This window comes from Mycolicibacterium vinylchloridicum, assembly GCF_013404075.1.
Lineage (GTDB): Bacteria > Actinomycetota > Actinomycetes > Mycobacteriales > Mycobacteriaceae > Mycobacterium > Mycobacterium vinylchloridicum.
This window is the reverse complement of record NZ_JACBJQ010000014.1, coordinates 1-57671: the sequence shown is the minus strand read 5'-3', so window position 1 is coordinate 57671 and position 57671 is coordinate 1. Positions and strand designations below refer to the sequence as shown.

Sequence of the window (57671 nt, the reverse complement as noted above, 5' to 3'; positions counted from 1 at the left end):
CTGCAAAAGCGCTTGTACGAGGGCGGTTTCGCCGGTATCTGCTTCCCCCGCGAATACGGCGGGCTGGGTCTGGACCACGCGTATCAGCAGGCATTCAACGCCGAGTGCCGCGGCTATGAGATGCCACTGATCCTCAATACGCCATCGCTGACGATCTGTGCGGCGACGATCCTGGACATGGGCACCGAAGCCCAGAAGCGCGAACGTATTTCGGCTGCCATCCGCGGCGACGAGGTGCTCTGCCAGCTGCTGAGCGAGCCCAGCGGCGGCTCTGATCTGGCCGGCGTCATCACCCGCGCCGACCGCGTTGGCGACAAATGGGTCGTCAACGGCGCAAAGACTTGGAGCACAAGCGCTTTCGCCGCCGACTACGGGCTGATGCTGGCCCGCACCGACTGGACAGTGCCCAAACACGAAGGCCTGACCATGTTCCTGGTGCCGCTGAACTCCCCCGGCATCACCATGCGGCGGATCAAAGAGGTCAACGGCAACGAGGAATTCTGTGAGGAGTTCTTCGACGGCCTCGAGCTCGGTGACGACGCCGTGGTCGGCGAGGTCAACAAGGGCTGGGAAGTGGCCTCCCGTCAGCTGCATCACGAACGCCGCGCGGTCGGCGGCGGATCGGAATTCGCCAGCGGAACCGGTGCGGAGAACGCCGAGGAGATGCCACCGGATCACGTCACGCTGGCCGAGCGCACCGGACAGGGTGACGACCCGGCGGTGCAGAGTCTGGCCGGTCGCGCGCTGGTGCGGCGGATCGTCAAGGAACAGCTGATCCATCACGTCGGGACCGCCATCGGCAACGGCTCGCTGCCCCCGAACGCCGGCACGCTGATCCGGTTGTTCCATGCCGAGACCACCGAACTCGAAGTCGACACCGCGCTCGCGATCGCCGGCACCGCCGGTGTGGTCGACGAGGGCGGGGACCTGTCCGGCCTCCTCGACATCGGGGTGCGGTATCTGTCGCGGCAGACCGGATCGCTGGGCGGCGGCAGCAGCGAGATGGCCCGCAATGTGATCGGCGAACGTATCCTCGGGTTCCCGCGCGAACTGGCCGCCGACAAGGGTGTGCCGTTCAATCAGGTCAAGCGCGGGGGCGGCTAGAAGGCCGGAGCGCCTCGGGCGCGACATCGAACAAAGTCGGCTGCGGCTCCGGTACGACGACCGGCGAGGCTACCGGGGTGAATTGCCGGTGGTCGCGGGCCAGGCCGTGCTTGTCGATCAGGGGTGCGACCCGCTCACGCAGCATGTCGCGATAGTCAGCAGGCAGGTAGGCCCCGCGGCGGTACAGCTGCCGGTACGGCGCGACGAGTTCGGGATGCGAACGCGCCAGCCACGTCATGAACCACCCGCGCGTCGAACTGCGCAGGTGCAGGCCGAACACCGTGACGGACGTGGCACCCGCCTCGGCGATCAGGCCGAGCAGTCTGTCCAGATCTTCCGTCGAGTCGGTCAGGTGCGGCAGCACGGGCGCAACCATGACGTGACAGTCCAGCCCGGCGTCACGCACCGCGGCGATCAACCCGAGCCGTGCCTGCGGTGACGGGGTTCCCGGTTCGACGGCACGATGCAGATCGGCATCGCCGACGGCAAGGGAGATCGCCACCGACACCGGAACCTGTTGTGCCACATCGGCAATCAGATCCAGATCCCGGCGCAACAGCGTGCCCTTGGTCAAGATCGACAGTGGTGTGCCCGAAGCCGCCAGTGCGGTGATGATGCCCGGCATCAACTCATAGCGCCCCTCGGCCCGTTGATAGGGGTCGGTATTGGTGCCCAGGGCCACCGTCTCCCGGCGCCACGACGGGCGGCCCAGCTCGCGGCGGAGCACGTCGACGATGTTGGTCTTCACCACGATCTGGCTGTCGAAATCCTCGCCCGGATCGAACTCCAGGTATTCGTGGGTGGGCCGGGCGAAGCAGTACCGGCAGGCATGCGAGCAACCGCGATAACCGTTGACGGTGAACCGGAACGGCAGCATCGCGGCGGCCGGGATCTTGTTCAGCGCTGACTTGCACAGCACTTCGTGAAAGGTGATCCCGTCGAACTGTGGCGTGCGCACACTGCGCACCAGCCCGATGCGCTCCAGGCCGGGCAACGCACCGTCGTCGACCGCTATCCCCTGGCCGCTCCACCGCACCCGTCTATTCGAACGCACGTTCGATGATCTGTCAATGCGCATCGCGCAATGCGCGTGCTACGCCCAGGACACCGCTGAGTAACGCCGTCCCGCTTCTCTTGAGGTCAACAGCGGAAGGAGAGCTCGTGACCGAGAAGTTCCACCTGGGGTGGTTCCTCAATTTCGTCGCCGACGAGTGGAACGGCAACTGGGGTGACGGGGGCCGTGACTTCACCGGCGACTTCTACGTCGAGATGGCGAAAGACCTGGAGCGGGCGAAATTCGATTATGTGTTGATCGAGGACAAGCTGATGGTCTCCACCGCCTACGGCGGCACCATGGAAGCCGACCTCAAACACGGTGTCAACCCGAAGCACGACCCGGTGCCGCTGGCGATCCTGATGGCCAATGCGACCACCCGACTCGGCGTGATCCCGACGATGTCCACCAGCTTCTACCCGCCGTTCCTGCTGGCCCGGCTGTGCAGCACCGTCGATCACATCGCCCGCGGCCGCTTCGGCTGGAATGTCGTCACCTCCGGGGAGGACCGGGCCGCGCAGAACTTCGGGATGGACAAACTCTACGAACACGACGAGCGTTATGCGATGGCCAGTGAGTACCTGGAACTGGTCAGCAAGCTGTGGGAGTCATGGGAGCCCGACGCCATCGAGCGTGACCACATGACCGGCACCTACGCCAACCACAAGAAGGTCCACACCATCGACTTCGAGGGCAAGTATTACAAGAGCCGGGGACCGCTCAACACCGCGCCGTCCCCGCAGTATCGCCCGACGATCGCGCAGGCCGGCGCCTCGCCGCCAGGCCGCGAGCTGGCCGCCCAGCACGCCGACACCATCGTCGCGCCCTCCAACGGCGCCGAGGCGATGAAGGCCTACCGCGACGACATCCACGCGCGGATGAAGGCCAATGGTCGCGATCCGTCGCACTGCAAGGTGCTCTACCTGGTCTCCCCGATCGTCGCCGACACCCACGAGGAGGCACTCGCCAAGCGGGAGCGCTGGTTCAACGACCCGCTCTACATCGAGTACATGCTCGCCGAGATCTCCTCGATCACCGAGATCGACTTCTCCCAGTTCGACCTCGACCAGCCGGTACCCGCGGTGACCACGAACGGCGAACGGGGTGCGTTGGAGAGTTTCCTGGCCCGCGGCAAGGGAAAGACGTTGCGCCAGATCGTCACCGGCAGCGGTATGACCGCCAACATCCCGTTCATCGGTACCCCCGCCGAGGTCGCCGACCAGATGGCCGAGCTGATGGACGAGGTGGGTGGCGACGGCTATCTGATCACCAGCCCGGTGATGCGCCTCAACCGGCGTTACGTCACCGAGATCACCGACGGGCTGATCCCCGAGCTTCAGAAGCGCGGCCTGACTCGCAGTGAGTACACGACCACGATGCTGCGCGACCACCTGCGCGAGTTCTGATGACCTGCGCCGCCGCCGACAACGGCTGTGACCCAGACGTCTCCGTCGAGGCCGCGATCGCCGCCTTGCGGGCTGGCGGGATGGCGGTGGTCGTCGACGCCGACGACCCCGACGACGACGGGGATCTGCTGGTGGCGGCCGCCCACGCCACACCTGAACGCGTCGCGTTCATGATGCGCAATACCGGTGGAATACTCTGCGTACCAATGCTTTCTGCAGATCTCGACCGGTTGCGCCTGCCGCCGATGGTGGCGGTGAACGAGGATCCGAGGGGCGCGGGTTACGCCGTCTCGGTCAACGCGCGCACCGGCATCAGCACCGGGGTGTCCGCTGCGGATCGCAGCCGGACCATCGCCCTGCTTGCCGACCCGGATACCCGACCGGGTGATCTCACCAGGCCCGGGTACGTGTTTCCGTTGCGCGCGGTCGACGGCGGTGTCCTGCGCCGGGCCGGGCACACCGAGGCTGCCGTCGACCTCGCCCGGATGGCCGGGTTGCCGCCAGTCGCCGTCATCGGTGAGGTTGTCGATGACGCGGGCATGGCCGCGCGGGGAGATCGACTGTGGCGCTTCGCCGCCGACAACGGCCTGCCGGTCGTCAGCATGTCGGAGCTGATCGCCTATCGCCGACGCACCGAACGTCTCGTCGAGATGAAGGCTTCCAGCCGGTTGCCCACCGAGCACGGGGTCTTCACGGCGCACGGATTCCTCTCGGTCCTCGACGGGCGCGAACACATTGCGTTGGTCATGGGCGAACCGGCCGCCGGCGATGGCGGGCCGACGCTGGTACGGGTCCACTCAGAGTGCGTGACCGGCAACGTCTTCAAGTCGGCAGGCTGCAGTTGTGCCCCGATGCTCCACGGGTCGATGAAGGCGATCGCCGCCAGAGGCCGAGGGGTTGTCGTCTACCTACGGAGCAGCCATCGACGGTCCCACCGACTGCACGACGCCGACGTGCTGGACGAGCGAGACTACGGTGTCGGCGCCCAGATACTCGCCGATCTCGGGGTACGCCGGATGCGACTCCTGACCAATAACCCCGTGAAGCGAATCGGCTTGGAGGCCTTCGGCCTGGAACTGGTCGGGACCAATCCGCTGCCCGGGGTGCCGTTGGCGGCGGTCGAAAACTCGACTGTTCGGTGACCCGCTGCCCGGTTCCCCGGCGCAATGGCTCGCGCTGGTTCCTGCCGCTGATGGCCGCCGCAGGTGTGACCATGAGCCTGACCGCCCCGCTGGAAGTCCTCTTCATTCGCAGTTACTCCGAAAGTAGCTCTTATATAGGCATATTCATGCTGTCCGCAGCGATCGGAGTGATCCTTGTCGACGTGTTCGGCACCAGGTTCGTGCCGGGCCTGGACGCGCGGGTGGCATTGACCGCGGGGCTGGCATTGTTCGGCGTGGCGTGCATCGGCATCGGGTTTGCCTCGGAGGGAATCGTGCTGATGACCTCTCGCATTCTGCAAGGCTGCGGCGGCGGTATCGTACTCGGTGCGGGATTACAAGCAGCCGTACGTGTTCGGCCGCCATTGCCGCAGCTCGGCGGCGACGCGTACGGGACGAGCGTGGCGCCATCGGAGGATGTGGTCCGCTCGGTGGGCCGGTTCAACGCAGCATTCCTCTTCGGCGGGGCTGTCGGTTCGCCGGTTGGATTGCTGATCGCCGGTGTCATCGACGGACGGGTCGGCTATCAGATCGCCTTCGCCGCCACCGGCGCCCTGGCGCTCAGTGTCGCCGCCGCTCTGGTGGTGGTACTGCCCGCCCTCGATGCTCCCCTGGGACTGGCGCCACCTCGTATCGGCCTCCCGCGGTTCGATCGGACAGCCGGCGGCGCCGCCGCCTTGGTTCTGGCGATGAGCGGTGAATTCCTGCGCGGTGGAGTTCTTTTCACCGCGCTGCCGATCACGGGTGCCGCCCGCGAGTACTCCACGATCACCATCGCGCTGGCGATCGCCCTGATGTCGGGTGTGGAGATCGCGGTGCTGTTCCTGGCGTACCGGGTCATCCGGTCGACCGGGGTGGTGAGTGTGCTGATCATGTCGTTCATCCTCGGGACCGGGTGCGCCGTCGCACTGGCGCTGATGCCCGGGGTGCCGGCCTACCTGGTCGCATCCGCCCTGTTCGGCGTGTCACTGGCAGGGGCCACCGCCAGCCTGCCAGCACTGGTGGTCGCTCAAGTCGGGGATTCGTCGGCGGGACTGGCAAAATTCCGGATCTCGGCGGGCATCGGCATTCTGATCGGCAGCGTCGGCTGTGCCGTGCTGGCCGGCATGATCGGCATCACAGCGCTTTTCGCGCTGGTAGCCATCATCTTGCTGGCCAGTGCGCAGCTGGCGCACCGAGTCGGAAGACGAGTGACACCGACGTAACCCAGACGTCGCGCCCACGCGGCCTCAGTTAACAATCAGATGGTCTCATGGTAGGCAAGGGACTTTGGTCCCCGATCCTTGGGAAAGGAGCACCGACCGTGAGACCAGGCGATCAAGCACCGTACGGTAGTTTTCAGCCCCGCTTCCACGCCGCGGGCTACGTCCGCCCGGAGGTCCGCTACCAACGTCAGCGCCAAAGTCCCGACCGGTTGAACAATTCACCCCGGCGCACCTACGACCTGCTGCGTTCCACGCTGGTCACCACCGGTGACCGCGATCGTCCGTTGGTGGAAAGCGAACTCACCGAGGCACTTTCGGCAAGCCGCAGCACGATTCGCACGGTGCTGCAGCAACTCGCCCGGGAGGGCCTGGTGACCCGAGAGCCGAAGAACGGAACGAAAGCCACCGGAGCGCTGGTACTTCCCATCGACCGGTTGACCCCGGTGCAGGCGCGAACGCTGGAGTCGCGGTCGCTGGGGTGTCCGCCGATAGTGCGCGACAGGCTGCGGCTGCCGGCCGACTGGACCGTGCTGATGATCGAGAGCCTGTTGCTCGAGGACGGCCAGCCGCTGGGCCTGTCGGTCAACTACATCGCCGTCACCGAGGAGCAGTCCGCACACATCGACGTCGACAAGTCCGACGTCATCCACGTTCTGGAGCATCAGATCGGGATACGGATCGGTGACAGTCAGACCACCGTCGGTGCGATCGCCGCCGATCGGCAGACCGCGGAACTGGTCGGTATCGACGTTGGCGCCCCAGTCATCTGGCTGGAGGACGTCATCGAAGACGAGCACGGCCAGCCTCGCGCGTTGTCGCAGCTGCGGCTGAGGGCCGATCGGGTGGCCTTCTCGGCCGTCGCCCGCCGCACCGCGTGATACCCGCGGTCAGAAAGTTGTCAGGTTGCCCCGCAGGAACGGCGAGTCGTAGCTCAAGCGGGACAGCCCTTGCCGCTGCAGTTCGGGAACCAAGCCGTCGGTGATCTCGGCCACCACACGCCGGTTGAGCGGACCGACGTAGAACAGCACTCCGTCTCCGCCGACGGCACCGATCATCGCCCCGAGTTCGGCAGCGACCTCCTCAGGGGTGCCCACCGGTTCAATCGCATGTGGTTGCGTCGCCACCTCGCGCAGTGTGCGGCATGGGTCGCCCAGCCGCGCGGCCAGTGAACTCTGGTGGCCGTTGGTCGTGAACGATGTCGCGAGTTCGGCCAGTGGGGTGTCGACGTCATAGGGCGAGAAGTCGATGTCGGTGATGAAACCGAGTCCGGCAAGCCCGATCTCGGGTCGCGCCCACAGTTCGTCATCATGCCGCTTCTTGCGGTCGACCGCCTCGGCGCGGGTCTCGCCCAGAAACGGCGTACACAAGAACAGCACCTTGACCTCGTCGGGGTCGCGTCCGGCCGCCTCCGCCCGGCTGCGGACATCGTCGCGGTATTCCTTCATCTCCTCCACGGACGTGGCGGCGGCGATGATGCTGTCGGCGTTACGGGCCGCGAACGCCCGGCCGGCCGGGGAACCGCCGGCCTGGATCAGCGCGGGCCGCCCCTGCGGCGGAGGGGCGGTGTTCAGCGGGCCGCGGGTCCGGAAGAACCGACCCTCGAAATCCACCGGGCGCACCTTCTGATGGTCGGCGAAGATTCCCGATTCCAGCTCGGCGACAATCGAATCCGCATCCCACGACGACCACAGTGCGCGCACGGCGTCGGTCATCTCCTGGGCGATCTCGTAACGCAGGTCGTGTGCCGGTTGAGTGGGCTTGCCATAGTTTTGGGCGGCCCGATCCGAGCTGCCGGTGACGATGTTCCATCCGGCCCGCCCGCCTGATACGTTGTCGAGCGTCGAGACCAGCCGGGCGAGCAGGTATGGCTGGTACTCGGTCACCGCCAGCGTCGGAACCACACCGATGTGCCGGGTGGCCCCGAGCATCAGCGTCGCCAACACAGCCGGATCGTGCTTGGGCACCGACCGTGCATTCTGCAGGTAGTACCGCGTCGACTTCTCATACCCGTCGGGAACATAGGCGGAATCCTCGATGATGAGGTAGTCGAAGCGAGCCCGCTCGAGTGCCCGGATGAAGTCCACGTAGAACTCGCCGGTCATCCACTCCGTTGCTGCGGTTCCCCGCCAGGGGCTGTTCCAGTCGTGGACTCCGAAACCGTCCCCGAGAAACCAGGCCAGATGCATTCTGCGGTCGGCGTCCACGTTTAGGCCTCCTCGGTCGACTCTCGTTGCAGCCCAGTCAATCCGGGGCCGGTCATCGATCGATGACATTCACCGAAATCCCCCATTGCGCGGCACTCCGTTTGGTTACCGCGGCGAAATCATCGCCGAGGGGGCGACAATACCGCTGCGTGCGCAGCATCACAGCAGGTTTCGACCCGCGTAAAGCGGCTGACTCCGATGTGGCGCGCCGCGGAAACACGGCGTTGTTATTCCGAAACCATCGGTTTACTCGATGGATGAGGAGGCTTTTCGTGATGACCGACCTTCGCGAGTTCTGCACCGCCGGGGGTGCGCGGTGAGGCCCCGACCCGTGCGGCCCGAGACGGTGTATCAACGGAATCGGCGAACCCCCGACCGCCTCAACAATTCCCTTCGGCGCAACTACGACCTACTGCGCTCCACCCTGCAGAACGGGCCGGCCGATCTCTCGCTCGCCGAAGGCGATCTGATCGACGCGCTGTCGGCGAGCCGCAACACAGTGCGGGCCGTGCTGCAGCAGCTTGCCAGGGACGGGCTGGTCACCAGGAGCCCGAAGCGCGGCACCCGCTCGGCGAAATCGTTGATGCTGCGCATCAACAACCTCTCACCGGTCGCCGAATTCGGTGGTGACACAACCATTGACACCCAATTGAAGACCCTCGAATACCGCACCCTCGGCAGTCTGCGCATCGTCGGAGAACGGCTGAAGCTGCCACCGGACTGGACAGTGCTCATGGTCGAGTCTCTACTGCTGCAGGAGTTGCAGCCGCTGGGCATCGTCGTCTGCTACCTGGCCCAGCAACCCGACGCACCGCACGCGGCCGACATCAGTGAGCCCGATCCGATTCTGTATCTGGAGCATCATCTGAATGTCCGAGTTGCACGCAGCCGCACCACAATCGGCGCGATCGCTGCCGACGAGCAGTGCGCAGCGCTGATCGGCCTGGAGGTCGGGGCGCCGATGCTGTTCCTCGAGGACATTCTCGAAGACGACACCGGTCAGGCCCGCGCCCTGTCGCAGTTCCGGATGCGTAGTGACCGAATCGCATTCACGGCCTGCGCCCGCCGCCCCGCCTGACTGGCGCTCAGCTCAGACCGCGATACGTGGGTCAGCGGCCGCCTGCAGGACGTCGACGGCGATGTTGACCAGGACATACAACATGCCGATCACCAGGGTGACGCCGGCGATGGTGTTGAAGTCGCCCTTGTAGATGGCCTGCGAGATGAAGAGGCCGATGCCGGGCCGGGCGAAGATCATCTCCACCAGGATGCTGTTGCCGATCATCGCCGCCAGCTGCAGACCCATCATCGCCAGCACGGGACCGACCGCGTTGCGCAGTGCATGCCGGATCAGAATGCGCTTCTCGGTCAGTCCCTTGGCTCGTGCGGTGCGGGTGTACTCCGAGCGCATGGTTCCTTCCAGGCTGCTGCGCAATACGCGGCCGACAGCGACCGCAGGCACGATCGCAATACACAACGCCGGCAGGATGAGGTGTTTGAGGACGTCGAGGAACAGCGCCGGGCGGCCGGCGATCAGACTGTCGATGAGCAGGAAGTGCGTCGGGCCTTTCGGCGCGTCATATGCGGCGGTCTGCCCGGTCACCGGCAGGACACCCAGCCAGCGGTAGAAGACGAGCATGGCCAACAGGCAGGCCAGAAACACCGGTATGGACGCGCCCGAGATCATCACCACCCGCAGTACACCCGAGCCGCGCCAGCCCTGGGCGGTGGCCAGGCCGAGCAACAGGCCGATCACCGCCACAAGTACGCAGGCCACGAAGATGAGTTCCAGCGTGACCGGCAGAAACTTGACGATGTTGTCCGCCACCGGAGTTCGGGTGACAGTGGAGATGCCGAGATCACCCTGCAGCGCGCGGGCCAGATAGTTGAACAGCTGCACCGGCAGCGGATCGTCCAGGCCGAGTTTCGCGCGGGCGGCGGCATAGACCTGGGGTGGTGCTTTGTCTCCGATCAGTGCCACGACCGGGTCGATGGGGGCGACCTTTTGTAGCGTGAACACCACGGCGACCAGCGCGAGCAGCACGGGGATGGCACCGAGGGAACGCCTGCTGAGGGTGAGCAACATGGCAGTGTCCTTTCCCGCTCAGCGATCCCGTATCCGGTCGCGCAGTGCGTCACCGGCGAAGTTGCTGACGATGGCGATAAGCGCAACACCGACGGCCGGGAAGATGGGGATCCACCACGCCGTGAAGACATGCGTCAAACCTTGGGCGCTCATTGCGCCCAGTTCAGGAGCGGGCTGCGGTGCGCCAAGTCCGAGGAACGACAGGCCGGACAACAACAGGATCAGCGCCGAGATGTCCAGGCTGGCGGTGACGATGGTGACCGGGATGGCACCCGGCAGCAGGTGCCGGGTCAGCCGCCGCCGCCAACTGGCCCCGGCGATCCGAGCCGCCTCCATGTGTGGTGAGGCACGCAGCCGGCGTACCTCCGCACGCACGATTCTGGTGTAGAGCGGCCACCACACGATCGCCACGCCGATCAGGGTGTGAACGTACGACGGCCCCATCGCCGCGACCACCGCGATCGCCAGGATCGGTCCCGGCAATGCCAGGAACACATCGGTCATGCGCATCAGCATGCTGTCGACGAATCCACCGACCGCACCGGCGATCAGCCCGATCGCGCCCCCCAGCACCACGCCGGACGCCACCACGGCCAGCGCGCCCCACCAACTGCTGGACATGCCGACCAGAACCCGCGACAGTACGTCGCGCCCGACCGTGTCGGTACCCATCCAGTTGTCGGCACTCGGCGCCGTCATCGGCTTGCCGACCGGCACCAACGGATCGAACGGGGCGATCACCCGCGCGAAGATGGCGATCAGGAACATCGCCGCGAGTGCCCCGAAGGCGATCCAACTCGCCACCGAGGTACCTCGGAAATAGTTGTCGAGGGCCAGGACGACTCTGCCCCGCGCGGGAAGTGGCAGCAGAGCGCCCGGAACATAGGGTTGTGCGATGGCCATGGGACCTCCTGGCGAAGAAGAATGATGCCGATTCGAGTGCACATGCCACCGGTGTCAACAGCAGTACTGTCAGGTTGCGACGGTATTGCGCGCCATCGGTTCCACGTTTCGTCCGGTGTCGAACCCGCATCGGTCGTGCGCTAGGTCACGGCGATGACGCCGCGGCGGTGCCGACGCGCCGTCCCGTGCTGCGGGCGAGGATGACACCGGCGCCCAACGTCACTGCGACCGCCAGCAGACCAGCCATCGAACCCAGCACGGCGATCAGCATGTTGACGCTTCCGGCCCCCACGAATGAACCGATCCCGCAGGCGATTCGATACGTCGCAACGCCGCTCGCCGCGTTGGGGCTCAGCGCAACGACGAGCACCGGCGGCGCCGACAGTGCAATACCGTCAACGACGCCGAACACCGCGGCCGCCCCGAAGAAGAACGGCGGACTGTGCGTGGTGGCAAGGAGTGTCACCGCGGCAATGCCCAGCGAAAGCGCAATGGCCAGGCAGCGGGCCGGCGCGACAGACTCGAAGATCCGACCGGAGCGGGCCAGCACAACGATCTCGACGGCCGAGAGCACCCCCAAAGCCAATCCAATTGTCGCCGAGGACATCCCATTGTCATTTCCGACCAGTGGCAGCGCGGTGTTCTCGATGCCGCTGCGCAGATAGTTGCCGAACAACCCCAGCGCCAACGCAAATCGCAGCACCGGGGCGATGGTGAGATCGGGCAGGCCGATCCGCGGCCGGCCGGTGGTCTGTGCCGGCAGCCGGGGCAACAGCACCCGCGCGGCAAGAGCCACCATCACACTGGCGCCGGCGCAGAACAGAAAGCTCAACCGGTACCCGGCCAGCCCGGCGAGCAGGCCGGCCAGCACGCCACCCACCGGGGCGCCGACGGCCGCGCCCAACAACTGCAACCCCTGATTGGTGCCGAGCACGCGGTGCGGCTGCCGACCGGTTCGAACCGCCGTCTGCAGGGTTGCCCCGGCGATCGCGGCCCCCGAGCCGCTCTGCAGGATCCGCGCCCCCAACAAGCCCGCCACACCCGCGGAGGCGGCGAACGCCGCTTCACTCGCCGCGAACAGCACCAGGCCGGCGACCAGCAGCGTGCGGGCGTCGATGCGGGTGACGGCATGGGTTCCCAGCACGTCGACGGCGATCATGCCCACTGCCGAGACGACGATGAACGCCGTCACCTCGACGGTGGACAGACCAAGCCGGATCGCATAGAGCAGCTCGATCGGCGCCGTCATGGCCAACACGAAGCCCACCAGGATCATGGTCAGCCCATGGCGCCACGGTGCTACGGTGCCGGGCACCGTCTCAGAACTCGCGAAGCGTGCCGCGCAAGGTCGAGGCGGTGTACTCGGTGCGCGTCAGCCCGAGTCGCTGCAATTCGGGCACCAGGCCGTCACAGATGTCGGTGATGTAGGCCCGCGACACGTCCCAGCCCGGTTTGGCGATCAGAAAGCCGTCCCCGCCAACCTCTTCCATCGCCTCCCCCATCTTCTGCGCGACCTGCGCTGGAGTGCCGACCAGTTCCAGGCCACGCTTGGCGCGATGCAGAACGAGCTCACGAAGTGTCTTGGGGTCGGGAGAACCGTCGCCGCGCATGAAGTACTCCAGCGAGCCGCGCTCGCCGTTGGTGGTCAGGCCCTCCGGCAGCGGCTCATCGAGATCGAACTGTTTGAAATCGATTTCGGTGTTCGACGAGATGTTGACCAATGACTTCTCGATATAGGACGGGTGTTCGAGGACCCGCTGTACCTTGGCCCACGCCTCGGTTTCGGTGGCGGCGACAGTGGGCGATACCACGAACAACAGTTTGACGTCATCGGGATTGCGTCCTGCCGCAGCGGCTCTGGCCCGGATGTCATCTCGATACTCCTTCATCCCTTCGGTTCCGGTACCCACCGCGACGATCGCATCGGCGGCGCCCGCGGCGAACGCCCGCCCGCGCGGCGACGCGCCGGCCTGCAGGAATGCCGGCCGATGTTGCGGGGAGGGAACGGTGTTCAACGGCCCGCGCGACCGGAAGTACTTCCCCACGAAGTCGATGGTGCGGACCTTCCGGTAATCGGCATAGGTGTGTGTCTCCCGGTCCATCACGACGGCGTCGGAGTCCCAGGAGTCCCACAACTGATTGACGACGTCGAAGTACTCCTCGGCGACGTTGTAACGCTCGTCATGCTCAGGCAACCCCTCCAACCCGAAATTCTGCGCCGCCCGATCCTCAGCCGACGACACGATGTTCCACCCGAACCGACCCCCGGCAATCGAATCCACCGTCGAGCACAGCCGCGCCAACAGATACGGCGGATAAAACGACGTCGACATCGTCGCCACCACACCCATTTTCGCGGTGTTGGCTGCGATGAGAACGGCCAGCGGAACCGGGTCGTGCTTGGGCGCGAACGCCGAATGTCTCAACGCCCCTTCCATGGTGCCGCCGTAGGCGTCGGCCACCATCACGGTGTCCTCGATCATGATGAGGTCGAAACAGGCGCGCTCCATGCTGCGCGCCATGTCGACGTAGAACTGCCCGTTGGGCCACTTGTGCGCATCCGGCGAGGCGTCATCGGTATCCCACTCCGGCGGAATGAAATTCATGAACCAACCGAGGTGAAACTTTGCGGGCATGCCGTCCTCCTGTTTTTCGATCACCTGCTCAGAATTCGCGAAGGGTCTCGCGCAGGGTGGTTGTGGTGTATTCGGTGCGCATCAGGCCGCGGCGCTGCAGCGCGGGCACCAGGCCGTCACACACCTCGGTGAGGTATTCCCAGGACAGGTCGCGTGCGCCTCGGCTGATCAGGAAGCCGTCGCCGCCGATGAACTCCATCGCTTCGCCCATCTTGTCGGCAACCTGCTCGGCGGTGCCGACGAGTTCCAGTCCGCGGCTGGCCCGTTCGTGGACCAGCTGACGCAGCGTCTTCGGGCCTGGTTCGCCGTTGCCGCGCATGAAGTGCTCGAGCGAGCCGCGCTCGCCGTTGGTCGTCAGGCCTTCGGGCAGTGGCTGGTCGAGATCGAACTGCTGGAAATCGATCTCGGTGTTCGACGAGATCCCGACCAGAGCCTTCTCCTCGTAATTGGGAGCGTCGGAGAAGCGGGCCAGCTTGGCCCTGGCCTCCTCCTCGGTAGCGCCGATGACCGGAGAGACCACAAACATCAGCTTGATGTCGTCAGGGTTGCGTCCGGCCGCCTTGGCCCGGGCCCGCACGTCGTCGCGGTAGGAGCGCATGCCCTCTACCCCGGTGCCGACCGCGATGATCGCATCCGCGGCGCCCGCCGCGAATTGCCGGCCCCGCGGGGACGCACCGGCCTGCAGGAAAGTCGGGCGGTGCTGGGGCGAGGGAACCGTGTTCAACGGGCCGCGCGACCGGAAGTACTTCCCGTCGAAGTCGACGGTGTGGACCTTGGTGTAATCGGCGTAGGTGTGGGTGTCGCGGTCCATCACGACGGCGTCGGCCTCCCAGGAGTCCCACAACCGGTTGACCACGTCGAAGTACTCCTCGGCGACGTTGTAACGCTCGTCGTGCTCGGGCAGCGCTTCCAACCCGAAATTCTGCGCCGCCCGATCCTCAGCCGAGGACACGATGTTCCACCCGAACCGACCCTCGGCAATCGAATCCACCGTCGAGCACAGCCGCGCCAACAGATACGGCGGATAAAACGACGTCGACATCGTCGCCACCACACCGAGTTTCGAGGTGTTTGCGGCCACCAGCACCGCCAGCGGAACCGGGTCGTGCTTGGGCGCGAACACGGCGTTCTTCAACGAACCTTCCATGGTTCCGCCGTACGCGTCGGCCACCATCACGGTGTCCTCGATCATCATGAAATCGAAACACGCCCGCTCCATCGCCCGAGCTATCTCCACGTAAAACCGGCCGTTGGGCCAGTCCCCGGCATCCGGGGAGGCCCACGATGACTCCCAGTCCGGCGGTGCGAAGTTCATGAACCAGCCCAGATGGAGTTTCGCAGCCATCCGATCCTCCCGATCGTGTCAGAACTCGCGAAGGGTTTCGCGCAGTGTCGTTTTGGTGTAGTGGGTCCGGGTCAGACCCCGGCGTTGCAATTCCGGCACCAGTCCGTCGCAAATCGACTCGATGTAGTGCCGGGTCAGGCCGCGTCGATGGATCAGGAACCCGTCACCGCCGATATCGGTCATCGCCTGCTCCATCTGGTCTGCGACCTGCGTGGGGGTTCCAACGAACTCCATCCCGAATGAGGCTGCCGCAACGGCTAATTGGCGCAGAGTCTTGGGGCCGGGTGTGCCATCACCGCGCATGAAGTGTTCCAGTGAGCCGCGCTCACCATTGGTGGTCAATCCCTCCGGCAGCGGCTGGTCAAGATCGAACTGCTTGAAGTCGATCTCGGTGTTCGACGAGATCCCGACCAGAGCTTTCTCGACGAATCTGTCGTTGTCACCGAATCGCCTTTGCGCGCTGCGCGCTTCGGCCTCAGTGGCCGCCACGGTCGGGGACACCACGAAGAACAGTTTGATGTCGTCGGGGTTACGTCCGGCTGCTGCTGCTCTGGCCCGGATGTCGTCCCGATATTCCTTCATGCCGGCAATTCCGGTGCCCACGGCGATTATGGCGTCCGCGGCACGGGCGGCGAAAGCGCGTCCCCGCGGCGAGGCGCCCGCCTGCAGGATGGTGGGCTTGTGCTGCGGTGAGGGCACCGTGTTCAACGGCCCGCGGGACTTGAAATACTTGCCGACGAAATCGACCGTACGAACCTTCTTGAAATCGGCATACGTATGCGACTCGCGATCCATCACCACCGCGTCGGCATCCCAGGAATCCCACAACTCACACACCAAGTCGTAATACTCATCGGCAACGTTGTAACGCTCGTCGTGCTCGGGCAGCCCATCAAGACCGAAATTCTGCGCCGCCCGATCCTCAGCCGACGACACGATGTTCCACCCGAACCGACCCTCCGCAATCGAATCCACCGTCGAGGCCAACCGCGCCAACAGATACGGCGGATAAAACGACGTCGACATCGTCGCCACCACACCCATCCGACTTGTCATGGCTGCCACCAGAACCGCCAGCGGGACCGGATCATGCTTGGGCGCGAACACCGAGTTCTTCAGCGAGCCTTCCATGGTGCCGCCGTAGGCATCGGCCACCATCACGGTGTCCTCGATCATCATGAAATCGAAACACGCCCGCTCCATCGCCCGAGCCATGTCGACGTGAAACCGGCCGTTGGGCCAACGCGCCACATCCGGTGACGCCCAGGCAGTATCCCATTCCGGCGGAATGAAATTCATGAACCAGCCCAGATGGAACTTTTTGGCCATCGTTGCTCCTGGAGATTGTGTTGATGCACATCAGACCGGACTGCGATGTCCTGGCGACTGCGACAACGTGGCGGCTTCATTGCGCCACCTTTCGGTCACGGTTCGTGGCGCTGCCGTCAGTCCGGTTCGATCTGGGTCAGCAGACAAGCCGCCAACCGCGGGCTGGCGTGGTCCACCGAGTAGAGAACCGGACTTTCGTTGTGACACCGGTCAATTGCCTGCGGGCAGCGCGGGTGGAAGGAACATCCCGACGGCACGGCGAGCGGGCTGGCCGGCTCACCGGGGAGCCGGACCGGCGCGATCCCCGGTGACGGGATCGCCGCCAACAGTGCTTGAGTGTAGGGATGTTTGGGCGCCTTGATGACGTCCGATGTCGGCCCTAGTTCCACAATCTGGCCGAGATACATCACGGCCGTGCGATCGGAGATGAACCGGGCCGCCGCCAGGTCGTGTGTCACGAACATCACCGCCATGCCCAGTTCACGTCGCAAGTCCTGTAACAGATTCAACACCGACGCCGCCAGCGAGGCATCCAACGCCGAAGTCGGCTCGTCGCACAACAACAGCTTCGGCGGCACGATCACGGCCCTGGCGAAGGCCACCCGCTGCCGCTGACCACCCGAGAGCAGACCCGCCTTGATACCGGCGACGTCTGGGGCCAATCCCACCTGGCGCAGCGCTTCGTCTACCTTTTGGCGCCGTTGTGATCGCCGCATCGTGCCGATCAGCCGTTCCCCGACGATCTCCCCGACCGTCAGCCACGGGGTGAGCGAGGCACCAGCGTCCTGGAACACCATCTGTGGCTGACCGCCGAAGTGTTCCACGTTGCCGGTCTCCGGTTGCATCAGTCCCGCCACGACCCGCAACAGCGTGGACTTGCCCGAACCGGACTCTCCGACCACCGCCACCGACTCCCCCGCTGCAATGTCCAGCGTCACGTTGCGCAGCGCGTGCAAGGTGTCCTTGCCGAACAGGCCCCGGCGCACGTCGAACTGCTTGGTGACACCGTTGAGGCGCACCGCGGGCAGCGTCTGGTCCACCTCGGCCATCGGCCGGAACGGCACCGGTTCAGTGAAGGCCCGCGTTACCGTGGTGGCGTCGGGAACCACGCAGGCAACCACACCGTCGTGGGTGGGCGCCGGGCCGGGAACCGGCACGGCGGCAAGACAATCCGCCGCCGCTGCCGGGCATCGCGGCGAGAATGCACATCCCGCCGGGTGGGCCCTCGGGTCGGGCGGTTCGCCGGGAAGAGCGGGGATCTCACGCCCGACCGGCAGGTCGAGGTCGAGGCGTGCATTGAGAAGTCCCACCGTGTAGGGATGCGACGGCGAACGCAGCACGCTGTCCATCCGGCCCGCCTCGGCCAGTCGGCCGCCATACATGACGGCGATCCGATCGCAGACCTGTGACGCGACGCCGATGTCGTGGGTGACCAGAATGAATGAGGTACCCAATTCGTCACACAGGTCGCGGATGAGGCCGAGGACCTGAGCCTGGACCGTGACGTCGAGGGCGGTGGTCGGTTCGTCCGCGATCACCAGATCCGGCTTGCCTGCGACCGCCATCGCGATCATGACGCGCTGGCGCAGGCCGCCGGAGAGTTCGTGCGGGAATGCCTTCATCCGCCGGCCCGGGTCCGGCACGCCGACCAGGTCGAGCAGATGCAGCGCCTCCTTCTTGGATCCGGCGACCTCGACGACCTGCTGCCCGACCCGCATGGTGGGATTCAGTGAGGTCATCGGGTCCTGGAAGACTGCGCCCAGGTGGTGTTTGCGAACCTGGCGGCGCTGGGCCTCCGACGCACTCACCATGTCGACACCGCAGACTTCGGCCCGGCCGGTGATGGTGGGCATCGGGTCTGCTGCCAACAGTCCGAGCAGCGCCAAGCCCATCACACTCTTCCCGGATCCGGACTCGCCCACGACAGCGAGGATCTCGCCGGCATGGATGTCCATCGACACCCCGCGCAATGCGTTGACCGCAACACCGCGGCGGGTGAAGGTGACGGACAGATCGCTGACCCGTGCCCGTGGCGCAACGGGCAGATCCGGCGGCACGGCGGCGGTGACATCGTCGACAGTGGTCATCGGCACTACCTCTTCCCTGAACGTTCGGACAACACGGCAGCACTGCCCGGCTTAGGCACGTTTGATCGCGTCTGCATCGAAGATGTAAGGCAGGTAGGAGTTTTGGACGACACCGTCGATGTACTTCTGCGTGACCGTGTTGTCGGGTCGCCGGCACAGCGGGACCCACAGCGCCTCGTCCATGATCAGTTTGCTCACTGCGATGTAGTCCTGGTTGGTCTTGTCGACTGTCGGCTCGAGGATCGCCTCGTCCATCATCCGGTCGACGGTGGGACTGCCGTACTGGAAGTAGTTGAGAGGTTTGGCCCCTGTCCGCAGGAAGATGCGCAGCACGGTGTCCAGGTGCAGCGCATCGCCGCCGATGCCGGCGACCATCAGGTCTGGCCGCTTGTCCGCTGGTTGGTTGCACAGGTCGAATGACTCCGCGCTGGGCATCGCCCGCACCGAGACGTCCAGCCCGGTCGGCGCCAACTGGGTCTGGATCAGTTCGGCGACCTGCTGGGCGGGCGCCCCGTACGAGGTGACCCAGGCCAGATCGATCTTCTTGTCCGGCAACTGCGGCACCATGGCCTGCAGCGGACCGATGTCGACCGGCGTGTCGAACGGCACCAGGCCGGCGGGAAAGGTGTTCTCCGGCCAGAAATTCTTGGCCACCTCCACAGTTCCCTGGTAGGCGGTCCCGACGATGGCGGAGCGGTCGAGGGCGGTCATCATCGCGGTGCGCAGATTCTTGTCCGCGAATTTGCCGGCACTGAAGTTCATCCAGAGCACGATGATGGTCGAACCCAGGGTGTTGATTGTGGTGAATTTCGGGTTCTTTTCGTAGTTCAGCACATCTGGCAGCGCGAACCCGTGCGCGACGAGATCGAAAGCCCCCTGGTCGAGTTGTAGCTTCTGCGTGGCTATCTCGGGAACGATCTCGATGCGGATGGTCTCGAAGTACGGCTTGCCCGCCCAGTATTTGTCGTAGCGGGTCAGGGTGTAGTGGCTGCCGGGGACGAACTCGGTCATCTCATAGGGGCCCGTGCCGGCATCGTGGGTCTTGAGCCAGCCCTGTGCCAAATCGCCTCCGGCAGCGTGGGTCTCGACGGCGGTCGGACTGACCGCGAACATCTGCCACGGGCAGGCCGCGTAGTGCAGGAACGCATTATTGGGCTCCTTGAGGGTGACCACCAGGGTCGCCGGATCGGGGGCTTCGGATCTGGCTATCCCCTGCACCATGTAGGCAGGGCCCTCGTTGACTGCGAGGCGGCGCTCGAAGCTCTTCACCCACGCCGCGGCATCAGCCGGAGTGCCGTCGTGGAACGTCACCCCGGGGAACAACGAGAACGTGTACGTCAGCTGGTCCTCGGAGACCGTCCAGGACTTCGCCAGAGCCGGAACGATCTCCGAGGTGCCCGACCTGTAGTCGACCAGGCCCTCGTAGCAGGACTTCATGACTTGCACGCCTTCGCCCTCGTACATGATGTCGGGGTCGGGTACCTGCATGTCCTGCCCGAAGGGCATGCGCAGAGTCAGGTTACGCTGGCCATCCACCGTGGCATTTCCGCCGCAGGCGGCGATCAATTGGGCCAGCGTCAGGCCACCCAGTGTGGCACCGCTCGCTTTGAGAAATGTGCGACGGTTCAGATCGATAGATGCGCGCGCCACAGTGCCTCCTCGTCGAATGAGTTCCGGAATCGACGGCGCGGCGGCAATCGGCGGCGCACGGCCTCGTGTCATCGATGAAACCCTCGCGGTGTGACAAGCCGGGGTCGGCACCGTACGTTTTCTATTGCGCCAGGTGTCCTGAATGAATCACGACTGTAACCCGGAGCGGCTCGGGTCTACGCCCAGCAGCGATCGGCGGCTGCGCAGTGCGATGACGCCAAGGGCCACCATGCCCACCATCGACGATGTGACCAACGCCATTCTGGTGCCGAATAATTCGGCGGCAATGCCGATCGTCGTCATTCCGATGGGCAGCGCACCGATCGCCGTGCTGAGCAATCCGAGAGCCACCCCGCGCTCGGTGGCTCCCGCGGACTCGATTGCAAGCAGACTCTGCATCGACCCGAATCCCGCTTGGCCCAGACCACCGATGAACAGCGCCACGAATGCCACGGCGAGCAGCGGTACGGTGGCAAAGACGAACAAGCCCGTCAGCGCCACCGCCGACCCACACGCGAACACCAGGCCGTGCCTGCGCAGCGGCCTGGCACTGAGGATCAGCCCCGCGATGATCTGCCCAAGACCGGGCGCCGCAGCCAGCGCTCCCGCCAGCGCCGCACTTCGGGTGAATTCCTCTGCCACAACCGGAATCAACGGTAGATACCCGAACAGGCAGAGGTTCATCACCACGGTGATCGCCAGCATCGCGACGAATCGCCGACTGCGCCGAAGCAGTCCTGCGCCCGCGGCGATCTGGCTTCGCAACGATATCTGTCCGGCCTGCTCCCTCGCGGCCGCGGCATATTTGGGTTGTGGGACGTAGGCCAGCAGTACTGCCGAGACGCACAACAGCAGCGCCATACCGGCGAAACCCGCGCTGAGGCCGAACGTCTCGATCAGCATGCCGCCGATCAAGGTTCCGAACATCGCCGACCCAGCCTGTGACGTGGCTTCGATCGTCATTGCCTGACTTGCCAGCACCGGGCCCACGGTTTCGTAGATCAGCGGGCGCTGCGCCGTTACGTTGACCAGCCCACCGATGCCTACGCAGAACATGAATGGGTAGGTCATCCAGACCTCGACCTGACCGGTGAGCACCACCACGAACATCAGCGCCTCGACCGGAATGAGCAGCAGCTGCACGACCAGCACCAGCCGCTTGCGTTCGAACCGATCGCTGATCGCACCGGCGAAGAAGCCGCCGATCAGCATGGGAGCGAAGAACAGGGCACCCATGATCTGGTTGAGGATCGGGTCGTCGGCGATGGCGGTGAGCAGATAGCTGGTGGTGAACAACCCGCCCCAGCGGGTGGTGTGCCAGAGCAGCGAGCTCACGAACAGGTTGGGGTAGCCGGGCACTCGGATGAGCGAGCGCAATCGCGTTGGATCGCCGGCGGTCTGCCCGACAGCGACCAGATCGTCGGCGGTCATCCGGCAGCCGGGCCGAGCGCGCTGCGATGGTGACGGACGACCCCAACCAGTACGGGCACGGTCAGCACGGCCGAGGCGAGGGCGACGGCCGCGAAACCCCACTGTCCCATGACCAGTCCGCACACCACGCTGGCCGCGCCGCCGCACAGTGCGGTCGTCAGATCGGCGGTGCCCTGCACAGGGACGGTGAGGGCGGCCGGGACGTTGTCGGTTAAGAGGCTCGACCCACCGATGAGGGCGAAACACCAACCGACTCCCAGCGCGAACATCGCCGCGAACATCAGAGCGACGCTGGCCGAGGCGAAAATCGACACGCCGCAGGCGGCCAGCAACACGACCATCCCGGTGCCTACCGCCGCCAGTCGTCCCTGGCGGTCGGCGAACCGGCCCACCAGCGGACTGAACGCGAACATACCGGCGATGTGCACTGCCACCACCAATGAGCTGATCGCCTCGTGGTGATGGTGTTTCATGTCGATCGGGGCCATGGCCATCACGCCCACCATCACCGCCTGGGCGACGACCATGGCCACCAACGCCAGCCGCGCTGGAGCTGATCGGTTGATCGCGCCGAGCGAATTCCGCAGACGCACTGTGCCTTCCGGCGTAGTCAATGGCTCTTCGGCCACCCTGACCAGCAACGGATCCGGTCGCAATCGCCACCCGACATTCACTGCCGCACAGGCGAAGAAGAAGGAGCTGAACAACCAGGGTCCCGCGTAGATACCCAAGCCGAACCACGAGCTGCCGAGATGTTCGGCCGGCACCACCAACGTGGGGCCGAACACCGAGCCGAAGGTCGACGCGAACAGGATCAGGCCCATTGCCCGGCCCCGTTGATCGGGCAGTGCCAGATCAGTTGCCGCGTATCGGGCCAGCAGGTTCGTCGACGGCCCGGCGCCGTAGCAGAACAGACCGAGCAGAAACACCCAGAGCACCGAACCTTCCACTCCGACACAGGCAATGATTCCGCCAACCGTTGCCAGCCCGTAGCCGAGCTGCATGCCGACCCGACGGCCGCAGCGATGCATGATCCGAGAAAGGACCTGTGCCATCACCCCTGAACCACCGGTGACCGCCGCGGTCGACGCACCGATCCAAGCCGATCCGACGCCGACGATGTGCTCCACCACGAATCCCCCGACGGTGATCGCGGCTCCCAGTGCGGCGGCACCGACCACTTGACCGGTGACCAGAACGGTCAGCGTGTGCCGCTGGACCTCGGCTCGCTGCGCCACCGAGAGTGACGAGGCCCCGTCTGCTGTCATTGCTCTCCTCGACCACACGGGCAGGCGGAACACCTGTCCTCTCGGCACGCTAGCCAGTGGCGATGACGGGGCCGAATCCGTCCGGTTCCCAGGGCATTGCGCCACCGGGAGTTCAGAACTCGCGCAGCGTCTCCCGCAACGTAGAGCCCGTGTATTCGGTGCGGGTCAGACCAAGTCGCTGCAACTCCGGCACCAGCCCGTCGGTGATGGACGCGATGTAGTTTCGGTTGAGGTCCCAACCCGGCTTCATGATGAGGAAGCCGTCACCACCGATCTCCTCCATCGCTTCGCCCATCTTGCGGGCGACCTGCTGCGGTGTGCCGATGAATTCCACACCGGTGGTGGCCCAGTCGATCGCCAGCTGGCGCAATGTCTTGGGGCCGGGTGTGCCATCACCGCGCATGAAGTGTTCCAGTGAGCCGCGCTCACCATTGGTCGTCAATCCCTCCGGCAGCGGCTCGTCCCAGTCGAATTGTTTGAAGTCGATCTCGGTGTTGGACGAGATGCCGGCCAGCGACTTCTCGATGTAGGAGTCCAGCGAGACCAGCCGGTCCATCTCGGCGCGGGCCTCGGCCTCGGTGGCCGCGACCGTTGGTGACACACAGAACATGAGTTTGATGTCGTCGGGATTACGTCCGGCTGCTGCGGCTCTGGCCCGGATGTCGTCCCGATATTCCTTCATGCCGGCAATTCCGGTGCCCACCGCGACGATCGCGTCGGCCGCACGAGCGGCGAAGCCACGTCCCCGCGGCGAGGCGCCCGCCTGCAGGATGGTGGGCTTGTGCTGCGGTGAGGGCACCGTGTTCAACGGCCCGCGGGACTTGAAATACTTGCCGACGAAATCGACCGTACGAACCTTCTTGAAATCGGCATACGTATGCGACTCGCGATCCATCACCACCGCGTCGGCATCCCAGGAATCCCACAACTCACACACCAAGTCGTAATACTCATCGGCAACGTTGTAACGCTCGTCATGCTCGGGCAACCCCTCCAACCCGAAATTCTGCGCCGCCCGATCCTCAGCCGACGACACGATGTTCCACCCGAACCGACCCTCGGCAATCGAATCCACCGTCGAGGCCAACCGCGCCAACAGATACGGCGGATAAAACGACGTCGACATCGTCGCCACCACACCCAGTTTCGAGGTGTTCGCGGCGATGAGAACGGCCAGCGGGACCGGATCATGTTTCGGCGCGAACACCGAGTTCTTCAGCGAGCCTTCCATCGTGCCGCCGTAGGCATCGGCCACCATCACGGTGTCCTCGATCATGATGAAATCGAAACACGCCCGCTCCATCGCCCGAGCCATGTCGACATAGAACCGGCCGTTGGGCCAGCGCGCCACATCCGGTGACGCCCAGGCGGTATCCCATTCCGGCGGAATGAAATTCATGAACCAGCCCAGATGGAACTTCTCGGTCATCTCGATCTCCTAGTCAGGTCGGCGCAGATCACATCAAACGACGACTCGATGTCGCGTCCGATTCCCTTCGGTAGCAAGACCATTACGCGGCCATCGACTTTGGGCGCCATTACGCACCGCGGGGCCGATCGAACCTCGCCGCGCAATACAAGGTTTACGCCCGGCACCGGTACCCGACACGTCGGCGGCCCAGACTCGAAGAATGACTGTCGTGGTTGTAGGAAATCCCAAGCCAATGTCACGAACCAGGGCCGCCGCCGAGTTGGTGGTCGACAAGCTCACCGGTTCGGCACCCGCACACGTGATCGATGTCGTCGACCTGGGCCCTGCCCTGCTGGGTTGGGGCGATCCCAAGGTCGCCGAGGCCAAAGAACTGGTGAAGTCGGCCGACCTCCTCGTGGTCGCCAGCCCTACGTTCAAGGCCACCTACACCGGGCTACTCAAGTTGTTCCTGGACCAGTTCGGCCAGGGTGAGCTCGGCGGTGTCACGACCTTCCCGATGATGCTCGGCGGTTCCTATCTGCACGCGTTGGCACCCGAACTCACCTTGCGCCCGGTCCTGGTCGAGATCGGGGCGAGTTGTCCGGCGCCGAGTCTGTATCTGCTGGATTCCGACTATGACACCTCGCTTGATCTGGAGAAGTGGCTCGAGGTCGCGCGCCGTTACACCTCGGCGGTGCCGTCATGATCGGGGCCACCGACGACCGGTTCGATCAGACGCTGCTGCGGCAGGCGTTCGGCTGTTTCCCCAGCGGGGTCACCGCGTTCTGCGGTCTTGTCGACGGGGTGCCCGAGGGAATGGCGGCCAGCTCGTTCACGTCGGTGTCGCTGGACCCCCCGCTGGTGTCGGTATGTGTGGCCAACACCTCGACCACATGGCCCAAGCTGGCGAAGCTGGACCGGCTCGGGCTGTCGGTCCTGGCCGGCCACCACGGCACGGTGGCCCGCGCCCTTTCGGCGAAGACCGGCGACCGCTTCGGTGAGGTCGACTGGCTGGCCACCGACACCGGTGCGGTGTTCGTGCACGGATCGACATTGTGGCTGGAATGCACACCCCACCAGCGGGTCGAGGCCGGCGACCACGAGATCGTGGTGTTGAAGATCATGTCGCTGGCCATACACCCCGATGTGACGCCGATGGTGTTCCATCGCAGCGGTTTTCACGGTCTGGCGGCTGCGGGCTGACGTTGCCCGCGGGGGTGGTCGGCTCACCCGCCGAACCACCCCCGGCCAACGCCGGTCACGTCCGGTGCAGCGCCTGCGGCCAGAAGATCTGCGGGAAGAACGAATTGCTCTGCACCCCAGTGATGTAATTGTGCGAGATCGTCGAGTTGGGCGGCAGGCACAGCGGGATGAAGAGGGCCTCGTCGAGGAGCATCACGCTGATCTGCTGATAGATCGCGTTCATTTTCTCCGGTGTGGGCTGCCGGACCGCCTCGTCCATCATTCTGTCTAGTTCAGGATTGGAGTATTGGTAGAAATTCAGCGGTTTGGCGCCGGTGCGGAGCAAGATGCGAAACGTGGTGTCCAGGTGCAGGGCATCACCGCCGAGGAAGCAAACCATGATGTCGGGGCGCTTGTCGGGTGGCTGATTGGCCAGGTCGAATTGCTCGGCCACCGGCAGTTCCCGCACGGTGACGTCCAGTCCGACGGCAGCCAGTTGAGTCTGGATCAGTTCGGCCATCTGCTGACGTGGTGCGCCACCGTCTGAACTCCAGGCCAGATCGATCTTCTTCGACGCCAGCGACGGGGCGAGCGCCTTGAGCGCAGCGGTGTCCACCGCGCCGGGAAAGGGCGCCAGATCGCTGGGGAAGGTCCGATCCGGCCATTGGCCCTTCTGGGCCTGGGCCAGCCCACCCCACGCGGTGTCGACGATCGCGTTGCGGTCCAGCGCGGTGAGCACGGCCTTGCGCAGCGCCTTGTCGGCGAATATGCCGGACGTCGGATTCAGCCACACCGCTTCGCCGACTCCACCAAATGCATTGACCACACTGAACTGTGGGTTCTTCTCGTAGTCGAGGACATCGGCGACCGCGAATCCCTTGGTCACCATGTCGAAGGCACCGGAGTCCAACTGCAGTTTCTGCGTCGAGACGCTCGGGGTGATCTCGATCCGGATGGTCTTGAACGGCGGCTTCCCGCCCCAGTAATCATCGAACGCCTCCAATGTGTAATGGCTTCCGGCGACGAATTCCTTGAACACATACGGCCCTGTGCCGGCGTCGTGGGTCTTGAGCCACTCCTGGGCGAGGTCATCGCCTACGGCGTTCTTGGCCACGGCGCTGGGGCTCACAGCGAAAGGCTGCCAGGGGCAAGCCAGATAGTGCAGAAACGCGTTGTTGGGTTCTTTGAGGGTGACCACGAACGTGGTCGCATCCGGCGCCTCGGCCTTCGCCACCCCGGCCACCATGTACGCCGGCCCTTGGTTGATCTTGGCTCGACGCTCGAAGCTCGTGACCCAGGACTGCGCGTCGGCAACTGTGCCGTCGTGAAACTTCACTCCGGGCTGGAGCATGAACGTATACACCAGCCCGTCCGGTGAGACCGTCCAGGATTTGGCCAGCCCCGGGATGAAATCGGCGCTGCCCGGTTGATACCGAACCAACCCCTCGTAGGCCGACTCCATGACCTGCACGCCCTCACCCTCGTACATGATGTCGGGGTCGGGGACCTGCATGTCAGCCATGAACGGCATGCGCAACGTCAGCGTGTCCCCGCCGGAGCCAGCGCCGACCCCACCGCTTCCGCCACCACAGGCGGCGATCAGTGACGCCAGACTGATTCCACCGACGGTGAGTCCGCTGGCCTTGAGAAAGGTACGGCGGTCCCACGTTGCGGGGGTGCTGCGTTGGCTTGCGTTGTTGTGCACGAATGTCTCCTCGGCTCAGCTGCGGACCAGACCACACGGCATTCGCTGACGTGCCTTGGCCAGGAGTAAATCGGCGTTGCGTGACGCAGCCGCTTCACCGCAATGCCTCTGGTATTACGCGGGTGTCACGGCGGCTAGAAGTCCAGCAGATTTTCACGGAAGGTCTTGTGTGGATAGCCGTCGCGGATCAGCCCACGCTTGCGCAGCGCCGGCGCAAGACCGTCGGCGATCTCGGCGATGTTGCGCCGGGTCACCGTCGGAGAGAGCAGGAAGCCGTCACCGCCCACCTCCTCCATCGCTTCGCCCATCTTCGCCGCGACGGTGTCGGGTGACCCGACGAACGCCAGTCCCGCGTGGGTGTCGACGGTGGCGATGGCTTCCCGCAACGTCTTTCCGCGGGCGCCCTCGATGAAGGTGCGCAGGGTGCTGGTCTCGCCGTTGCCCCATACGTCGGGAACTTCCTCGTCGAGGTCGAAGGTAGAGAAGTCGAACTCGCCGCCCGACGTATAACTGAGTCCCCACAACGCTTTCTGGATGGCGTGCTCACTCCATCGTGCGGCCTTCATGTCCTCTTCGCGGGCCTGCGCGACGCGGTCGGTGTCCCCCAGAATCGGGTCGATCAGGAACAGGATCTTCAGCGTGCTCGGGTCGCGGCCGTACTCGCGCATCCGGCGGTGCATATCGAGCCGGAACGCCTTCATCGACTCGATGCTGGTGCCGTGGGCCAGCATCGATTCCGCATATTTGGCCGCCAGGTCCCGCCCCGCCGGCGAGGCACCGGCTTGCACGATGACCGGACGACGCTGCGGTCCCGGAATGGTGTTGAGCGGACCCCTGGTTCGGAAGTACTTGCCATCGAAGTCCACGGTGTGCACCTTGGTGTGATCGGCGTACCGCGGCGTTTCCTGGTCAACGAGCACGCTTCCAGGTTCCCATGAGTCCCACAGCGCACCAACGGCTTCCATCCACTCCTTGGCCATCTCGTAGCGCTCGCTGTGCAGCATCAGATCGTCGTAGCCGTACTGCTGAGCGGCGCGCGACGAGCTGCCCGTGACGACGTTGAGCCCGACCCGGCCCTCGGTGAGGTGATCCAGCGTCGTCATCGTCCGCGCCGCCATGAATGGGTGATAGAAGCTCGTCGACAAGGTGACGGCGATGCCGATGTGCCTGGTGCGCTGAGTCAGCAGCGGAATCAGCGGGACCGGATCGCATTTGGGTGCCAGCATCCCGTACTTCAGGGTTGTTTCCATCGATCGGCCGTAGGCATCCTCGACCATGCTGGTGTCCTCGACCAGCAGGTAGTCGAAGCACGCCCGCTCCAGGGAGGCGGCAAGATCGACAAACAAGTCACCCCGCATCCAGTCGTGGCCGGTGCTGCCCGCCCACGGATCGAGCGCCCAGGTCTGCACACTGAAGCCGCTGCCCATGAACCAACCAAGATGAAACATGCTCAAACCTCCTTGGCGCCCAATGTGACTGGCGGATGTTTCGACCGATGAGCTCCTTCGGTTCCGCGCTCATTACGCTGGCGGGCACACCGTGAGCTGCACCACGGGCTAGGCCACCCGCGTAATACGGATGTTCGAGACGCGCCACCATGCGGAAATCGCCTGCGGGTGAAGTCACTGTCATGGCGAAGAAGATGCATCTCGGGTGGTTCATGAATTACGCTCCGCCGCAATGGCTGAACCCGTTCGACCGGGTCAATTCGTCATGGGCGAATGCCGACTTCCACATCGAGATGGCCCAGATGCTGGAGGGCGCCTGCTTCGACTACCTGATGATCGAGGACACGTTGATGGTGTCCGACGCGTTCGGCAACTCCAGCGAGGCGGCACTGAAACATGCGCTGCAGGTGCCCAAGCTGGATGCGACCGTGCTTGCCGGGGCCGTCGTCAAGGCGACGAGGAAGCTCGGTGTGATCGCCACGGCCTCGATCCTGTCGTATCCCCCGTTCACCCTCGCCCGCCTGATCGCCAGCCTCGACCACCTCTCCGACGGCCGGTTCGGATGGAACATCGTCACCTCCGGCGAGGAGCAGGCCGCCCACAACGTCGGGCTCGACACGCTGCCCCCGCGACAGGTGCGCTACGACATGGCCGACGAATTCGTCGAAGTCGTCACCAAGCTACTGGCGTCCTGGGACGAGGGCGCGGTGGTCATGGACCGGGAGTCCGGGACGTATGTCGACCATACGAAGGTCCACGAGGTCAACTTCGTCGGCAAGTTCTACAAATCACGCGGACCGCTCAATGTTCCGCGAACGCCGCAGGGGCGCCCGGTCTACCTGCAGGCCGGAGGTTCTCCGCGGGGACGCCAGTTCGCGGCCGAGACGGCGGATTCGATCGTGGCGATCGCCGAAGGCATCGACGGCATGATCGACTACCGCGAAGACATCCGCGGCCGCGCGCAGGCAGCCGGCCGCAATCCCGACGACATCAAGGTGATGTTCCTGGTGACGCCGGTGCTGGGCGACAGCGCGGAGGACGCGGAGGCCAAGCGGTACAAGATGGTCAACACCGACGCGTTCATCACCAGCCAGCTCGGCATGATCTCGACCGTGACCGATATCGACTTCTCGACGTTCCCGCTCGACGAGGAACTGCCCCCACTGACCACCAACGGTGAGCAGGGCTCGCTGAACAAGTTCATGCAGGCCGGCAGCGGCAAGACACTGCGTGAACTCGCCACCACCGCAACAGGGTTCGCTAGTTGCCTGCCCCTGGTCGGGACACCCGCCGACGTCGCTGCCAAGATGGCCGACGCGATGGATGCGGTCGGCGGGGATGGCTTCCTGCTGACCACCCCGCTACAGCACCTGAGCCGGCGCTACGTCACCGATATCACCGAGGGGCTGGTGCCCGCGCTGCGTGATCTCGGCGTCGTGCGGGAATCGTACGAATACGACACCCTGCGCGAGAATCTGCTGGCGTTCTAATCGTCGAGCTCCCCCGCGATCCCCCGCTCCAACGCCGCCCGAGTCCGGTCGGGCAACACCAAGAGTCCGTCGAGTTCGCCGCAGGCCAGGTCGTAAGCCCGTTCCCGCTCCTGCTGGGTGGCACCACCGTCGGCGGCCACCCGCAGCAGGCTCTGGGCGCGGGTCATTCGCTGCTGCTCTTGCCGGGAGAAGTCGCTACGCCCGCGCCGCCGGGCCTCGTTCTCCGCGGCGTCGAACGCGGTCACGTAGGACTCGACGGCGTCGAGATACTGCCGCGCCGCCTCGGGGTCTCCGAGCAGATCCTCGGCTTTTCCCGGCCGCAGCAGATCAGCCCGCAGCTTGGCCCGGTGGAAGTCCACGGTGAGCGGATCACGCATGTCGGTCATTGCCGGGAAGTCGAGCAGCTTGGCGACGTCGAGCTCGTAGTCCAGCCATCGGGTATCGGTGCGGTTGTGTTCGTCGATCACCCGGGTGATGGTGCGCCACTGCGCCGCTTGACTTTTCGGCTCGTCCCGGATGGCAACAGGCTCTTGTCCGGCGTCGTTCTGCCGTTTGGTGAGCGCGGAGATTCCCCGGAAGGCCGCATAGAGCGCCCCGATGACCGGCACGATGACGATCAGTAGCTCCAGTAGCCGGAAAATCATCCCCACCTGGCCAGGATGCCACCTGGCCGGCCGGGTCCGTCGCTAGCCACGGCAAGCAGCGCCAGGTCGATGTCAAGACCCTGCGGGCTTACCGTGAATACATGCCCGAACCGTCGCTACGCCGGGCGACCGCAGCCGATGCGGCCGCCGTCGCCGAACTCGTCGAGCGGTCCTACGAGAAGTACGTCGAGCGCATCGGGCGCAGGCCGGCCCCGATGGACGCCGACCACGCTTCCCTCATCGAGACCGCCAACGTGTGGGTGCTGACGTCGGCCGACCAGCTGGTCGCCACCATGGTCACCTGCGTGCTGGACGACCACCTTCTACTGGAGTCCATCGCCGTCGCGCCGCACGCTCAGGGCCGCGGATACGGCGCGCTGTTGCTTCGACGCGCCGACGACGATGCCCGCGACGCGGGGCGCAGCGAGGTTCGCCTCTACACCAACGCCGCGATGACCGAGAACATCGCCATGTATCCCCGTTACGGCTACGTCGAGACGCACCGCGCCGGGCAGGACGGCTTTCGCCGGGTGTTCTTCAGCAAGCGCTTGCAGGACTACGACGTCCACTTCGACAAGTAACACTGCGGGCTGTACGGCGCGTCCTGGGCGACGGCCACCTGGCCGTCGATGGAGACCTCGCAGTGTGCGTTCGGGGCCGCCTGCCCACCGTGCGTGGTACTCCCGACCTGCAGGAATGCCCACTGCGGGTCTTCGAGGGTGGTCTGGAAGACCCACGGTGCATCCGGCGACACGGAGATGGTCTCGCGCTTCATGAACGCGTCGGAGTTCGCGTTGAACGCGTCCTTGCTCGGCGGCTGCGCGATCAGATAGCTGATGGTGAAGTCGTACGTGCCACCGGTGGCAAGCGTGTACGTCACCTGATGTCCGGGCGCCGGCTCGGCGCTCGACACCGCGTGAGTGGCCGCAACACCGGCGGTCGCCAACACGAGCGCCGCCCCTACCCTTGCTGTCACTTTTCGCATATCCGCCATATCGGCCACGCTACCGACCGTGTTACCGCTGTCGACACGTATAAGAAGCCAGCGAATGACTAGCAGGTTAACGAGTTCGTCACACACAGATATGTCACAGAAACTTATGCGCTCTAACGTCCGGGTCGACACCAACCGTGGGTTCGGGGGCCATCAGGTCTGTCGCGGCCCAATGCTTGTCCTTCCCAACATGAAAGGGCCTCTATGCAACTCCGGCGTTCCGCTCTGAATCGATCGGCCTTGGCCGCGACGAGTGTGATGGTGACCGCAGGACTGGTGCTGTCCGGCTGCGGCAGTAAAGCCAGTGAGACCGACTCAGCAAAGTCCGATTCGTGCGTCGACACGTCCGGGCCCACGATCAAGGTGGGTTCGCTGAACTCGCTGTCGGGCACCATGGCCATTTCCGAGGTCACCGTGCGCGACGCCATCAAACTTGCCGTCGACGAGATCAACGGCAAGGGCGGTGTGCTGGGCAAGCAGATCCAGGTCGTCGGCGAGGACGGGGCCTCTGACCCCGCGGTGTTCGCCCAGAAGGCCGAGAAGCTGATCAAGGACGACTGCGTCGCCGCCGTGTTCGGCGGCTGGACCAGCTCGAGTCGCAAGGCGATGCTGCCGGTCTTCGAGAGCAACAACTCCCTGCTGTACTACCCGGTGCAGTACGAGGGCCTGGAGTCGTCGAAGAACATCTTCTACACCGGCGCCACCACCAACCAGCAGATCGTGCCGGCCCTGGACTTCCTCAAAGAGAAGGGCATCACATCGCTGTACCTGGTCGGCAGCGACTACGTATTCCCGCAGACGGCAAACCGCATCATCAAGGCTTACGCGGCCGCCAACGGCATCGAGATCAAGGGCGAGGATTACACCCCGCTGGGCTCCACGGACTTCTCCACCATCGTCAACAAGGTCCGCGCCTCCAACGCCGGGGCGGTGTTCAACACCCTCAACGGTGACTCCAACGTCGCGTTCTTCAAGGAGTACACCAACGCCGGGCTCACCCCGCAGAAGATGCCGGTGGTCTCGGTGTCCATCGCCGAGGAAGAGGTGCAGGGCATCGGCGCGCAGAACATCGCCGGCCAGCTGACCGCCTGGAACTACTACCAGACCCTCGACAATCCGGTGAACAAGGCGTTCGTGGCCGCCTACAAGGCCAAGTACGGCGAGAACAAGCCCACCTCGGACCCGATGGAAGCCGCCTACGTCTCGGTCTACCTCTGGAAGAACACCGTCGAGAAGGGGAAGTCCTTCGACGTCAAGGCGATTCAGGACAACGCCGGCGGCGTCACGTTCGACGCTCCCGAGGGCCTGGTCACCATCGACGGCGAGAACCACCACATCACCAAGACCGCGCGGATCGGCGAGATCCATCCCGACGGGTTGATCTACACCATCTGGGAGTCCCCCGGCCCGATCACCCCCGATCCCTACCTGAAGTCCTACCCCTGGGCCAAGGGCCTTTCGGGTTAGCCCGGGGCAAGCGAGACGACGGGAAACTAAACGGTGGATGTCCTTGTCGGACAGCTGGCAACAGGATTGAGCCTCGGCTCAATCCTGTTGCTGGCGGCATTGGGGCTGGCGCTGACGTTCGGCCAGATGGGCGTCATCAACATGGCGCACGGCGAATTCATCATGGTCGGTTGCTACACCGCGTTCGTGGTGCAGAAACTGATCTCGAATGCCGGTGCATCGCTTCTGGTTTCGCTGGTCGTGGGATTCGTTGTCGGCGGCCTGCTCGGAGTTCTGCTGGAAGTCACGCTGATCCAGCGGATGTACGACCGGCCCCTGGACACGCTGCTGGTGACGTTCGGCGTCGGGCTGATCCTGCAGCAGGCCGCCCGCAGCATCTTCGGCGCACCCGCGGTCAACGTGACCGCGCCGTCGTGGCTGTCCGGCGGGGTGGAGATCCTCGGGGCCGTGGTGCCCAAGACCCGCATCTTCATCCTGGTGCTGGCGGTGGTCTGCGTCGTCGTGCTGGCATCGGTGCTCAAGCTCAGCCCGATGGGACGGCGGATCAGGGCCGTCGTGCAGAACCGGGACCTGGCTGAGACGAGCGGTATTTCGAGTCGCCGCACGGACATCACCACATTCCTCATCGGCTCCGGGCTGGCCAGCGTCGCCGGCGTCGCACTGACGCTGATCGGGTCCACCAGTTCGACGATCGGACAGAGCTATCTGATCGACGCGTTCCTGGTGGTCGTGGTCGGCGGACTGGGCCAGATCAAGGGCACCGTGATCGCCGCGTTCGCGCTCGGATTGATGAACTCGTTCATCGAGTACAGCACCACCGCATCGCTGGCGAAGGTGATCGTGTTCGTGATCATCGTGATCTTCCTGCAGGTCCGACCGCAGGGGTTGTTCACGGTGCGGACAAGGAGTTTGGTATGAGGAGCCTCGTCGGTCGCTGGCAGACGTGGGCCGGCTTCGCGGTCGCCGCCATCGTGCTGTTCGGCGTTGCGCCCGCGGTGCTGTCCAGCTTCCGGCTCGGCCTTCTCGGCCAATACCTGTGCTACGCAATCGTCGCGGCGGGAATCGGTCTGGCCTGGGGCCGCGGCGGCATGCTCACCCTGGGCCAGGGCGTGTTCTTCGGCCTGGGCGCCTACATGATGGGTATGCACCTCAAGATCGCCGACGCCGAAGTCCGCAAGCAGGCGGTACCGGATTTCATGCAGATCGCGGGAATTCCTGCGCTGCCGTCGTATTGGGAGCCGTTCTCGTCGGCAGCGTTCACGCTCGCGGCAATCGTGGTCGTCCCGACCGCCATCGCGGCGCTGCTCGGACTCGGCGTGTTCAAACGGCGCGTCAAGGGCGCCTACTTCGCAATCCTGTCCCAAGCGCTGGCCGCCGCGCTGGCCATCCTGCTCGTCGGGCAGGCGACGCTGGGTGGGAGCAACGGGCTCAACGGGTTTCGGACGTTCTTCGGGTTCAGGCTGTCCGACCCGGTGAACCGGCAGATGCTGTACTTCATCGCCGCGGGGACGCTGCTGGTGGTGGTAGCGGTCGTGCGTCAGTTGATGCAGAGCCGCTACGGTGAGCTATTGGTCGCCGTGCGCGACGGCGAAGAGCGGGTGCGGTTCCTCGGCTACGACCCGGCCAACATCAAGGTCGTCGCCTACACCGCCGCCGCGTTGTTCGCGAGCATCGCGGGCGCGCTGTTCGCACCCATCATCGGGTTCATCACCCCGGCTCAGGTCGGCGTCGTGCCATCCATCGCCTTCCTGATCGGTGTGGCGATCGGCGGGCGGACCACACTGCTCGGGCCCATCCTGGGCGCCATCGGTGTCGCATGGGCGCAAACGGCGTTCTCCGAACGGTTTCCGTCGGGCTGGACCTACGCCCAGGGCCTGTTGTTCATCGTCGTCGTCGGCTTCTTCCCCGCCGGGCTGGCCGGTCTCGGGGTGCTGGTCCGCCGGCGCCGCAAGAAGGCCACCGACGGCGAGCCGAGCGGCGAGCCCGACCCGCGACCCGAATCCGAACCGGTGGGAGCTACGCGATGACCGAACTCGCCGAACCGGTAGCCGGCGGCAATGTCGGCATGGGCACGCAATACCTCGAAGTTCGCGGTCTGACTGTCGACTTCGACGGGTTCAAGGCGGTCAACGAGGTCGACCTGACGCTGTTCCAGGGCGACCTGCGGTTCCTGATCGGCCCCAACGGAGCCGGCAAGACCACTGTCATCGACGCGATCACCGGCCTGGTGCCGGCAACCGGATCCATCGACAAGTCCGGTGTGGACCTGCTGGGCAAGAAGGTCCACCAGATCGCCCGCCTGGGCGTTGGCCGAACCTTCCAGACGGCAAGCGTTTTCGAGCAGCTGACCGTTCTGCAGAATCTCGATATTGCCGCCGGCGCGGGCCGCTCCTGGCTGACGCTGCTGCGCCGGCGCAAAGCGGTGCTTCCGGCCATCGAGGAGGCGCTCGAAACGATCGGGCTGACCGAGCTGGCGGATCGTCCAGCCGGCGTGCTGGCTCACGGTCAGAAGCAGTGGCTGGAGATCGGCATGCTGCTGGTGCAGAACGCCGACGTGCTGCTGCTCGACGAGCCCGTCGCCGGGATGAGCGGCGAGGAACGCGAGGAGACCGGAAACCTGTTGCGCCGCATCGGGTCGTCGCGCACGGTCGTCGTCGTCGAACACGACATGGATTTCATGCGGGCGTTCGCCACCTCGGTGACGGTGCTGGCCCGCGGCCAGGTGATCGCCGAAGGGTCGGTCGCCGAGGTACAGGCCAACCCCAAGGTGCAGGAGGTCTACCTGGGCACGGCAGCGGCCGGCACAGCTGACTTGGAGGCGGACGAATAGTGTTGGAGCTCATCGACGTTCGTACCGGTTACGGGCGGTCTCAGGTCATCCACGGCGTCAGCATCGAAGTGCCCTCCGACGGCGTTGCCGCGGTGATGGGGCACAACGGCGCAGGCAAGACGACACTGCTGCGCGCGGCGGTCGGTCTGTTGAAATGCAGTGCGGGCAAAGTGCTGCTGGGCGGTGACGACGTGACGAAACTGCGGCCCAGCGCCCGGGTCAAGCGCGGGCTGGCGTATGTGCCGCAGGGCCAGCAGTCGTTCGGCCAGCTGACCACCGCCGAGAACCTTCAGGTCGTGGCCGACGGGCGCAAGAACGGCAAGCAGCTGATCGACGAGCAACTCGATCTGTTCCCCGCGCTCAAGGAATTGCTCACCCGCCGCGCCGGTCTGCTCTCCGGCGGTCAGCGGCAGCAGCTGGCCATCGCGCGGGCGCTGATCACCAGCCCGAAGATCCTGATCCTCGACGAACCCACCGAAGGCATTCAGCCGTCGGTGGTCGCCGAGATCGAGGCGGCGATCACCGCGCTGACCCGCCGCGGCGACCTCGGCGTACTCCTCGTCGAACAGCACATCGGCTTCGCGCTGGAATCGGCTCAGCAGTACTACATCCTGGAAGCCGGCCGGGTCACCTCCAGCGGCACCGGTGGATCCGCCTCGGAGGCCGACGTGCGGGCGGCGATGGCCATCTAGTGGCTTCTAGACTCACCGCATGCCCCGCATCGTGCGTGAGGTCGGCGGTCTGGTGATCGCCGAGGACGGCCCGCTGGTGCTCGTCGTCGATCGGGGCAACGGCCCGCCCGCGGTGCTGGCGTTCGTCAGCGGCGTTGTCGCGCTGGTCGTCGGCGGATTCGGCGTGGTCAGCCTTGCCGCGATCGGGCCGGTGTGGCTGGGCACCGCATTCATCGCGGTCGGGGTGGCCGCCGCGGCGATCGCCGCCGTGGCGGTGCGGCACATCCGGCGCACGCGGTCACTCCCCGTGAGCCACTACCGTCCGGTGGCGGTGTTCGACCGCGCCACACGGGTCTTCCGCGATGCCGACGGCACTGTGGTGGCTCCGCTGGATACCGTCACCTTCGGTCGCCGGATGCAGATCGGCTCGAGCTCACCCAAGCTGGTGGCGCAGACGCCGGCGGGCTCCTACGTGCTATTGCGGGGCAATCCGTTCACCGGCGGGCTGGGTGATCTCGACGCCGTGCTGACCGACGTGGTCCACGGCTAAGCTGGACCGCGTGAGCTGTGTCACGGCGGTGAACGAACGTCCCCCACGGCGCGTCCCCATCTAAGTGACGAACCGTCCGCGGCGTGAAGCCGTCAACCGCCGGTCGATTCTGGTCGGGCTGGGCGCGGTCGGCGCCTTCCTCGCCATCGATCTGGGTGCGGTTGCCTACGCCAACAAATGGATCGGATCCGAAAGCTCCCGCAAGACGTTCCTGGACGGATTCCGGGTGGTCAACGGACCTCAGCTCGGGTTCCGCAAGAACCACGCCAAGGGCCTCGCCGTCACCGGCCATTTCGAGAGCAACGGCAACGCCGCGAACCTCAGCCGTGCCACCGTCTTCCGGCCGGGGCAGGTTCCCGTCGCCGGCCGGTTCTCGCTGGCCGGCGGTGACGCCCACGTGGCCGACACCGTCAACACGGCCAGAGGCCTCGGGCTGGCGTTCGGATTCCCCGGCCGCGAACAGTGGCGAACGGCGATGCTGAATCTGCCGGTGTTCCCGGACAATTCACCGCGCGGGTTCTACGACCGGCTGCTCGCCTCGAAGATCGTGCCGGGCACCGGTAAGCCCGACCCCGCCGCGACAGCGGCGTTCCTGGCCGCCCATCCGGAGACCGCAGCCGCGATGGCCATCATCAAAAAACACCCGCCGGCCTCGGGGTTCGGTGACAGCACCTTCCGCAGCCTCAACACGTTCTACTTCGTGAACGACGCCGGTGCGCGCACCCCGGTGCGCTGGTCGCTGGTGGCGCTACAGAACAGCGCGCCCGCCCCGAAGTCCGGCGATGCCAACGGGCTGTTCGACGCGCTGATCGGCCAACTGCGCGGCGGGCCGCTGCGCTGGCGCCTGCTGATCACCGTCGCCGAGCCCGGCGATCCGCTGACCGACGCCACTCTCCCCTGGCCCGAGGACCGGCACAGCATCGATGCCGGGCTGCTCACGCTGACCGCGGCAGCGACCGAAGCGCCCGGAAATGCCCGCGATATCAACTTCGATCCCCTGACGCTGCCCGACGGCATCGAACCGTCCGACGACCCGTTGTTGTCCGCGCGATCCGACATCTATGCGGCGTCGTATCGGCAGCGCACCGGTGAACCGAAATCGCCGTCGCCCGTGCAGGTGTCGGAGGTCGGTCCGTGACGATGGTCGAGCGCTACCCCATCCGCACCCGAATACTGCACTGGCTCACCGCAGCCCTGGTCTTCAGCGCGCTGTTCGTCGGGTTCGTGATGGTCAATTCGCTGGGCAGCTACGGCGCCTTGGTCGGCGTCCACATGACGCTGGGGGTGCTGATCCTCCTGATCGTCGTGGTACGCGCGGCCAACCGCTTCACCCACCGAACACCGCGGTTGCCGGACACCGTGGGCTCGGTCGAACACGCGTTGGTCGTCGGTTCCGAGATTGGGCTCTACGCCCTGATGTTGGCCCAGCCGCTGATCGGGTGGGCGATGGTGTCGGCGGCCGGTCGCCCTGTCGTGGTGTTCGGCTCGTTTGCGCTACCGCGGATCGCGCCCTTCGACGCCGATGTGTACTTCGTGCTGCGCCAAACACACTCGGTGCTCGCCTATCTGCTCGTCGCGGCGATCGCCGCGCACGTGTCGGCGGTACTGCTGCACACCCTCACGCTGCGCGACCGGATGCTGAGCCGCATGACTTTCGGCACGCGCCGGGGCTGAGCCAGGCATCATGGCTGTCATGCGTACTGCGCATGTGGTCATCGCAGCCCTCCTGGGCGCCGGAATGCTCCTCGCGAGTCCCGTTTCGACCGCGGGTGCGTGCGCCTGCGGCGGCATCGTGAGCCCCGACCTGGACGCCAGGGTGACCGGCGAACAGAGCCTGATCGCCGTCGACGGCACCACCGAGACCATCGTCATGCGCCTGGACCTGCACTCGGTGGCCGACAATGCCGCGCTGATCGTGCCCACCCCGACACCGGCCACCGCCACCTCGGCCAACCCCCGCCTGTTCGCCGAACTCGAGCGCCTCACCGCGCCCCGGATCGAGCCCCGCCGCACCGGCGGAAGCGGGCTCGAGGAGGCCGGCGCCATCCCCGCCGGTGGCCCGACCGTCGTCGCACAGGTGCAACTCGGACCCATCGAGGCGACCACCTTGACCGGCGGTGACCTGACCGGTGTGCGCCAGTGGCTGGGCTCCCACGGCTACACGATGCGCCCGGAAGTCACCGCACAGCTCGATCCCTATCTGAAGCAGGGTTGGTCCTTCGTGGCGATGCGGTTGACCGGCGAGCGGCCGCTCAGCGGTCAACTCGACCCGGTCCGGCTGGATTTCACCTCCGACGAACTGGTGTATCCGATGCGGATGTCGGCCGCGGCCCAGGACACTCAGCGCGTCGTGGTCTACACCCTGGCCCAGCACCGGATGCAGCGCACCGATGCCGACGTCTCGCGCCAGGACATCGCCGTCGACTACGCCGGCTCGATCCAGGGCCGCACCAGCGACGAGACGCTGACCGAGCTGGCCACCAAAAATCCATACCTGACCAGGATATCGACGACCATCACTGAACCATCTTTGATCACAACGGATTTCGCGTTCGGCCCGACACCCACCGACGAGCCGTATCAACGGGTGATCCGCCATGGAGACAACGACGACGGCGGCAATCTTCTGGTGACACTGAGCGTCGCGGTGATCGTGATCATCGTGGCGACGGCGATCGGGCTGATCTGGGTGTTCGCCCGCAGGCGATGGACTCGCCGAACCTAGCTCTGCAATCCCAAGATCCGTCGGCCGGCCTCGATCAGCTGAGAACGCAGGGTATCGTCGTCGAGGTCAGGCGATGCCGTTGCCGCGCCGCCGGCAAGCCCGGTCAGGGCCACCGCCGCGTTGATGGCGCCCGCCGGGGAGTGCGGGTCGGTCAACAACGCCAGCTGCCTGTCGATGACAGCTGACCATTCGGGCTGGTTGCGCAGGACATCGCGAACGCTGGGGTCGAATGTGGTGACCGCGGCCAGCGTGCGATGTGCGGCCACGACCCCGGCGTAGCCGGCCAGCATCGTTTCGGTGCGGGCCCGGGCGCCGCGCTTGTGTTCGGCGGCGTCGACCACCTCGGCGATCTCGGAGAATATGGGCTTCATCAACGCGAGCAGTAGCTGCTCCCGAGTGCGGAAGTGGTAGTAGATCGCCGCCTTGGTCAGGCCCAGCTCGTCGGCGATCAGCTGCAACGACGTGCCGGCGAAACTGTACCGGCTGAACAGGTCGATCGCGGTGTCCAGCATCCGCCGCCGGGTGGTCGGGGTCCAGCCGGTGTCTTCGGTCATGGGCGTTGCCGCGTTCACCCGACCACTGTACTTGCCGATCGGAAAGGTATACGCAAAACGGTGCTATTCACAAGTCTATGTATTACTTTACGATCAGCTAGTAAATCTGTTTCATTGTGGGACAGCTGGATTCAACGGAGGTGCACTCCTGAACATCGATACCCACGCGATCGGGGAAATGCTCGATCGCGAGTCGATCCGGCAGTGTCTCGCCCGGTTGGCCCGTGGCGAGGACCGCCGTGACGCGACGCTGATCGCCGGCACGTTCTGGCCTACCGCGATCGTGGACTACGGGATTTTCGCCGGATCCGTCGACGACTACCTGGCGTGGGTCGTCCCGGGTTCCCCGGATGTCGCTGTCACCCAACATGTGCTGGGTCAAAGCGTGATCCGGCTGCATTCCGATACCGCCCTGGCCGAAACCCACGTTCTCGCCTACCACCGGGTTTCCGATCGGGACACCATGATCGGCGGGCGCTACCTGGACTGGCTGGACAAGGTCGACGGCAACTGGCGTATCGCGCGGCGCACCATGCTCTACGACTGGTATCGGGACATGGGCGAGGCCGTCGACTGGTCGGCCGGGCTCATGGGCACCCCGTTGGACGCCGATCGCTACACCGGGCGTGCCGTCGACGATCCGAGCCGATCTCTGCTCGGAGAGGAAGCACCGTGACCACCCTTGCCGGCGCGGTCGCCGTCGTCACCGGAGCCAGCCGTGGCCTCGGCAAGGGCATCGCGTTGGCGCTCGCCGACCACAGCGCCGTCGTCTACGTCACCGGCCGCACCGCCGCGACGGGCCAGCACGACCTTCCGGGCACCATCACCGAGACCGCGGCCGAGGTCACCCGGCGCGGCGGCACCGGGATCGCGGTCCACGTCGACCATTCCGACGACGCACAGGTAGCCGCATTGTTCAACCAGGTCCGCACCGAGCACGGGCGCCTCGACATCCTGGTCAACAACGCGTTCGCACTTCCCGAGAATTTGACTGACCCCGAACCTTTTTGGGAGAAGCCGCTGTCGGACTGGGCCATGGTCGACGTCGGAGTGCGCTCCAGTTTCGTCGCCGCCCGGCACGCCGCCCAGATCATGGTCGGCCAGGGCTCCGGCCTGATCGTAGCCACCTCGGGCTACACCGGCGCGAGCTACACCTACGGCGTCGTCTTCGGACTCTGCAAGACCGCGGTCGACCGGATGGCGCGCGACATGGCGGTCGAACTCGCACCCCATCGCGTCGCCTCGGTGTCCCTGTGGCAAGGACTGACGATGACCGAACACGCGCACCGCAACCTCGCCGCGCGCCCTGAGATGACCCGATCCCCCGTCACAAGGCCGAGCGCAGGCAGCTCCCCCGAGTTTCCCGGCCGCGTGATCGCGGCCCTGGCCACCGATCCCGACCTCATGGACCTGTCCGGCGGCACGTTCATCGCCGCCGAACTCGCCACACGCTATGGCATCACCGACATCGACGGCCGCAGCATCCCGTCGCTGCGGTCCGAACGCGGGTCGCCGATCTGGGGTCCCCTCGCACAGGAGTCTCATGACTGACATTGATCAGCGACTGCGCACCCTGCTGGACCGCCAGGACATCACCGACTGCCTGACCCGGTTCAGCCGCGGCATGGACCGCTTCGACCGGGACCTCTTTCTCTCGGCCTTTCACCCCGCCGCCGTCATCGCCGCCGGAGACTTCACCGGCGGGCCCGACGACCTGTACGAGTGGGCCCACGCCCTGCACGAGGACGGTCAAATAGCCACCCACCACTACCTGCTGAACCACAGTTGTGAGATCGACGGCGACGTCGCACACTGCGAAACCTATTACTTGTTCGCCGCGCGCAACCACGACGACACCAACTGGCTGGCCGGCGGCCGCTACCTCGATCGGCTCGATCGCCACGCAGGTGAGTGGCGAATCATACTGCGTAACAATGTCATCGAATGGTCGGGCATGCTTCCTACCATGCCGATCCCGTTCGCCGACAGCGGCAGGAATCCTGTTGCCGCGCGCGACCGTACCGATCCGTCGTACCTACGCCTCTGAGAAGGATTGACCGCATGCATCGTAATCTGTTGAAGACCTTCATCATCGACGTGCCGTCGGCAACCAGAGACGACACCGTCACCTTCTGGGCGCAGGCACTCGGCGCCACCATCGTGCCCACCGGCGTCGACGAATACACCTATCTCCACGACGCGTCGCCGGACAACCGGATTGTTGTCCAAGACGTCGGATCCTCCCGCGCGGGAGTGCATTTCGACATCCACACCGACGATCTCGACGCCGAGATCGCCCGGCTCCTCGCCCTGGGCGCGACGATGGTCGACGATTCCTTCGCCGCACATCCCGGCCGGTGGGTGATCATGCGCGACCCGGCGGGAATCGACTTCTGTGTGGTCGATGCCGCCAACCCGCTGCGCGGTCAGGAAGCCTTCGACGACTTCCAACGCCGAGCGAGGACCGTCGGCAGTCCCTAGCCCGCGTCGAGGAGGTGCGTGTCATCCGACGGCGATGCCGCCAACACCCGTAGCCGCCCGAACAGATCGATCGCCGACTGGACGGCCTGATCGACGAAGGGGCCGAATTCGGCGCGGCCGGATCGATAACGGCGCTCGGCCGTCACCCCGACCAGACGTGGATCGGAGGATTCGAAGACCGCGGCGGTGACCTGCGGATCGGCGTTGTTCCACTGCTCGACGAGGTGGGCAACCCGCGCGCGCTGCTCGGCCGGGTAGTAGCGCTCGGCGGTGACGCTGATCCGCACCGTCGCGTTGTCGGGCCCGCACGGTTGCAGGTGCACGTGCAGGCGCCCGTGATAGGCGCTGACCAGGAAGAAGTACTCGTCGTCGTGGTGACCGCGGAAGTACCGCATCTGCCGGGTACGCAGGTAGCTCTCGATGAGCTGGATGCCGGTCGCGGTGTTCATGACTGTAAAACGGGCCGTGGGCGCGACACGGTTCCCGAAAACCCCAAGGGTGCGCCAAGAATCCGTTGAGAATTGGTTAAATGGTGGTGCGTTACCCACAATTTGAATTCATGTCCCGAAGAAGCCGGTTTATCGGCGCGTGATCGGCGTGCCGCAAATATTTCGGCTTTCCTGCGCGTCTGCTGAAAGCGTAGTAACTTCTGCCGCAGCAGTAACTCCAATGCACACAAGGGACAAAACAATGATCAAAGGTTTGTTGACGGCGGCTGCTGCCGCCGGGGCCATCGCGCTCGCGGGCGCGCCCGCTGCCTGGGCGATCACCAACGCCGAGGCCGATTACATCAACGATCTGACCAGCGCGGGAATCGCCGGTGACCAGGCAGCTTTGATCGCCGACGGCCACACCATCTGCCAAGCCCTGGCGCAGGGCGCAGACCCGAACGAGCTGTCGCAGACGTATTACAAGAACTCCGGTCAGATCAGCCACGCCCAGGCGGACGCCGCGATCAATTTCGCGAAGACCGATCTGTGCCCGGCTGGCTGATCGCCAACTGAACCACCGATACGCGGCTGGCCTGATCTAGGCCAGCCGCGTTATCACTTCCGTGATAACCGCGTCGACCGGAACGTCGACCTGGGTGCCGGTGGTCAGATCCTTGACGCCCACGGTCCCGGCATCGATGTCCCGGTCGCCTGCGACCAGGGCGATGCGCGCGCCCGAGCGATCAGCCGCCTTCATCGCGCCCTTCATACCCCGGTCGCCATAGGCCAGATCGACCCGGACGCCGGCCGCCCGCAGGCCCGCCGCCAGCGTCGCGAGCAGCATTTTGGCCTGCTCGCCCAGCGGCACCCCGAAGACATCGCAGCGGGTCGGATCACCGGCCGTCTTGCCCTCGGCCCGCAGCGCCAGCATGGTGCGGTCGACACCCAGCCCGAAGCCGATACCCGACAGATCCTGGCCCCCGAGCTGACGCATCAACCCGTCGTAGCGGCCGCCACCGCCGATCCCGGATTGCGCACCGAGACCGTCGTGCACGAATTCGAACGTGGTTTTCGTGTAATAGTCCAGCCCGCGCACCATCCGCGGGTTGATGACATACGGCACCCGCAACGCGTCGAGATGCGCGAGCACGGTCTCGAAGTGCTGCTTGGCGACATCGGAGAGGTGATCGAGCATCACCGGCGCATCGGCGGTCAGCTCCCGCACATGCGGGCGCTTGTCGTCGAGCACGCGCAGCGGGTTCAACTGAACGCGTGTCTGGGTTTCTGCATCCAGGTCCAGCCGCGACAGGAAGCTCTGCAGCAGCTCCCGGTACTGCGGACGGCAGGTGTCATCGCCCAGCGAGGTGATCTCGAGCCGGAAGCCGTCCAGCCCCAGCGAGCGGAACCCCGCGTCGGCGATCGCGATCACCTCGGCGTCCAGCGCGGGGTCGTCGACGCCGATCGCCTCGACCCCGACCTGCTGCAGCTGCCGGTACCGCCCGGCCTGCGGGCGCTCATAACGGAAGAACGGGCCCGCGTAGCAGAGCTTGACCGGCAACGCGCCGCGGTCCAGACCGTGCTCGATGACCGCACGCATCACGCCGGCGGTGCCCTCGGGTCGCAGCGTCACCGACCGCTCACCGCGGTCGGCGAAGGTGTACATCTCCTTGGACACCACATCGGTGGACTCCCCGACGCCGCGGGCGAACAGCCCGGTGTCCTCGAAGATCGGCAGCTCGACGTCGCCGTAGCCGGCCAGCCGGGCCGTCCGCAGCAGACCGTCGCGGACCGCGACGAACTCTGCCGAGTCGGGCGGCAGATAGTCAGGGACACCCTTGGGTGCCTGGAATTCACTCACTGAGTCAGACCTTCGAGGAATGGGTTGGTTCGGCGTTCAAGACCAATCGTGGTGGATTCACCGTGCCCCGGTAGTACCAGGGTGTCGTCATCGAGCACCAGTAGCTTGTCGACGATCGAGCTGAGCAGGGCGTTACCGCTGCCGCCGGGCAGGTCGGTGCGGCCCACCGACTGCTTGAACAACGTGTCGCCGGTGAAGGCCAGCGGATCTTGCAGACCGGCCCGGGCCACCCGGAACACCACCGACCCCCGCGTGTGGCCCGGCGTGTGGTCGACGGTCACCGTGATGCCGCCGAGTTCAAGCTTGTCGCCGTCACGGTCGAGCTCGACGACCTGCTTGGGTTCGCGGAACAGCGCCCCGAACGCGATCTGGCCCAGCCGGGGCCCGAACCCGCGGATCGGATCGGCGAGCATGTAGCGGTCCTCGGGGTGGATGAACACCGGGCAGCCGAACGTGTCGCCGACCTTCTGCGCCGACCACATGTGGTCGATGTGTCCGTGGGTGAGCAGGACGGCGGCCGGGGTCAGCCGGTTCTCGTCGAGGATGCGGCGCAGATTGCCCATCGCCCGCTGACCCGGGTCGACGACGACGGCGTCGGCCCCGGCGCGAGGGGCCAACACGTAGCAGTTGCATGCCAACATGCCGGCCGGGAACCCGGTGAGCAGCATGTCGTCCAGTTTCCCATCCCTGCATTCGGGCCGATCCCGCAACCTCCGCGGTACGTGACGGCTTCGGACGAGAGCATGACCGAGGTAGACCGAAACGCGATCGTGGACACCGCGCTCGAACTCTTCATCGCGCGCGGGTTCCACCCCGGTCAAAGCCCTGCGGAGCGCCCACAAGAACACCGCGGCTTCGGTGGTTGCCGGGCACGACCCCCCGCGGCGCCGCCGCGGGGGCTGCCCCTTCGCCCCTGCTGGTAATCCGTCGCGCTGGTGCCCCAGCAGCCGCACGTAGAGTGGGGCGGCAGTCTCAACCGACACCAACGGAGGACCCAAACGGTGCCCACCAACGAACAGCGACGCGCGACGGCCAAACGCAAACTCGAGCGGCAGCTGGAGCGTCGCGCCCAACAGGAGAAGCGTCGCCAGCTGTTCGTCGTGATCGGCGGTGTCGTGGCAATCGTCGTGGCCGCGGCCCTGGTCGCCACCTTCGTCCTGACCAACAAGGACAAGAAGGACACCGCGACGGCCTCGACGTCGGCGCCGAGCAGCGCGCCGGCCCAGCCGGGTGGACCCACTGACGCCCCGCCGCCCACCGGCGGCCTGCCGGCGTTCAAGCCCAGTGCGAACCTGGGCGCCAACTGCCAGTACCCGGCCTCACCCGAGCCGGCCAGCAAGAAGGTCGATCCGCCGCGCAGCGGCAAGGTGCCGACCACCCCGGCGACGATCAGCGTCAGCATGAGCACCACCGACCGAGGCAACCTCGGGCTGATCCTGGATAACGCCAAGGCCCCGTGCACGGTCAACAGCTTCGCCAGCCTGGCGCAGAAGGGCTACTTCGACAACACGCCCTGCCACCGGCTGACCACATCACCGTCGTTGTCGGTGTTGCAGTGCGGAGACCCGACCGGCAGCGGCACCGGCGGACCGGGCTATCAGTTCGCCAACGAGTACCCCACCGACCAGTACCCCGCGGGTGATCCCGCGCTGGATCAGCCGGTGACCTATCCGCGGGGGACGCTGGCGATGGCCAACGCCGGGCCTGGCACCAACGGCAGCCAGTTCTTCCTGGTGTACAAGGATTCGCAATTGCCGCCGAACTACACCGCATTCGGCACGATCGACGCGACCGGCCTGGCCACCCTGGACAAGATCGCCGCCGCCGGTGTTGCCGGCGGCGGGCAGGACGGCAAGCCGGCGACCCCGGTGACGCTCAAGTCGGTCCTGCTGGACTAGGCGGCCATGAGCGACGCTTGCGGAGCGAATCAACAACGGACATGCCGTCCCCGAGCCTGCGAGGGGACAGCATGAGCGACGCTTGCGGAGCGAATCAACAACGGACATGCCGTCCCCGAGCCTGCGAGGGGAAGGCATGAGCCAACCGCCGTACTACCCGCCGCCGCCCCCGCCGAATTACGGTGCGCCGTACGGGACCGGGCCGTACCCCTATCCGGCGCCCCCGCCGACCAATGGGATGGCGATCGCGTCGCTGATCTGTGCGTTCCTGTTCGCGCCCCTGGGCATCGTGTTCGGCCACATCTCGCTGTCACAGATCAAGAAGTCCGGCGAGGAAGGCCGTGGGCTGGCGATCGCCGGTCTGGTGATCAGCTACCTGGTGACGGTGCTGAGCATCGTGGTCGTGGTCGCCAGCATCGCGTTCTTCGCGTGGATGGCCCGCGAGTTGGAGCGCACCGGCGGAGCGGGCATCCCGCGGCAGACCACCACCGCCGCGCCCGGCAATGACCAACTGCCCCCGTTCAACCCGCCGGCCACCCTGGGTGCCAACTGCCAATACCCGGCTACCGCCACCCCGGCCGACAAGCCGGTCAAGCCGCCGGCCACCGGCAAGGCGCCGACGACGCCGGCGACCATAGACGCGACCGTGGTCACCAATTCCGGACCGTTCGTCCTGCACCTCGACAACGCCAAGGCGCCGTGCACCGTGAAGAGCTTCGACAGCCTGGTGCAGCAGAACTACTTCGACAACACGCCGTGCCATCGGCTCACCGACGCACCGTCGCTGTACGTCCTGCAATGCGGTGACCCGACCGGCAGGGGCTCCGGTGGGCCGGGCTATCGGTTCGTCAACGAGTATCCGACCAACCAGTACCGCCCGTTCGACCCTGCCCTCAAACAAGCCGTGCGATATCCGCGTGGCACCTTGGCGATGGCCAATTCGGGGCCCGACACCAATGGCAGCCAGTTCTTCATCGTGTATCGCGATTCGATGCTGCCGCCGACGTACACCGCATTCGGCACGATCGACAAGACCGGTTATGCCGTCATCGACGACATCGCGGCGATCGGAATCGCCGATGGCGCCGATGACGGCAAGCCGGCCAAACCGGTGATCATCAAGTCGATCCGGCTGAACTGAGCCCGCCCTCAGCCGGGCAGGCCCTGCTCTTCGGTCGGAAGCGGTGCCGGCCCCTTGATGGCCGGTTCCGCCACGGGCAGGCCGGTCCTGGTGGCCCCAGGCGATTGGGTGACCGTGACGCCGGTCGACATTTCCGAACTGATGAAGACGCCGGAGTCGATCTGCGGATTCGCCGCAACGGCAGCGAATGCACCCAGCGAGACCAGGGCGCCGGTCCCGATAGTGGCTGATAACACGTGAAATCTGTTCATAGCGAATCTCTTTCCAAGAGGGGTCTTGGCCGCTAAGAACAAGAGCGTTGCGCGGACTCGTTATTCCGCAGTTTCTCGATGAAATAATCTGCAGCGCAGCGGCGTTGGCCCAAGAGTCGCTTGTACCCGGGCCGCCGTGTCAGGCCGCGCTGGTCACCCGGTAGACGTCGTAGACACCCTCGACGTTGCGGACAGCGTTGAGGACATGGCCGAGATGTTTCGGATCGCCCATCTCGAAAGTGAAGCGGCTGATCGCGACTCGGTCGTTGGAGGTGGTCACCGAGGCCGACAGGATGTTGACCCGCTCGTCGGCCAGAACCCGCGTGACGTCGGAGAGCAGCCGGTGCCGGTCAAGAGCCTCGACCTGGATCGCCACCAGGAACACCGACGTCGGCGAGGGCGCCCAGGTCACCTCGATGATCCGTTCGGCCTGCTGCTGCAGTGACGCGGCGTTGGTGCAGTCGGTGCGGTGCACGCTGACCCCACCGCCGCGGGTGACGAAGCCCATGATGTTGTCGCCGGGCACCGGCGTGCAGCACTTGGCCAGTTTGGTCAGCACCCCGGGCGCACCGGGCACGGCCACCCCGGTGTCGTCGGTGCTGCGCTGGCGCACCGGCATCGTGGCCGGCGTAGAGCGCTCTGCCAGTTCATCTTCGGCACTCTCGGCACCGCCGAGCTGAGCCAGCAGCCGCTGCACCACGTGCCGCGGTGAGACGTGCCCCTCCCCGACCGCCGTGTACAGCGACGAGACGTCGGCATAGCGCAGCTCCTGCGCCAGCGCGCCCATCGCCTCGGCGTTGACCAGTTTCTGCAACGGAAGCCCCCCGCGGCGCACCTCGCGGGCGATCGAGTCCTTCCCGGCCTCCAGCGCCTCCTCGCGGCGCTCCTTGGCAAACCACTGCCGGATCTTGGCCTTGGCGCGCGGCGAGACCACGAAGCCCTGCCAGTCGCGCGACGGGCCGGCGTTGGGCGCCTTGGAGGTGAAGACCTCCACCACTTCCCCGTTTTCGAGCTTGCGCTCCAGCGCCACCAGTCGGCCGTTGACCCGCGCGCCGATGCAGCGGTGACCGACCTCGGTGTGCACCGCGTAGGCGAAATCCACCGGCGTCGAGCCGGTCGGCAGGGTGATCACATCACCCTTCGGGGTGAACACGAAGATCTCTTGTACGGCAAGGTCGTAACGCAACGACTCGAGGAACTCGCCGGGGTCCGCGGCTTCCCGCTGCCAGTCGAGCAGCTGGCGCATCCATGCCATGTCGTCGATCTCGGCGGCGGTATACCCGGCCGGTAAACCGTTGCGGCCCTTGGATTCCTTGTACCGCCAGTGCGCCGCGATACCGAACTCGGCGGTGTCGTGCATATCGCGGGTGCGGATCTGCACCTCCAGCGGCTTGCCCTCCGGCCCGACGACCGTGGTGTGCAGCGACTGGTACACCCCGAACCGGGGCTGAGCGATGTAGTCCTTGAACCGGCCAGGCATCGGTTGCCACAGCGAATGCACAACGCCCACAGCGGCATAGCAGTCGCGGATCTCGTCGCAAAGAATGCGCACACCCACCAGATCGTGGATGTCGTCGAAGTCGCGGCCCTTGACGATCATCTTCTGATAGATCGACCAGTAGTGCTTGGGCCTGCCCTCCACGGTGGCGCTGATCTTCATGCCGGACAGCGCCGAGGTGATCTCAGCACGAACCTTGGCCAGGTAGGTGTCTCGCGACGGCGCCCGGTCGGCGACCAGTCGCACGATCTCCTCGTAGCGCTTGGGATGCAGGATCGCGAAGGACAGATCCTCCAGCTCCCACTTGACGGTGGCCATGCCCAGCCGATGAGCAAGGGGGGCAATGACTTCCAGTGTCTCGCGGGCCTTGCGAGCCTGCTTCTCCGGCGGCAGGAAGCGCATGGTGCGCATGTTGTGCAGCCGGTCGGCGACCTTGATCACGAGCACCCGAGGGTCGCGGGCCATCGCGATGATCATCTTGCGGATGGTCTCGCCCTCGGCCGCGGTGCCGAGTGCCACCTTGTCCAGCTTGGTCACACCGTCGACCAGGTGGGCCACCTCTTCGCCGAAGTCGGCGGTCAGCGCCTCCATGGCGTAGCCGGTGTCCTCGACAGTGTCGTGCAGCAGGGCGGCCACCAGCGCGGTGGTGTCCATGCCGAGCTCGGCGAGGATGTTGGCGACGGCCAGCGGATGGGTGATGTAGGGGTCGCCGGAGCGGCGCAGTTGATCGGCGTGCTTGGCCTCGGCGACCTCGTACGCGCGCTGCAGCAGCGCCAGGTCCGCCTTGGGGTAGATCTCGCGGTGCACCGCCACCAGCGGCTCGAGGACCGGGTTGACGGTACTGCGCTGCGAGGTCATCCGTCGCGCCAGCCGGGCGCGCACGCGGCGCGAGGCGCTGCTGGTGGTCTTCGGGGTCTCGGCGCGCTGCTCGGCGGGCGGGATCTCGCCGACCGGGAGCGGTGCAGCGGTCACAGCACCGTTGTCGTCGGCCACGCCGTCACCTCCTCGCCAGTCGGACCGACTTCGAGGATATCGCTCCTCGAGCGGCCTGGTGGCAGGCCCGCGCTAGTCGGCGGTCGACGCGATCGGCTTGTCCCTGATGACGTAGCTGCCGGGCTCGTTCGGGTTGGGCGTGGAGAACCTCGCACCGTTGAGCTGGTAGGTCGACTTGCCGAGCTTGACGGTGAAGTCACCGGTCACGTTCCACACCGGCACCGAGCCTTCGATCCACGCGGTCTTCCCGGCGCCGACCGGAACGTTCATCGTCTGGGTGAAGGTGTGGGTGGAGACCCAGGTGTGGGAGTAGTTGGCGGTGATCTCGATGTTGATGATCGACGCCAGCTTGGCCAAGCCGCCGCCGGACAGCTTGACCGACAGGCCGACGGTGTCGGACTGCGAAACCTGATCCGCGATGGCGATGCTGTAGGTCGTCGGCGTCGACGTGGTGTTCGACACCGGGGTGCCGACCGTCCGCACCGGGCTGAATCCCTTTGTCTCGCTCTTGGCGTTGAAGCCGCAGTTCGCGATCGAGCCGTCGTAGCAGACGTTGGGAAGGACCGCCGTGATCTTGGCCGCGTCCTCGGCACCGAGGGTGATGGTCGGGCTGTCCTTGTCCAGCGCGATGGCCATCTTGTCGTTGGGAACGCTGCACTCGCCCCCGCCCCCGGCCGAGCACTGCGTTTCGCGCGGCTTGGTCTTGTACGTGATCTGGAAGGTGGTGCCGACATAGCCCGCCGGAATGTAGCCGGGGTTGGACGGGGTTGCGCCGAATCCCACTGTGCCGAATTGCGGGGTGACCGAGCCGACGCTGAACATGTACCAGGTGACGCTCCAGCCGGCCTCCCCGCCGGGGTTGATCACGGTGCCGACCGCCGGGCCGCCGTCGAGGTCCTCGGTTCCGCCGTTGTAGCCGGTGAACTTGATCGGCGCCAGCGTGTAGTTGCGGAACCAGAAGTTCTCCGAGATCCCAAGGGTGGGATGGACTTTGACGTTGACCGGGACGACCGTCTGACCCTGCTGTCCGTCGTCGGCGATCACGATGAAGGTGTCGATGCCGCCCGCCTCGGCAAAGTCGTTGGTCGGCTTGTAGTAGTAGGTGCCGTTGGGGTTGACCGTCAGTGTGCCGTTGGCCGGCCCCTGAGCAACGTGGTAGGTCAGCTGGTTGCCATCGGGGTCCGACGGCAACAAGTCGCCAAGGACCTCGCCGGTGACGAACTGGTACACCTCGCGCGGCTTGAGGACCGGAAGACCGTTGGCGGGGTTGGAATCCGTTGCCCGCCGCAGCGCGGCGAGCGCGTCCAGCACGATAGTGCGCAGCGGCAGGACCGGGTGGACTCCTCCGACGTTGGCGGGCTGCGGGGTGTAACCGAGCAGCCCCGCGATGTTGGCCGCCAGAATATCCACGCCAACCTGGAGCTGAGAAGGCTCGCGCAGCTTCTTGCCGGCGGCGACCGATGCGGTCGCGACCCGGGGCGCGGCCACGACGCGTGCCGCGCGGGCGGTCCCGGTCTTGGCGGGCGCCTCGGCCGTCGGCGTCGCGGCGCGGGCCGGCCTCGCGGCCGTGCGAGCGGCGCTCGCCGTCGACCTGCCTGCCGACGCGTTGCTGGACGCCGACGACGAATCCGCTGCCCCGGTATCGGCTGCCGCTGTCGCGCAGCTGCCGATCGCGACGCCGACCCCGATGGCGAACGCCGCCGCGGCCAGACGCGGAACAAGAATCGTCGATTGCACGGACGCCTCCTCTGACGAGCCCCCGACAGGCCCCAAATACGTTGTCGCAGCAAGCATTGCGGAGGTATCCAGCGCGACACAACACAAATGTCAGTCGGCCACGAGCAGTTCGCCGGGCCGCCATCTCGGCCCCGGGGTGTTCACCGGAATCAGATGGTCTGGAGGCTCGCGACCTGCAGCGGGGACACCTTGTCCCGGCCACCCAGTCCCGACAATTCGAGCACCACCGCCGCCACCGGCACCTCTGCCCCGCTGGCCGCCAGCAACGCGCCGGCCGCGGCCAGCGTCCCGCCGGTGGCAAGGACGTCGTCGATGATCACGACGCGCCGCCCGGCGAGGTCGATCCCGTCGGCGGGAATCTCCAGCGTCGCCGTGCCGTATTCGAGGGAGTAGCTCTGGCTGTGTACGGGCGGCGGCAGCTTCCCGCCCTTGCGAACGGCCAGCACGCCGATGCCGAGTCGATGCGCGACCGCGCCGCCCAGCAGGAAGCCGCGGGCGTCGATACCGGCCACCAGGTCCGCGCCGGCCGCGATCTCGGCAAGTGCGCCGGTGACGACGGCCAGCCCGTGACGGTCGGCCAGCACCGGGGTGAGGTCCTTGAACTGGATTCCCGGTTCCGGGAAATCGGGTACCTCGCGGGTCAAGGCCTTGAGGACGTCGACGACGGACTCACTCACTTCTCGTACACCCATCGGTCCATGTTCCAGCCCGCGCCCCACTTGGTCGGATTGCCCTCCACGGCATACATCTTCTTCGAAGCCAGTACCGTGCGTTGCTGACGGTACAGCGGCAACGTCGGCATGTCGCCCCACAGGATCGGTGAGCTGTCGCTCAACAGGCGGGCCTGTTCCTTCGCGTCGGCGGTGACCGCCAGCGCGGAGATGACGCCGTCGATCTGCGGGTTGACGTAGCGGGGCAGGTTGTTGCCGTTGGCGGAGAACAGCGTGTAGGCATCGAGTGCCGACGACCCGGTCGAGCCGCTGCCCGCGGCACCGCCGGTGCTGGCCAACAGGACGTCGATCGCGCCCTCGCGCAACGTCTGCGGACCCGTGGTGTTCGATGTCGTGTCGACGACCGTAATGCCCGCTGCCGCACAGGATTTCGTAATCGCACCAACCGTGGCCGCCAGCCGCGGGTTGGGTGCCTGGTAGCCGATCCGCACGGTCAGCGGCTGGCCACCGAGGGCATCGCGGGCGGCGTCGGGGTTGGCCGGGCCGAACTGGCCGACGATCGCGACACCCTCGATGGCGCCGAACGCATCGTCACTGGCCGGATTGAGCCGCACATTGGAGATCGGCGTCTCCGCGTTCAGCGCGATCAGATCACGCGGGGTGCACAGTGCCACCGCGCGCCGGGCCAGCGTCGCGGACAGCGGACCCGCGGGAGCGAAGATGAGCTGTTCGATTCCGCCCGAAGGGAATTCGTGGCGATCATAGCCGTCGGGGGTGGTCAGCGTGCCCGACGATCCGGTCGCCACATCGACCACCTGGAAGGTGCCGTTGTTGATGCGGTCCTGCACGTCGACTCCGCGCGGCCACACCGTGATCCGCTTCGTGATCGGCTTGGCGCCCCACCAGCGGTCGTTGGCGGTCAGCACCACCGCCCCTTCCGGTAGCACCGAGTCGATCTTGTAGGGACCCGAGGAGGGAAAGCGTTTGAGGGCTTCAGCATTCATACCGGGCTTGAGGTCCCAGATGGTGTTCCAGGCCGCGGCGATGCGGTCGACAGCGGCGGGATCGCCGCTCTGGATGGAGCGGGTGACGTCCAGGCCCAGCACGTCGCCGATGACGTGCGACGGCATCATCGACGTCGCAGTGAACAGCTGGAGATAGTCGACGACGGCACGGCCCGGCAGGTAGCTCACCCGGGCCTTCTTCTGACCCGGCTGGCAGTCGATGCCGTCGATGTCGAGGTAGCCGGCCCGGCTGGCGGCGTCGAACGCCGGAAACCGCCCGGACTGCGCCGCCCACGCGAGCACCATGTCGTCGCACGTCACCGGCTTGCCGTCGGAATAGGTGGCCTTGTCCGAGATCTGGTAGTCCAGCACCAGCGGGTCGCGGCCGACCACCGATACCGACCCGAAGTCGTGGTCGGCCAGCACCTGCCCGTCAGGCCCGTGGAAGGTGAACCCGGCCAGCACCCGCGCGAACGCCTGCGGGCCCGCCGAGGCCGCACCCGTCACCGTGTTGGTGTTGTAGCTGGTCAACATGCCGTCGACGGCATAGTTGATCTGGTCCGCCGGGCTGCCCGAACACGAGACGCTCGACGCGATCACTCCCACGACAGCCGCTGCCACAGCGGCGGCGCGCCGCCCGACTGCCATGGCGCGCTATCGCCCTCGGGTGCCGCGTTTGCCCGTCGGTCGGCTCGGGCGGGCTCCCGGCGCGGGCTTGTTGCCGACCGCCGGGGTGCCACCGATGGCCGCCTCCACCGGGACCGCGGCAGCGGCCTTGGCCAGGCTGACGGAGCCGTCGGCGACGACCTCGCCGGCTTCTGTTTTCGAGGCCGACGGGTTACGTCGCTTCAGCACCCGGCGGGTGTGGGTGCGCACCAGGTCGGTGCGTTCCCGCAGCGACACCAGCAGCGGGGTGGCGAAGAAGATCGACGAGAACGTTCCGACGATGACGCCGACCAGCTGCACCAACGCCAGGTCCATCAGGGTGCCGACGCCGAGCAGCCAGACCGCGACGACCATCAGCGCGATGATCGGCAGCACCGAGATGAGGCTGGTGTTGATCGACCGCATGAAGGTCTGGTTGACCGCGAGGTTGGCCTGTTCGGCGAATGTTCGTCGGGTGGTGTGCTCGAAACTGTGGGTGTTCTCCTCGACCTTGTCGAACACGATGACCGTGTCGTAGAGCGAGAAGCCCAGGATCGTGAGCAGACCGATGACCGTTGCGGGAGTCACCTCGAAGCCGACGAGCGAGTACACGCCTGCGGTGACGACGAGGTCGAAGACCAGCGTCGCCAGTGCCGAGATCGCCATGTACCGCTCGTAGCGGATGGTGATGTAGATGGCGGCCAGCCCCAGGAACACCGCGAGCGCGTAGAGCGCCTTCTTGGTGATCTGGCCACCCCAGGTCTCGGAGACTGCCGAGTCGCTGATGACGTCCTTGCTGGCTTGGCCGTCCGACCCCTTGGGACCGAAGGCCTCGAACAGTGCGGTGCGCAGTTCGTCGGTCTCGGTGTTGTTCAGGGCTTCCGAGCGGATCTGTACGGTCGCCGACGCTCCGTTGCCGACGAGCACGACCGATTCCGGCGCTTTGCCCAATGTCTTGCTGTAGACGTCCTCCACCTGCTGGGTGGTGACGACGCCGTTCTTTCCGTCAACCGGCATCGAGACCTTGGTGCCGCCCTGGAAGTCGATACCCAGGGTGAAGCCCTTGATGGCGATGCTGGCGATGCAGATTGCGACGATCAGGCCGCTGATCGCGTACCACATCTTGCGTCGGCCGATGACCTCAAAAGCGCCGGTGCCGGTGTACAGACGGATGAAGAAACCGTGCTTGGGAGCGGCAGTGGATTCCAGATCGGGCGCCTCGACGGCAGTGGACTCGGTGTCGTCCGCGATGTCCTTGGCCATGCCCTTACCTCCGTCCCGTCGCTGTTTCGGCCGCTCGGCGTTCCCGGGCGATCTGCTGGATCGCACCGAGCCCGTTGAACGCCGGTTTGGCCATCGTCGGCGACTTGGACGCGAGGTACACCAGCGGCCAGGTCACCAGGAACACCACGACGACGTCCAGGATCGTGGTCAGACCCAAGGTGAACGCGAAGCCCTTCACCTGCCCGACCGCCATGGCGTACAGCACCGCGGCGGCAAGGAACGTCACCGCGTTGCCGGACAAAATCGTCTTGCGGGCACGAGCCCAACCGCGCGGCACCGCCGAGCGGAACGAACGCCCTTCTCGGATCTCGTCTTTGATGCGTTCGAAGAACACCACGAACGAGTCGGCGGTGGTACCGATACCGATGATCAGACCGGCGATGCCGGCCAGGTCGAGCGTGTAGTTGATGTATCTGCCCAGTAGCACCAGGATGCCGAACACCATGGCACCCGAGGCCACCAGCGACAGTGCCGTCAGCAATCCCAGCACACGGTAGTAGAGCAACGAATACAACAACACCAGCGCCAACCCGATGGCACCCGCGATCAGGCCCGCCCGCAGCGATGACAACCCCAGTGTCGCCGAGACTGTTTCAGCTTCCGAGGATTCGAACGACAGCGGTAGCGAACCGTACTTCAGCACGTTGGCCAGCTGCTTGGCACTGTCGGCGGTGAACGGCGGGTTGCCACCGCTGATCTGGGTGCGCCCACCGGGGATGGCTTCCCGGATCTGCGGAGCGCTGACCACTTGTGAGTCGAGCGTGAACGCCGTCTGGGTACCGATGTTGGCGGCGGTGAAGTCGGCCCAGGTGGTCGCGGCCTGGTCCTTGAAGGACAGGTCGACGACGTAGGCACCGCTCTGGTTGTCCAGCCCGGACGTCGCGTCCTTGATCTGGTCACCGCTGATGATCGACTTGTCCAGCACGTAGATGTATTTGTGGTCCTGCGAGCAGGCGACCAGCGGCTTGTCCGGGTCGTCGTTGCCGGCCAGGATGTCGGGCTGGTCGCACTTGCCCGCCATGTACTGCACGGCGATCAACAGCAGATTCTGGTTGGTGCTCTGGCGCAGTTCCTTCTCGAACTTGATGCGCGCGGCGAGGTCCTTACGGGGGTCCGGCGGCCCGGGTGGGGGTGCGGGCGCGCCGGGTGCCGGGGCCGCGGTCGGCGGTGCCGGCTGTCCGGGGGCCGGAGCGGGCGCCGGGCGGCCGGCACCTGTCTGTTATACGCAGCTGACGCTGCC

52 protein-coding genes and 2 pseudogenes (1 of these 54 running past the window's edge) are annotated in these 57671 nt (G+C 65.9%); 26 read left to right on the top strand and 28 right to left on the bottom strand.

Translation table 11 applies throughout. The features are described from left to right. A protein-coding gene (locus tag HPC46_RS14010) for an acyl-CoA dehydrogenase family protein (protein ID WP_179470745.1) crosses the window boundary here: on the top strand, positions 1-1104 show its 3' portion. 156 nt of this gene lie to the left of the window's left edge; only the last 1104 of its 1260 coding nucleotides appear in the window; its start codon lies off the left edge, out of view; the stop codon is at positions 1102-1104. Here HPC46_RS14010 and HPC46_RS14005 read toward each other — a convergent pair. Beyond that, the gene (locus tag HPC46_RS14005; protein ID WP_179470922.1) at positions 1085-2140 is read right to left on the bottom strand and encodes an Rv2578c family radical SAM protein; all 1056 of its coding nucleotides are present in this window, start codon (positions 2138-2140) and stop codon (positions 1085-1087) included. The two genes, HPC46_RS14010 and HPC46_RS14005, sit on opposite strands and share 20 nt — an antisense overlap. A gap of 125 nt (positions 2141-2265) precedes the next feature. Here HPC46_RS14005 and HPC46_RS14000 point away from each other — a divergent pair, with 125 nt between their 5' ends. The 4 genes from HPC46_RS14000 to HPC46_RS13985 all read left to right on the top strand — a co-directional run bounded on the left by HPC46_RS14000 (position 2266) and on the right by HPC46_RS13985 (position 6807). Further along, positions 2266-3564, top strand: coding sequence for an NtaA/DmoA family FMN-dependent monooxygenase (locus HPC46_RS14000; protein WP_179470743.1), 1299 nt, complete (start codon positions 2266-2268; stop codon positions 3562-3564). Further along, the gene (gene ribB, locus HPC46_RS13995) at positions 3564-4706 is read left to right on the top strand and encodes a 3,4-dihydroxy-2-butanone-4-phosphate synthase (protein ID WP_179470741.1); all 1143 of its coding nucleotides are present in this window, start codon (positions 3564-3566) and stop codon (positions 4704-4706) included. The genes HPC46_RS14000 and ribB overlap by 1 nt, the downstream gene beginning before the upstream one ends. Continuing rightward, positions 4703-5929, top strand: a complete 1227-nt coding sequence (locus HPC46_RS13990; protein ID WP_325096664.1) for an MFS transporter — start codon at positions 4703-4705, stop codon at positions 5927-5929. The genes ribB and HPC46_RS13990 overlap by 4 nt, the downstream gene beginning before the upstream one ends. A 98-nt stretch (positions 5930-6027) precedes the next feature. Continuing rightward, positions 6028-6807: a GntR family transcriptional regulator gene (locus HPC46_RS13985; RefSeq protein WP_179470739.1), complete on the top strand. Its 780-nt coding sequence runs from the start codon at positions 6028-6030 to the stop codon at positions 6805-6807. Between the two features lie 9 nt (positions 6808-6816). Here the strand turns inward: HPC46_RS13985 and HPC46_RS13980 are convergent, their stop codons facing one another. Beyond that, complete coding sequence (locus HPC46_RS13980) at positions 6817-8133, bottom strand: NtaA/DmoA family FMN-dependent monooxygenase (protein ID WP_325096663.1); 1317 nt, start codon at positions 8131-8133, stop codon at positions 6817-6819. A 316-nt stretch (positions 8134-8449) separates the two neighbouring features. Here HPC46_RS13980 and HPC46_RS13975 point away from each other — a divergent pair, with 316 nt between their 5' ends. Next, complete coding sequence (locus HPC46_RS13975; protein ID WP_179470737.1) at positions 8450-9211, top strand: GntR family transcriptional regulator; 762 nt, start codon at positions 8450-8452, stop codon at positions 9209-9211. 12 nt (positions 9212-9223) lie between these two features. On the opposite strand, the gene HPC46_RS13970 is transcribed toward HPC46_RS13975, so the two are convergent. The 11 genes from HPC46_RS13970 to HPC46_RS13920 all read right to left on the bottom strand — a co-directional run bounded on the left by HPC46_RS13970 (position 9224) and on the right by HPC46_RS13920 (position 24297). Further along, positions 9224-10219, bottom strand: a complete 996-nt coding sequence (locus HPC46_RS13970) for an ABC transporter permease (RefSeq protein WP_179470736.1) — start codon at positions 10217-10219, stop codon at positions 9224-9226. Positions 10220-10237: 18 nt separating this feature from the next. Continuing rightward, a complete protein-coding gene (locus HPC46_RS13965; RefSeq protein WP_179470735.1) occupies positions 10238-11122 on the bottom strand; it encodes an ABC transporter permease in 885 nt (294 codons plus the stop codon). 145 nt (positions 11123-11267) lie between these two features. Then, positions 11268-12437 carry an MFS transporter gene (locus tag HPC46_RS13960; protein ID WP_179470733.1) on the bottom strand — a complete coding sequence of 390 codons (1170 nt, stop codon included), beginning with the start codon at positions 12435-12437 and terminating at the stop codon, positions 11268-11270. A gap of 4 nt (positions 12438-12441) precedes the next feature. Further along, positions 12442-13758: an NtaA/DmoA family FMN-dependent monooxygenase gene (locus HPC46_RS13955; protein ID WP_179470916.1), complete on the bottom strand. Its 1317-nt coding sequence runs from the start codon at positions 13756-13758 to the stop codon at positions 12442-12444. Between the two features lie 28 nt (positions 13759-13786). Continuing rightward, a complete protein-coding gene (locus HPC46_RS13950; RefSeq protein WP_179470731.1) occupies positions 13787-15103 on the bottom strand; it encodes an NtaA/DmoA family FMN-dependent monooxygenase in 1317 nt (438 codons plus the stop codon). A gap of 18 nt (positions 15104-15121) precedes the next feature. Continuing rightward, entirely contained in the window at positions 15122-16432 is a 1311-nt protein-coding gene (locus HPC46_RS13945; protein ID WP_179470729.1) for an NtaA/DmoA family FMN-dependent monooxygenase, read from the bottom strand. Between the two features lie 116 nt (positions 16433-16548). Continuing rightward, entirely contained in the window at positions 16549-18519 is a 1971-nt protein-coding gene (locus HPC46_RS13940) for a dipeptide ABC transporter ATP-binding protein (RefSeq protein ID WP_179470727.1), read from the bottom strand. A gap of 51 nt (positions 18520-18570) precedes the next feature. Next, positions 18571-20169, bottom strand: coding sequence for an ABC transporter substrate-binding protein (locus HPC46_RS13935; RefSeq protein WP_325096662.1), 1599 nt, complete (start codon positions 20167-20169; stop codon positions 18571-18573). Positions 20170-20316: 147 nt separating this feature from the next. Further along, entirely contained in the window at positions 20317-21600 is a 1284-nt protein-coding gene (locus HPC46_RS13930) for an MFS transporter (protein WP_179470723.1), read from the bottom strand. Continuing rightward, positions 21597-22868 carry an MFS transporter gene (locus HPC46_RS13925; RefSeq protein WP_179470721.1) on the bottom strand — a complete coding sequence of 424 codons (1272 nt, stop codon included), beginning with the start codon at positions 22866-22868 and terminating at the stop codon, positions 21597-21599. The genes HPC46_RS13930 and HPC46_RS13925 overlap by 4 nt, the downstream gene beginning before the upstream one ends. A gap of 112 nt (positions 22869-22980) precedes the next feature. Next, positions 22981-24297 (bottom strand): NtaA/DmoA family FMN-dependent monooxygenase, encoded by a 1317-nt coding sequence (locus HPC46_RS13920; RefSeq protein WP_179470719.1) that lies wholly within the window; start codon positions 24295-24297, stop codon positions 22981-22983. A 202-nt stretch (positions 24298-24499) separates the two neighbouring features. On the opposite strand from HPC46_RS13920, the gene HPC46_RS13915 reads away from it, so the two are divergent. Beyond that, a complete protein-coding gene (locus HPC46_RS13915) occupies positions 24500-24985 on the top strand; it encodes an NADPH-dependent FMN reductase (protein ID WP_179470717.1) in 486 nt (161 codons plus the stop codon). Next, positions 24982-25482, top strand: a complete 501-nt coding sequence (locus HPC46_RS13910; RefSeq protein ID WP_179470715.1) for a flavin reductase family protein — start codon at positions 24982-24984, stop codon at positions 25480-25482. The genes HPC46_RS13915 and HPC46_RS13910 overlap by 4 nt, the downstream gene beginning before the upstream one ends. 55 nt (positions 25483-25537) lie before the next feature. Here the strand turns inward: HPC46_RS13910 and HPC46_RS13905 are convergent, their stop codons facing one another. Then, entirely contained in the window at positions 25538-27166 is a 1629-nt protein-coding gene (locus tag HPC46_RS13905; protein WP_179470713.1) for an ABC transporter substrate-binding protein, read from the bottom strand. Positions 27167-27300: 134 nt separating this feature from the next. After that, positions 27301-28614: an NtaA/DmoA family FMN-dependent monooxygenase gene (locus tag HPC46_RS13900; protein WP_179470711.1), complete on the bottom strand. Its 1314-nt coding sequence runs from the start codon at positions 28612-28614 to the stop codon at positions 27301-27303. Positions 28615-28796: 182 nt separating this feature from the next. Here HPC46_RS13900 and HPC46_RS13895 point away from each other — a divergent pair, with 182 nt between their 5' ends. Further along, positions 28797-30104 (top strand): NtaA/DmoA family FMN-dependent monooxygenase, encoded by a 1308-nt coding sequence (locus tag HPC46_RS13895; protein ID WP_179470709.1) that lies wholly within the window; start codon positions 28797-28799, stop codon positions 30102-30104. Here the strand turns inward: HPC46_RS13895 and HPC46_RS13890 are convergent. Continuing rightward, complete coding sequence (locus tag HPC46_RS13890) at positions 30101-30754, bottom strand: hypothetical protein (protein ID WP_179470707.1); 654 nt, start codon at positions 30752-30754, stop codon at positions 30101-30103. The genes HPC46_RS13895 and HPC46_RS13890 overlap by 4 nt on opposite strands. A 59-nt stretch (positions 30755-30813) precedes the next feature. On the opposite strand from HPC46_RS13890, the pseudogene HPC46_RS13885 reads away from it, so the two are divergent. After that, positions 30814-31329: pseudogene (locus tag HPC46_RS13885) on the top strand (GNAT family N-acetyltransferase); the annotation flags it as partial. Here HPC46_RS13885 and HPC46_RS13880 read toward each other — a convergent pair. After that, entirely contained in the window at positions 31305-31742 is a 438-nt protein-coding gene (locus tag HPC46_RS13880; RefSeq protein WP_179470705.1) for an Rv2576c family protein, read from the bottom strand. The pseudogene HPC46_RS13885 and the gene HPC46_RS13880 overlap by 25 nt on opposite strands. A gap of 204 nt (positions 31743-31946) precedes the next feature. Here HPC46_RS13880 and urtA point away from each other — a divergent pair, with 204 nt between their 5' ends. From urtA to HPC46_RS13835, 9 genes are all read left to right on the top strand, one after another. Further along, the gene (urtA, locus tag HPC46_RS13875) at positions 31947-33209 is read left to right on the top strand and encodes an urea ABC transporter substrate-binding protein (protein WP_179470703.1); all 1263 of its coding nucleotides are present in this window, start codon (positions 31947-31949) and stop codon (positions 33207-33209) included. 33 nt (positions 33210-33242) lie between these two features. Then, entirely contained in the window at positions 33243-34127 is an 885-nt protein-coding gene (gene urtB / locus HPC46_RS13870; RefSeq protein ID WP_179470701.1) for an urea ABC transporter permease subunit UrtB, read from the top strand. Further along, positions 34124-35236, top strand: a complete 1113-nt coding sequence (urtC, locus tag HPC46_RS13865) for an urea ABC transporter permease subunit UrtC (protein ID WP_179470699.1) — start codon at positions 34124-34126, stop codon at positions 35234-35236. The genes urtB and urtC overlap by 4 nt, the downstream gene beginning before the upstream one ends. Beyond that, positions 35233-36039: an urea ABC transporter ATP-binding protein UrtD gene (urtD, locus tag HPC46_RS13860; protein WP_005146062.1), complete on the top strand. Its 807-nt coding sequence runs from the start codon at positions 35233-35235 to the stop codon at positions 36037-36039. The genes urtC and urtD overlap by 4 nt, the downstream gene beginning before the upstream one ends. Next, a complete protein-coding gene (gene urtE, locus HPC46_RS13855) occupies positions 36039-36731 on the top strand; it encodes an urea ABC transporter ATP-binding subunit UrtE (protein WP_179470697.1) in 693 nt (230 codons plus the stop codon). Before urtD ends, urtE begins: the two co-directional genes overlap by 1 nt. Before the next feature lie 19 nt (positions 36732-36750). Further along, a complete protein-coding gene (locus HPC46_RS13850; protein ID WP_179470695.1) occupies positions 36751-37260 on the top strand; it encodes a hypothetical protein in 510 nt (169 codons plus the stop codon). A gap of 64 nt (positions 37261-37324) precedes the next feature. Beyond that, the gene (locus HPC46_RS13845) at positions 37325-38398 is read left to right on the top strand and encodes a catalase family peroxidase (protein WP_325096661.1); all 1074 of its coding nucleotides are present in this window, start codon (positions 37325-37327) and stop codon (positions 38396-38398) included. Between the two features lie 2 nt (positions 38399-38400). Further along, on the top strand, positions 38401-38934 hold the full coding sequence (locus tag HPC46_RS13840) for a cytochrome b (RefSeq protein ID WP_179470910.1): 534 nt from the start codon (positions 38401-38403) through the stop codon (positions 38932-38934). A 19-nt stretch (positions 38935-38953) separates the two neighbouring features. Then, the gene (locus HPC46_RS13835) at positions 38954-39985 is read left to right on the top strand and encodes a DUF2330 domain-containing protein (protein ID WP_218894143.1); all 1032 of its coding nucleotides are present in this window, start codon (positions 38954-38956) and stop codon (positions 39983-39985) included. On the opposite strand, the gene HPC46_RS13830 is transcribed toward HPC46_RS13835, so the two are convergent. Beyond that, a complete protein-coding gene (locus tag HPC46_RS13830; RefSeq protein ID WP_325096660.1) occupies positions 39982-40557 on the bottom strand; it encodes a TetR/AcrR family transcriptional regulator in 576 nt (191 codons plus the stop codon). The genes HPC46_RS13835 and HPC46_RS13830 overlap by 4 nt on opposite strands. Before the next feature lie 160 nt (positions 40558-40717). Here HPC46_RS13830 and HPC46_RS13825 point away from each other — a divergent pair, with 160 nt between their 5' ends. From HPC46_RS13825 to HPC46_RS13810, 4 genes are read left to right on the top strand one after another with little or no spacing between them, the layout of a single operon-like run. Further along, a complete protein-coding gene (locus HPC46_RS13825; RefSeq protein ID WP_179470693.1) occupies positions 40718-41215 on the top strand; it encodes a nuclear transport factor 2 family protein in 498 nt (165 codons plus the stop codon). After that, the gene (locus tag HPC46_RS13820; protein ID WP_179470691.1) at positions 41212-42090 is read left to right on the top strand and encodes an SDR family NAD(P)-dependent oxidoreductase; all 879 of its coding nucleotides are present in this window, start codon (positions 41212-41214) and stop codon (positions 42088-42090) included. The genes HPC46_RS13825 and HPC46_RS13820 overlap by 4 nt, the downstream gene beginning before the upstream one ends. Beyond that, positions 42083-42586 (top strand): nuclear transport factor 2 family protein, encoded by a 504-nt coding sequence (locus tag HPC46_RS13815; protein ID WP_179470690.1) that lies wholly within the window; start codon positions 42083-42085, stop codon positions 42584-42586. Before HPC46_RS13820 ends, HPC46_RS13815 begins: the two co-directional genes overlap by 8 nt. A gap of 14 nt (positions 42587-42600) precedes the next feature. Beyond that, positions 42601-43020 carry a VOC family protein gene (locus HPC46_RS13810; RefSeq protein ID WP_179470688.1) on the top strand — a complete coding sequence of 140 codons (420 nt, stop codon included), beginning with the start codon at positions 42601-42603 and terminating at the stop codon, positions 43018-43020. Here HPC46_RS13810 and HPC46_RS13805 read toward each other — a convergent pair. Next, positions 43017-43469 (bottom strand): hypothetical protein, encoded by a 453-nt coding sequence (locus tag HPC46_RS13805; protein ID WP_179470687.1) that lies wholly within the window; start codon positions 43467-43469, stop codon positions 43017-43019. The two genes, HPC46_RS13810 and HPC46_RS13805, sit on opposite strands and share 4 nt — an antisense overlap. A gap of 241 nt (positions 43470-43710) precedes the next feature. Here HPC46_RS13805 and HPC46_RS13800 point away from each other — a divergent pair, with 241 nt between their 5' ends. After that, a complete protein-coding gene (locus tag HPC46_RS13800; protein ID WP_179470685.1) occupies positions 43711-44013 on the top strand; it encodes a DUF732 domain-containing protein in 303 nt (100 codons plus the stop codon). A gap of 36 nt (positions 44014-44049) precedes the next feature. On the opposite strand, the gene hisS is transcribed toward HPC46_RS13800, so the two are convergent. Beyond that, on the bottom strand, positions 44050-45309 hold the full coding sequence (gene hisS / locus HPC46_RS13795; protein ID WP_179470684.1) for a histidine--tRNA ligase: 1260 nt from the start codon (positions 45307-45309) through the stop codon (positions 44050-44052). After that, on the bottom strand, positions 45306-45977 hold the full coding sequence (locus HPC46_RS13790) for an MBL fold metallo-hydrolase (RefSeq protein ID WP_179470682.1): 672 nt from the start codon (positions 45975-45977) through the stop codon (positions 45306-45308). The genes hisS and HPC46_RS13790 overlap by 4 nt, the downstream gene beginning before the upstream one ends. A 333-nt stretch (positions 45978-46310) precedes the next feature. Between HPC46_RS13790 and HPC46_RS13785 the strand changes: the two genes are divergently transcribed. Both HPC46_RS13785 and HPC46_RS13780 read left to right on the top strand, forming a co-directional pair. Next, positions 46311-47207 (top strand): peptidylprolyl isomerase, encoded by an 897-nt coding sequence (locus tag HPC46_RS13785; protein ID WP_179470681.1) that lies wholly within the window; start codon positions 46311-46313, stop codon positions 47205-47207. Positions 47208-47343: 136 nt separating this feature from the next. Further along, the gene (locus tag HPC46_RS13780) at positions 47344-48348 is read left to right on the top strand and encodes a peptidylprolyl isomerase (protein WP_179470679.1); all 1005 of its coding nucleotides are present in this window, start codon (positions 47344-47346) and stop codon (positions 48346-48348) included. 8 nt (positions 48349-48356) lie between these two features. Here the strand turns inward: HPC46_RS13780 and HPC46_RS13775 are convergent, their stop codons facing one another. From HPC46_RS13775 to secD, 7 genes and pseudogenes are all read right to left on the bottom strand, one after another. Then, the gene (locus HPC46_RS13775; protein ID WP_179470677.1) at positions 48357-48599 is read right to left on the bottom strand and encodes a hypothetical protein; all 243 of its coding nucleotides are present in this window, start codon (positions 48597-48599) and stop codon (positions 48357-48359) included. A 139-nt stretch (positions 48600-48738) separates the two neighbouring features. Then, entirely contained in the window at positions 48739-51039 is a 2301-nt protein-coding gene (locus HPC46_RS13770; RefSeq protein ID WP_325096666.1) for a RelA/SpoT family protein, read from the bottom strand. A 123-nt stretch (positions 51040-51162) separates the two neighbouring features. After that, on the bottom strand, positions 51163-52827 hold the full coding sequence (locus HPC46_RS13765) for a cadherin-like domain-containing protein (protein WP_179470673.1): 1665 nt from the start codon (positions 52825-52827) through the stop codon (positions 51163-51165). A 149-nt stretch (positions 52828-52976) separates the two neighbouring features. Beyond that, positions 52977-53519 (bottom strand): adenine phosphoribosyltransferase, encoded by a 543-nt coding sequence (locus HPC46_RS13760; protein WP_179470671.1) that lies wholly within the window; start codon positions 53517-53519, stop codon positions 52977-52979. Continuing rightward, positions 53501-55150: an ABC transporter substrate-binding protein gene (locus HPC46_RS13755; protein WP_179470669.1), complete on the bottom strand. Its 1650-nt coding sequence runs from the start codon at positions 55148-55150 to the stop codon at positions 53501-53503. Before HPC46_RS13755 ends, HPC46_RS13760 begins: the two co-directional genes overlap by 19 nt. A 6-nt stretch (positions 55151-55156) precedes the next feature. After that, on the bottom strand, positions 55157-56410 hold the full coding sequence (gene secF / locus HPC46_RS13750) for a protein translocase subunit SecF (protein ID WP_179470667.1): 1254 nt from the start codon (positions 56408-56410) through the stop codon (positions 55157-55159). Between the two features lie 4 nt (positions 56411-56414). Further along, a pseudogene (gene secD / locus HPC46_RS13745) lies at positions 56415-57632 on the bottom strand (protein translocase subunit SecD); the annotation flags it as partial. Positions 57633-57671: the final 39 nt, after the last annotated feature.

Excerpts from the sequence above, each read along its gene's own strand:
- ribB (WP_179470741.1), top strand. The coding sequence starts at position 3,564 with ATGACCTGCGCCGCCGCCGACAACGGCTGTGACCCAGACGTCTCCGTC.
- HPC46_RS13970 (WP_179470736.1), bottom strand. The coding sequence starts at position 10,219 with ATGTTGCTCACCCTCAGCAGGCGTTCCCTCGGTGCCATCCCCGTGCTG.
- HPC46_RS13965 (WP_179470735.1), bottom strand. The coding sequence starts at position 11,122 with ATGGCCATCGCACAACCCTATGTTCCGGGCGCTCTGCTGCCACTTCCC.
- HPC46_RS13955 (WP_179470916.1), bottom strand. The coding sequence starts at position 13,758 with ATGCCCGCAAAGTTTCACCTCGGTTGGTTCATGAATTTCATTCCGCCG.
- HPC46_RS13950 (WP_179470731.1), bottom strand. The coding sequence starts at position 15,103 with ATGGCTGCGAAACTCCATCTGGGCTGGTTCATGAACTTCGCACCGCCG.
- HPC46_RS13945 (WP_179470729.1), bottom strand. The coding sequence starts at position 16,432 with ATGGCCAAAAAGTTCCATCTGGGCTGGTTCATGAATTTCATTCCGCCG.
- HPC46_RS13940 (WP_179470727.1), bottom strand. The coding sequence starts at position 18,519 with ATGACCACTGTCGACGATGTCACCGCCGCCGTGCCGCCGGATCTGCCC.
- HPC46_RS13930 (WP_179470723.1), bottom strand. The coding sequence starts at position 21,600 with ATGACCGCCGACGATCTGGTCGCTGTCGGGCAGACCGCCGGCGATCCA.
- HPC46_RS13925 (WP_179470721.1), bottom strand. The coding sequence starts at position 22,868 with ATGACAGCAGACGGGGCCTCGTCACTCTCGGTGGCGCAGCGAGCCGAG.
- HPC46_RS13920 (WP_179470719.1), bottom strand. The coding sequence starts at position 24,297 with ATGACCGAGAAGTTCCATCTGGGCTGGTTCATGAATTTCATTCCGCCG.
- HPC46_RS13915 (WP_179470717.1), top strand. The coding sequence starts at position 24,500 with ATGACTGTCGTGGTTGTAGGAAATCCCAAGCCAATGTCACGAACCAGG.
- HPC46_RS13910 (WP_179470715.1), top strand. The coding sequence starts at position 24,982 with ATGATCGGGGCCACCGACGACCGGTTCGATCAGACGCTGCTGCGGCAG.
- HPC46_RS13900 (WP_179470711.1), bottom strand. The coding sequence starts at position 28,614 with ATGTTTCATCTTGGTTGGTTCATGGGCAGCGGCTTCAGTGTGCAGACC.
- HPC46_RS13895 (WP_179470709.1), top strand. The coding sequence starts at position 28,797 with ATGGCGAAGAAGATGCATCTCGGGTGGTTCATGAATTACGCTCCGCCG.
- HPC46_RS13880 (WP_179470705.1), bottom strand. The coding sequence starts at position 31,742 with ATGGCGGATATGCGAAAAGTGACAGCAAGGGTAGGGGCGGCGCTCGTG.
- urtA (WP_179470703.1), top strand. The coding sequence starts at position 31,947 with ATGCAACTCCGGCGTTCCGCTCTGAATCGATCGGCCTTGGCCGCGACG.
- urtC (WP_179470699.1), top strand. The coding sequence starts at position 34,124 with ATGAGGAGCCTCGTCGGTCGCTGGCAGACGTGGGCCGGCTTCGCGGTC.
- urtD (WP_005146062.1), top strand. The coding sequence starts at position 35,233 with ATGACCGAACTCGCCGAACCGGTAGCCGGCGGCAATGTCGGCATGGGC.
- HPC46_RS13850 (WP_179470695.1), top strand. The coding sequence starts at position 36,751 with ATGCCCCGCATCGTGCGTGAGGTCGGCGGTCTGGTGATCGCCGAGGAC.
- HPC46_RS13840 (WP_179470910.1), top strand. The coding sequence starts at position 38,401 with ATGGTCGAGCGCTACCCCATCCGCACCCGAATACTGCACTGGCTCACC.
- HPC46_RS13835 (WP_218894143.1), top strand. The coding sequence starts at position 38,954 with ATGCGTACTGCGCATGTGGTCATCGCAGCCCTCCTGGGCGCCGGAATG.
- HPC46_RS13825 (WP_179470693.1), top strand. The coding sequence starts at position 40,718 with ATGCTCGATCGCGAGTCGATCCGGCAGTGTCTCGCCCGGTTGGCCCGT.
- HPC46_RS13815 (WP_179470690.1), top strand. The coding sequence starts at position 42,083 with ATGACTGACATTGATCAGCGACTGCGCACCCTGCTGGACCGCCAGGAC.
- HPC46_RS13810 (WP_179470688.1), top strand. The coding sequence starts at position 42,601 with ATGCATCGTAATCTGTTGAAGACCTTCATCATCGACGTGCCGTCGGCA.
- HPC46_RS13805 (WP_179470687.1), bottom strand. The coding sequence starts at position 43,469 with ATGAACACCGCGACCGGCATCCAGCTCATCGAGAGCTACCTGCGTACC.
- HPC46_RS13800 (WP_179470685.1), top strand. The coding sequence starts at position 43,711 with ATGATCAAAGGTTTGTTGACGGCGGCTGCTGCCGCCGGGGCCATCGCG.
- HPC46_RS13790 (WP_179470682.1), bottom strand. The coding sequence starts at position 45,977 with ATGCTGCTCACCGGGTTCCCGGCCGGCATGTTGGCATGCAACTGCTAC.
- HPC46_RS13780 (WP_179470679.1), top strand. The coding sequence starts at position 47,344 with ATGAGCCAACCGCCGTACTACCCGCCGCCGCCCCCGCCGAATTACGGT.
- HPC46_RS13775 (WP_179470677.1), bottom strand. The coding sequence starts at position 48,599 with ATGAACAGATTTCACGTGTTATCAGCCACTATCGGGACCGGCGCCCTG.
- HPC46_RS13760 (WP_179470671.1), bottom strand. The coding sequence starts at position 53,519 with ATGGGTGTACGAGAAGTGAGTGAGTCCGTCGTCGACGTCCTCAAGGCC.
- HPC46_RS13755 (WP_179470669.1), bottom strand. The coding sequence starts at position 55,150 with ATGGCAGTCGGGCGGCGCGCCGCCGCTGTGGCAGCGGCTGTCGTGGGA.
- secF (WP_179470667.1), bottom strand. The coding sequence starts at position 56,410 with ATGGCCAAGGACATCGCGGACGACACCGAGTCCACTGCCGTCGAGGCG.